Source organism: Serratia sp. BFP-2025, assembly GCF_050880365.1.
GTDB lineage: Bacteria > Pseudomonadota > Gammaproteobacteria > Enterobacterales > Enterobacteriaceae > Serratia > Serratia surfactantfaciens.
In genome coordinates, this window is the sequence record NZ_JBPAFV010000006.1 from 56,732 (window position 1) to 112,482 (window position 55,751).

Sequence of the window (55,751 nt, forward strand, 5' to 3'; positions counted from 1 at the left end):
GCGCAGCTCGCTGCAGGATCAGCTGCGTCAGCAGGAAAAAACCATCGCCCAGGCCAGCCGCCAGTTGCGCGACACCCAGGGCACGCTCACCCAGCTGGGCAAGGATATTTCCGGCCTGAACGCCTCGATCGCCAAGCTGCAAAAGCAGCAGTCGACCCAACAAAACCTCCTCGCCAAACAGCTCGACGCCGCCTTCCGGCAAGGGCAGCACAGCGCCGTGCAGCTGATCCTCAGCGGTGAAGAAAGCCAGCGCAGCGAACGTATTCTGGCCTATTTCGGCTATCTGAACGAAGCGCGTCAGAAAACCATCGAAGAGCTGAAGCAGACCCGCGCTGAGCTGGCGAAGCAAAAAACCACGCTGGTGGCCAAACAGGGCCAGCAAAAAGCCCTCCTGGGCGAGCAACAGACGCAGCAGCAGAAGCTGGAGCAGGCGCGCGGCGCCCGCAAGCAAACGCTGACCGCGCTGGAAGCCTCGCTGGAAAAAGACCAACAACGCCTGGTGGAACTGCGCCAGAACGAAGCCCGCATGCGCGACAAGATCGCCCGGGCGGAGCGCGAAGCCCGTGCGCGCGCCGAACGCGAAGCGCGTGAAGCGGCCAAGGTGCGCGAACAGGTGCGTATCAAGGAACAGCAGGCGAAGAAAACCGGCACCACCTACAAACCGAGCGAAGCCGATCGCTCGCTGATGGCGCGTACCGGCGGCCTCGGTCGTCCGGCCGGCCAGCTGATGTGGCCGGTGCGCGGCCGCACGCTGCACGGCTTTGGCGAACCGCAGCAGGGCGAGCTACGCTGGAAAGGCATGGTGATTGAAGCCCGCGAAGGCAGCGAAGTGAAAGCCGTCGCCGATGGCCGCGTGCTGCTGGCCGACTGGCTGCAAGGCTATGGCCTGATGGTGGTGGTCGAACACGGTAAAGGCGACATGAGCGTGTACGGCTACAACCAAAGCGCGTTGGTCAACGTCGGGGCGCAGGTGCGCGCCGGCCAGCCGATCGCTCTGGTAGGCACCAGCGGCGGCCAGGGAACGCCGTCGCTCTATTTCGAAATCCGTCGTCAGGGACAGGCGGTTAACCCACTGCCGTGGTTGGGAAGATAGATTTGCGCTATGTCAAAACCCGTACAGCTCTGTTAATCGGCTGTCTGCTGCAGGTTTACGCTGCGCAGGCAGGGAAACTCTCCATCGTCATCGATGACGTGGGCTACCGCCCTCACGAAGAAAACGCGGTGCTGCAAATGCCGACGGCGATCTCGGTCGCGGTGTTGCCCAACGCGCCGCATGCCCGCCTGATGGCCACCCGCGCCCACAGCCAGGGCCGCGAAGTCTTGATCCACATGCCGATGGCGCCGCTCAGCAAGCAGCCGCTGGAGCGCGATACTCTGCAGCCCTCCATGAGCAGCGAAGAGATCCAGCGCATCATCCGCAACGCGGTGAACAACGTGCCTTATGCGGTCGGCATGAACAACCACATGGGCAGCTCCATGACCTCCAGCCTGCCGGGCATGCAGAAAGTGATGCAGGCGCTCGAAAGCTATCGTCTGTATTTTCTCGACAGCATGACCATCGGCAGCAGCCAGGCAACCCGCGCCGCGGCCGGCACCGGCGTGAAAGTGATCAAACGCAAGGTGTTCCTCGACGATACCGCAAACGAAGCCGACATCCGCCGTCAGTTCAACCGCGCAGTCGAATTGGCGCGGCGCAACGGCTCCGCCATCGCCATCGGCCACCCGCGCCCGGCGACGGTGAAAGTGCTGCAGCAGATGCTGCCGTCGCTGCCCGCCGATATCGTGCTGGTCAAGCCGAGCGCACTGCTGAACGAACCGCAGGGCAACGGCGGCGGCAGCTACGTCCCACCGCCGGTTAAACCGCAGAAACCGCAGCCGAAGAACCCGTTCAGCGGCGGCATCAAGCAGTGCAAGGTCAAACCGCCGAAGGAAAGCACCAACGCCGGCACCGCGCTGGGCGTCATCGCCGACAGCATCGCCACTTCGCCGCCGGTGACCTTCATCAAGCGTCATTGGCAACACTGGACGCAAGCCAAACCGCAAGCATAAAAAAAGGGCCGGAATTCCGGCCCTTTTCACGTCTGCCGAGATTAATCCCAGCTCAGCACCACTTTGCCCGACTTGCCGGAGCGCATGGCGTCGAAGCCCTGCTGGAACTCGTCGATCGAGAAACGGTGGGTGATGATCGGGGTCAAATCCAGGCCGGACTGGATCAGCGCCGCCATCTTGTACCAGGTCTCGAACATTTCGCGACCGTAAATCCCTTTGATAAACAGCCCTTTGAAGATGACCTGGTTCCAGTCGATCGACATATCCGAAGGCGGAATGCCCAGCATGGCGATGCGCCCGCCGTGGTTCATCGCATTGAGCAGCGTGCGGAAGGCCGGCGGCGCGCCGGACATTTCCAGGCCGACGTCGAACCCTTCGGTCATGCCCAGTTCGGCCATCACGTCGCTGAGGTTTTCCTTGCTGACGTTCACCGCACGGGTCACACCCATCTTGCGCGCCAGTTCCAGACGGTATTCGTTAACGTCAGTGATCACCACATGCCGCGCGCCGACGTGTTTGCACACCGCCGCCGCCATGATACCGATCGGGCCTGCGCCGGACACCAGCACGTCTTCCCCGACCAGATCGAACGACAGCGCGGTGTGCACCGCGTTACCGAACGGATCGAAGATCGACGCCAGTTCGTCGGAGATGTTATCCGGGATCTTGAAGGCGTTGAACGCCGGGATCACCAGGTATTCTGCGAAGCTGCCCGGACGGTTCACGCCCACGCCGACGGTGTTGCGGCACAGGTGTGTGCGACCGCCGCGGCAGTTGCGGCAATGGCCGCAGGTGATATGCCCTTCGCCGGACACGCGATCGCCGATGCTGAAGCCTTTGACTTCCTGACCGATCGCCACCACTTCGCCCACGTATTCATGGCCGACCACCATCGGAACCGGAATGGTTTTTTGCGACCACTCGTCCCAGTTGTAGATATGCACATCGGTGCCGCAGATCGCGGTTTTGCGGATTTTGATCATGATGTCGTTGTGGCCCAGCTCCGGCTGAGGCACGTCGGTCATCCAAATCCCTTCTTCCGCTTTCAGTTTTGACAGTGCTTTCATGGTTTTACCTTATGCAATAACGCCAAGATCCTTACCGATACGTGTAAACGCCGCCACTGCGCGTTCGATTTGCTCCGGGGTGTGGTCGGCAGACATCTGGGTACGGATGCGCGCCTGGCCTTTCGGCACCACCGGATAGAAGAAACCGGTCACATAGATGCCTTCCTTGAGCAACGCATTGGCGAACTCCTGCGCCAGCTTCGCCTCACCCAGCATCACCGGGATGATGGCGTGATCGGCGCCGGCCAGGGTGAAGCCGGCGGCGGTCATTTTTTCGCGGAACAGCCGCGCGTTGGCCCACAGGCGATCGCGCAGGGCATCGCCCTCTTCCAGCAGTTCCAGCACTTTGATCGATGCGGCGACGATCGCCGGCGCCAGCGAGTTGGAGAACAGGTACGGGCGCGAACGCTGGCGCAGCCACTCCACCACTTCTTTCTTGGCGGCGGTGTAGCCGCCGGAAGCGCCGCCCAGCGCCTTGCCTAACGTACCGGTGATGATATCGACGCGGCCCATCACTTCGCAGTATTCATGAGTACCGCGCCCGTTGGCGCCGACAAAGCCTACCGCGTGGGAGTCATCCACCATCACCAGCGCCTGATATTCGTCCGCCAGATCGCACACCCCTTTCAGGTTGGCGATCACGCCGTCCATCGAGAATACGCCGTCGGTGGCGATCAGAATGTGACGCGCGCCGTCGGCTTTGGCCTGCTTCAGCTGCGCGGCCAGCTCGGTCATGTCGTTATTGGCGTAGCGATAGCGCTTGGCCTTGCACAGGCGCACGCCGTCGATGATCGACGCGTGGTTCAGCGCATCGGAGATAATGGCGTCTTCCGGGCCAAGCAGGGTTTCGAACAACCCGCCGTTGGCGTCGAAGCAGGAGGAGTACAGGATCGCGTCTTCCATGCCCAGGAAGGCCGCCAGTTTCTGTTCCAGCTGTTTGTGGCTGTCCTGAGTGCCGCAGATGAAGCGCACCGACGCCATGCCGAAACCGTGGCTGTCCATCCCCGACTTGGCGGCGGCGATCAGCGCCGGATGGTTGGCCAGGCCCAGGTAGTTATTGGCGCAGAAGTTGATCACATGGCTGCCGTCGGCGACGGCGATATCCGCCTGTTGCGCGGAGGTGATGATGCGTTCTTCCTTGAACAGCCCTTCACTGCGAGTGGCGGCAAGCTGTTGTTCCAACTGCTGATAAAAAGACGCTGACATTCGGTTATCTCCAGGATTGGGCTATTTGCGGCATATTTTACTGATTTGTAACCAAACTGACGAGAATGCGCGGGAGAGAATATTAAAATTGCAGCAGATATCACGGCAAAAAGCGGACTTCAATGGGAATGCGGGATATTCGGAGCCCTTACGCTGTTTGCCGCGGCATGAAATGCTATGATAACCGCCATTGAGCGTGGGGCATTGTGCTCCACCAGGCAGCTTAGCAGGGATAACCCAATGATTATCGTCACAGGCGGCGCCGGCATGATCGGCAGCAACATCATTAAGGCACTGAACGACAAGGGATATCGCGATATCCTGGTGGTGGATAACCTGAAAGACGGCACCAAGTTCGTCAACCTGGTCGATCTGGACATCGCCGACTATGTCGATAAAGAAGACTTTATCGCCAGCATCGTGGCCGGCGACGATCTGGGCGATATCGAAGCGGTCTTCCACGAAGGCGCCTGCTCCGCGACCACCGAGTGGGACGGCAAGTACATGATGGACAATAACTATCAGTACTCCAAAGACCTGCTGCACTACTGCCTGGATCGCGAAATTCCGTTCCTGTACGCCTCCTCCGCCGCCACTTACGGCGGCCGCGAAGAGTTCATCGAAGAGCGCCAATATGAAGCGCCGCTCAATGTGTACGGCTACTCCAAATTCCTGTTCGATCAGTACGTGCGCGAGATCCTGCCGGAAGCGGACTCGCAGATCTGCGGCTTCCGCTACTTCAACGTTTACGGCCCGCGCGAAGGCCACAAAGGCAGCATGGCCAGCGTCGCCTTCCACCTGAACACCCAAATCAACCGCGGCGAAAACCCGAAACTGTTCGCCGGCAGCGAAAACTTCAAGCGCGACTTTATCTACGTCGGCGACGTGGCGGCGGTCAACCTGTGGTTCTGGGAAACCGGCAAATCCGGCATCTTCAACTGCGGCACCGGCCGGGCGGAAACCTTCCAGGCGGTGGCCGACGCGGTGGTGGACTTCCACCAGAAGGGCGCGGTGGAATACATCGAGTTCCCGGAGAAGCTGAAGGGCCGCTATCAGGCGTACACCCAGGCCGATCTGACCAAGCTGCGCGCCGCCGGCTACGACGCACCGTTCAAAACGGTCGCCGAAGGCGTGAAAGAGTACATGGCCTGGTTGAACCGCACCGCATAAGCTGAAGGAACTAACGCTGGGTATGAAAATACTGGTTATCGGCCCTTCTTGGGTTGGCGACATGATGATGTCGCAAAGTCTCTATCGCACCCTGAAGGCCGAATACCCGTCGGCGGAGATCGATGTGATGGCGCCGGCCTGGTGCCGCCCGCTGCTGGCGCGCATGCCGGAAGTCAATCAGGCGCTGGCGATGCCGCTGGGCCACGGCGCGCTGGGGCTCGGCGAGCGCCGCCGCCTGGGGCGCGCCCTGCGCGCCAACCGTTACGATCGCGCTTACGTTCTGCCCAACTCGTTCAAATCCGCGCTAGTGCCCTTCTTCGCCGATATCCCGCAGCGCACCGGCTGGCGAGGCGAAATGCGTTACGGCCTGCTGAACGACGTCCGCGTGCTCGACAAGGCGGCCTTCCCGCTGATGGTGCAGCGCTACGTGGCGCTGGCCTATGACAAAGGCCGCATTCAGCGCGCCGACGATCTGCCGCAGCCGCTGCTGTGGCCGCAGCTGCAGGTGAGCGACGAAGAGATCGCCGAAACCACTTCTGCCTTTAACCTGACCGACAGCCGACCGATCGTCGGCTTCTGCCCGGGCGCGGAGTTCGGCCCCGCCAAACGCTGGCCGCATTATCACTACGCAACGCTGGCTCAGCAGCTGATCGAGAGCGGCTATCAGGTCGCGCTGTTCGGTTCGGCGAAAGACCACGAAGCCGGTGAACAGATCCGCGCCGCATTGCAGGACGACGCGCGCGATTTCTGCCTCAACCTGGCCGGGAAAACCCAGCTGGAGCAGGCGGTTATCCTGATCGCGGCCTGTCGGGCGGTGGTCAGCAACGACTCCGGTTTAATGCACGTTGCCGCTGCGTTGAACAAACCGCTGATAGCCTTGTACGGCCCAAGCAGCCCCGACTTCACGCCGCCGCTCTCCGACAAGGCGCGCGTTATCCGTTTGATCAGCGGCTACCACAAGGTGCGTAAAGGCGATGCCGATCAGGGATACCACCAAAGTTTGATCGATATTCAGCCGCAGCAAGTGTTGGACGCGCTGACGCCGTTGCTTGTCGCCAGCGAGGAATAGTCATGCAGGTGTTAATCGTAAAAACCTCCTCGATGGGGGACGTGCTGCATACGCTGCCCGCCCTGACCGACGCGCTGCAGGCCATTCCCGATATCCGCTTCGACTGGGTGGTGGAAGAAGGCTTCAGCCAAATTCCCACCTGGCACCCGGCGGTGGACCGCGTGATCCCGGTGGCCATTCGCCGCTGGCGTAAAAACTGGTTCGGCAACGACACCCGGCAGCAGCGCTGCGACTTCAAGCGCGCGCTGCAAGAACGCCGCTACGATGTGGTGATCGACGCACAGGGCCTGATCAAAAGCGCCGCGCTGATCACGCGCATCGCCAAGGGCAACAAGCATGGCCCCGACTGCAAGAGCGCACGCGAGCCGTTCGCCAGCTGGTTCTACAACGTTCGCCATGAGATAGACAAACAGCAGCACGCGGTGGAACGCACGCGCGAGCTGTTCGCCAAAAGCCTCGGTTACGACAAACCGGGCAGCTACGGCGATTACGCCATCGCCGCGCGTTTTCTCAGCAGTCCGCCGGCCGATGCCGGACAGTATTTGGTGTTTTTGCACGCTACGACCCGTGACAATAAACACTGGCCGGAGCAAAACTGGCGTGAGCTGATCGCGCTGACGGCCGACAGCGGACTGAAGATCAAACTGCCGTGGGGCGCGGAGCATGAACATCAGCGCGCGCTGCGGTTGGCGGAAGGTTTTACGCATGTCGAGGTGCTGCCGAAACTCAGCCTGCAGCAGGTGGCCGAAGTGCTGGCCGGCGCCAAAGGGGTGGTCTCGGTCGACACCGGGCTAAGCCATTTGACCGCCGCGCTCGACAAACCGAACATCACGCTGTTCGGGCCGACCGATCCCGGCCTGATCGGCGGCTACGGGCAAAATCAGCACTCGCTGATTTCGCCGGAAAAAAGCATGGCGACAATCGACGCCGATACAGCATGGCAGGCGTTGCAAAAGGTTATAGCATGAAAAAACTGCATATTATCAACCTGGGTAAAATGGGCGGCGTCGAGCGCCTGTTCCTGCAGTACATCAACGATACCACCGACGGCAGCAACCAGGTCTTGTGCATCAGCGGCGACATTGGCGAAGAGATCCGCCGCCAGTTGCCCGCGCATCAGCCCGTCACCTTCGCCAACCGCCTAATCAATGCGCTGCCGTTGCGCTGCCCGCAGTTCCTGCGCAAATTTTTGCTGAAGTGGAAAATCGAGCGGGCGAACGCCGACGTAGTGATCGTCTGGGACCTGGTGCCGGGGCTGGCGGCCAAACCCAAGCGCGGCAAACTGGTTTACTACGATCACGGCTGCTCCTGGCGTTACCCCAAGAATAAAAAGACGCTGAGTTTCTTCGCCATGCTGGACGGCGTCATTTCCGCCTCGCACGCGTCGAAGCGGGTGATGGAGCTGCGTTTTAATCTGCCTTGCCCAAATCACGTGGTGATCAACCGCATCAAGACGCCGGCGGGGATCGCCGACGCGCCGAAAGTGCTGTCACAGCCGATCAGGATCGGCACCGCCTCGCGCCTGGTCAGCCTGAAAGGCATCAGCGTTTCGCTGCTGATGATGCAGGAATTGCTGCGGCGCGGACATGACTTCACGCTGGAAGTGGCCGGCAAAGGGCCGGATCGCGCAGCGTTCGAGGCGCTGGCGGCCCGGCTTCAGCTCGGCGATCGCGTGACTTTTAGCGGCTACCAGGATGATGTCGCCGGCTTCTTCAATCGTACGCATATCTACATGAGTACACCGATAACCGAACCGTTTGGCTTGTCTTGCATGGAATCGCTCTATTTCGGCGTGCCGGTCATTTTCCCGCAGGTTGACGGCCAGCCGGAGGCGGTGAAAGACGGCGTCTGCGGCATTGGCCTGACGCCGTCGATCACCATTGAACAACACCGACAGCTCACCGATATCGAGGTCGACTTCCCGCATGAGGTCTACGATCCGTTGACCGACAGTCTGGTGTCGCCCAAGCTGCTGTCGCATCTCGACTGTGCGGATGCCGTTGAGAAATTACTGGAGCGCGAAACCTACCAGACTCTGAGCCGCAATGCGCAGCGCTATCCTGCTGAGCATTTCAGCTATGCTCAGTTCAAAGCTGAGTTCGACGACACGCTGCGATCCTTCATCGCTTAATTAAAACGTGAGCCGGAAAACACGCCCGATGCTAAAACACAGAACGCCGCACCCTGCCTTCAGCTATCTGATCTATCTGGGGTGCGCCATCGCTTTTTGTACCATTCCTTTCGGTTCCGCGACCGGACGCAATCTGTTTTACGTTTCCAGCTACATCGCCTTTATCGCCGTTTGCCTGTACCCGCGCTACTACTTCAGCAACGTTAAAAATCTGCTGCTGCCCGCACTGATGTTCAGCGTGGGCATGGGAACCATCCTCTGGATGCATCACTTCAAACAGCCGGGTGACTACATCAACATTTATCGCTCTTATATGTCGACCGGCAAACTGCAGCTCGCTACTGCGTTCATCCTGCTGATCGCGCTCAATGAGCGGTTGTGTGTGCAGCGTCTGCTGATCGTTGTAGCTCTCGTTACCGGTCTGGCGGTCAACGGCTATTCCCTCTATCAGGGGCTGCGTCTGGATATTCCGCGCGTAGAGCTCAATTTCGATCGCGCCACGGTCGCTGCCTACCTGATGACCGCCATCGATCTGGTGATGATGCAGGCCATCCTGATGCTGCGCACCCGCTACCGCCTGGTGTGGTACATTGCGGCATTCCTGCTGTCCTTCTCTGCTTTGGTGCTCACCGGCACGCGCGCGGCCATGCTGGTCTACCCGGTGGCGGTCTGCCTGTCGCTGCTGGCGACCAAGCAGCTGGTTTCCAGGAAACACAAACTCGCGTTGGTGGCCTCGGTGCCGCTGCTGCTCGTAGCTTGCGGCCTGGTGTTTAAACCGCAGATAGAGGAACGCATTCAGGCCTTTGAGACCGACATGCGCCTGATGGACCAGCCACAGACTGAAAACTCGATCATTTCCCGGCTGTCGATGCAAACGCTGGCATGGCGTACCGGTTCACAAGCCCCATGGGGCCAATCCGCCGAGCAGCGCGGCGAAGAGATCCGCGCGATGGTCGCACTGCAGCCTCGCCTGTCTGGCGTCATGCCCTACATCAACGTCCACCTGCATAACGAACTGCTGGAAACCTACTCGCTCAAGGGCGTCTGGGGCGCACTGCTGCTGCTGGCGCTCTATGTGGGGCTGTTCTTCTCTTCATTCCGGCCGCAGCGCAACGCGCTGCTGCTGAGCGTCAGCGCCAGTCTGTTCGTTTACGGCCTGAGCGACGTTATCTTCTTTAGCACGGAAGGCACCGCCATGTTCTGTCTGGCGCTGATCGCCGCCGTTCTTTCCGTCGCGAAACAGCCCCCTGTCCAGGAACCAACACCGTGAATCCTCAGCAGCCGCTGCTCAGCGTCATCGTGCCGTTTTATAATAATGAAGCGTTCGTTATCGCTGCGTTGGATTCGTTATTTGCACAGATTAGCGACGATATCGAGGTGGTGATCATCGACGATGGCTCCACCGACGCTTCCGGCGCGCTGGTCAGCCAATATCTGGCGCAGCGTCGGCATCCGCGCGTGGTCTTTACTTCACAAGCCAACGGCGGCATTGCGCATGCCCGCAATGTCGGCCTGCAACGGGCCACCGGGCGTTATATCACTTTTCTCGACGGCGACGATCTGCTGAGCGACGACTACCTGGCGATCCTGCGGCCCTTGCTGACAGCCGGGGAAGATGACCTGATCGACTTTAATTATCAGAAGTTTACCGAACAACCGCCGACCCCGGATAACCGTACAGTGCAGCCCGTGGCCTACGACTTTCCACAGTTGGGGCTCGGCTGCCTGCAACCGCTGTTTGCACGCTCGATGTGGCATCTCTGGAGCCGCGTGTATAAACGTACGCTGCTGGAAGGGGAAACGTTCGAAGACGGCAGGCGCTATGAAGACGTGATTTTCACGCCTTTTCAGTATTTCAAAACCCGCCGCATCGCCCATCTCGACTGCGAACTCTATTTCTATCGGGACAACAGCCAAGGCATTACCCGCAATATCAAACCCAAAGATATCGAAGATTTGCTGTTCGCCATGGAGAAAATGCTGCGTTTTGTGGCGCAGCATCCCGGGGATGAGCCGCTGCGCCGGTTGGCCGCCCTGATGCTGGCCAACTGCTTTTCCGAGGTGAAAAGCATGTCGAAGGCGGTATACGGCTATTATCATTACGCGCCGGCAACGTTGCATATCCTGCGTCGCACCGCTGAGATCTGCCGCAACAGCGGCGTGCCGAGCAAAAAAGTCCGCCAGATGCGCTATGCGCGCGTGGATACCTTTCTTTCGAGACTGCGCGGGCGTAAGCCGCACTAACCGCATCGGCCAGGCGGCCGATGCGGTGCCGCACCTCTAGCGCGTCAAAGGCACGTGCGCGACCAACTCATCATAAATCCGCTGCGGCTGGATGACTCCCATCGGGCTTTCTGCCTCCAGCGGCATCGTATAGCCGGTACGCGACACCTGAATGATGCGGTGCAGTTCAGCATCCTGAATCGGGCCGGTAGAGCGTGAGTCGGCGGTCACGAACAGGCTGATGGTTTTCACCTTCAGCGCCACCGCCAGATGCAGCGGCCCGGTATCGCCGGTGACCAGAACATGGAAACTGTCGATCAGCGTCAGCAAGCCTTGCAGCCCCGTTTTACCGATCTGGTTATCCACGCAGGCCTGCGTTTGCGGGCCGATCAGGCTCATAAACTGCTTTGCCTTGCCGTCGTCAAACGGTGCGCCAATGAGTACGATGCGTACATTAGGGTGCTTCGCCACCAGCTCATCGGCCAGCCGCGCATAGTGCGAAACCGGCCAGCAACGCGACTCTGTTGACGCCCCCAGTTGAAAACCGATGGTAGGATGCTCGCTGCTTTTGACGCCGTGCTGATAGTCCACGGGAATTTCCATCGTCGGATCGTCGCTGCGACAACCCAGGATGGAAATCAGCTCCAGTTTGCGGCGCACGAAGTGGCCGTAATAATGGAAGATGTAGTTGGTCAGCCAAGGCTCCAGCCCGCAAATGCCCGAGCTGTAGTTATCCCTGATAATGTACTTCGCCCCGGCCAGTACGGCGCTGATGATGTCATAAGGCAGGTGGGAGTGCAGAATCAGCGCCAAATCCGGCCGATGTTCGCGCAGCGATTTCAGCAATGGACGTATCGTCTTGATCTTGCTGTCCCAATACACCACGCGATCGTAATAACGACCGTTTTCCACCAGCTCGCGGTTTTTCTTGTGCACCACCAGCGTGATGTGGGCGTTGGGGTAGCGTTCCCTCATCGCCCTCAGCGCCGGCGTGTTGAACATGAAGTCGCCCAACGCCGTGGTGGAATAGATGACGATATTGTCAAACTGTTGGGCGCCGTCAAACATCGCCTTGTCCTGAAAACGGCCGTATTTCGCCGTATAGCGACGCAAGAACCAGTCGGCAACCTTGATTTTCCATTTCTTCGACATGTGAGTTCTTAGTTCGCTTTAAGTTGATAATACTCGGCCAGCGTCATGCCCACCGTACGCTGCTGCAACCAGTCAAACAGCTGCTCCAGATCGCGGTACAGCACTTCGATATCCTGCTCCGTCTTGAACGTCGGGCTGCCGCCCGGCATAAATTCGGAGGAGTGCAGCATAAATTCGACGTAGTCATGCCCCTGCGCCAGCGACGCCTCAGCCACGCCTATCATCTTGTCCACATTGCCGCCGCTCGGGCGCAGCCAGTTGACGGATGGCGAGCGCCGCTTGCCGCGCAGCCGGTCATACCCCTGCTTGAACGCATTCATCAGCGCCGAGTGCTTGTACTGAATGCTCATCGGCACTTCCAGCAGCGACGAAGCGCCCGGTTTGGCGATGTTCTGCGGATCGATGAAATAGGCCTGCGACGGGAAGCGGCTGTAATCCGTGCCGCCGTTGCCCCGCGGATTGCCCGGCGAAAACTGCCAGTTGACCCGCGGCGTGACCGAGCAGTCCACCTGATAACCGTATTCCAGCAGCAGCGAGGCATAGTATTCGTTGAACGCCCAGCGGCCGGCGCGATGGCTGAGCATCTTGGTCTGGAAAGCGTCTTCCAGCAGCTTGGTCATGTGATCGACCTTGGCGCGGATCTGATCGGCGGGATACTCGATCAAATAAGGTTTGTGGCGCCAGTCGTCGTCGGTCAGCGGCGTCAGCGGCGGGCTGTTCCAGGCGTGCAGGTGCATCCCCACCTCGCCGGCGTCGCGGGCGATCACGTCGCGCGCAAACTCGACGTAAGCCGGGTCCATCGCCATTTCATAGTTGGTGAGATAAACCGGTTTGAAGGCGTATTTTTCGCACAGCGCCTGAAAGCGCGGCAAGAAACGCGTGTTTTCGGTCGCGATGCGATCGTGGTTTTGCCACAGATTATCGCCTTCGGTATCAATGGTGATGAGAAACGCCGGTTTAGTCATGAATATCGAGCCTGATATCAACAGAATGCACTATGTTACGCAGGCCGTTTCGCCAGGGCAAACGACTTTGCTGCCTGGTTTGGACAACGTTGAGACGCATTCGTCCCCGACCCGGCGATTTTTTTGCCGCTCGGCAAGAAAACCGTGCAACAGTAGCCACATGCGATCGGGTCATTTAGAATCAAAGATTGGTTTCCCAGAAAGCGACTCATGATGAACGACGCGCCAGCCCTAACTTCCGCCCCATCCGTACAGCGTATTCTGATCATAAAACTGCGCCACCACGGCGATATGCTGCTGGTCACGCCGGTCATCAACAGCCTGCGGCAAAACTACCCGCAGGCGCAGATCGATGTGCTGCTGTATCAGGAAACGCGGGAGATGCTGGCCAGTAATCCGGAGCTGTCGACCCTGTTCGCCATCGATCGTCAATGGAAAAAGCAGGGCACCCGCGCACACCTGGGGCACGAACTGGCGCTGCTGCGCCGCCTGAAAGCGCAGCGCTACGATCTGGTGGTCAACCTGGCCGATCAGTGGCGCAGCGCCATCCTCACGCGCCTGACCGGCGCGCGCATCCGTCTGGGCTTCGATTTTCCCAAACGCCGCGGCTTCGTGTGGCGCCACTGTCACACGCAGCTGGTACCGGTAGACAATCACGCCCGCCTGCATACCGTCGAACAGAATCTCTCATTGCTGGCACCGCTGAACCTGCCCGCGCTCAATGAACGTGTGACCATGAGTTATGATCCAAAGGATTGGCAGGCTTGTGAGCAACTGTTGCAGAAACAGGGTGTCGCCGGCGGTTATATTGTGGTGCAGCCTACGTCGCGCTGGTTCTTCAAATGTTGGAGCGAAGAGAAGATGGCCGCCACCCTCACCGCCTTACAGGCGGACGGCCACCAGTTGGTGATCACCTCCGGCCCTGACGCCAGAGAAAAAGCCATGGTGGAGCGCATTTTGGCGCTCAGCCCGCCGCAGGGCGTGATCTCGTTGGCCGGGCAACTGACGCTGCGCCAATTGGCCGCCTTAATCGATCACGCCAAACTGTTTATCGGCGTGGATTCGGTGCCGATGCACATGGCCGCTGCGCTGCAAACGCCATGCATAGCGCTGTTCGGCCCTTCCAAGCTGACCTTCTGGCGGCCATGGCAGGCTACCGGCGCCGTGATCTGGGCCGGTGACTTCGGTGAACTGCCCGATCCGGACGCCATCGATACCGGCACCGACGAACGGTATCTCGACCTTATTCCTACAGACGCGGTGATTGCAGCCGCGCGGAGCACGCTGGCATGAAAGCATTTCGTTTGGCGATCGTTCGCCAAAAATACCGCCCGGACGGCGGAGCCGAACGTTTCGTTTCCCGCGCCCTGGAGGCGCTGGAGCAACAGGATCTCGATCTGAACGTCATCACTCGCGAATGGCAGGGTGACGCCAATCCCAACTGGCACATCCACCTGTGCAACCCGTTAAAGCTCGGCCGCATCAGCCGCGAACGGGGGTTCGCCGTGGCGGCCAGGGCGCTGTGGCAGAAAGAGCGCTTCGATTTAGTACAAAGCCACGAGCGCATTCCCGGCTGCGACATCTACCGCGCCGGCGACGGCGTACATCGCCGCTGGCTGCTGCAACGCGCGCGTCTGCTACCGGAATGGCGGCGCAAATGGCTGTTTTCAAACCGCTATCACCGCTACGTGATGTGCGCCGAACGCGCCATGTACGCTGCGCCAGAGCTGAAAGCCGTCATCTGCAACGCCGAGATGATCAAGCAGGAGATCATCGCCGACTTTGGCGTGCCCGCCGACAAGATCACGGTGATCTATAACGCCATCGACAATCAGAAATTCCCGCCCGCCGACGAGGCCCTGCGCCGCGGCCTGCGCGAACAATATCAGATCCCGCAACAGGCGCACTGCCTGATCTTTGTCGGCTCCGGTTTCGAGCGTAAAGGGCTGGCCGCCGCCATCCGCGCCGTGGCGGCGACCGACAGCCATCTCCTGGTGGTCGGCAAAGACAAGGCCGAAAAACGCTACCGTGCGTTGGCGCAGTCGCTGGGCTGCAGCGATCGCATTCACTTTATGGGCGTGCAGAAGCAGACCTTGCCGTTCTACCAGGCGGCGGACGCGCTGCTGCTGCCGACGCTGTACGATCCGTTCCCCAACGTGATTTTGGAAGCGATGTCATGCGGCCTGCCGGTTGTCACCAGCACCACCTGCGGTGGCGCCGAATTTATCACCCCTGGCGAAAACGGCTTCGTCACCGATGCGCTCGACGTGCCGGCCATCACGGAGGCTATCCGCGCGCTGCCGCGCCAAGCGCTGGGATCATCCATGGGCGAAGCGGCGAGATTGCGCATTATGACGGCTACGCCGGCGCATCTCTCCGAACAGCTGATTTCTCTCTATAACCGGTTACTGGACTAGCTATGCGTATTCTGATGATCATCGACGGCCTGCCGGGAGGCGGCGCGGAAAAAGTGGTGCTGACCCTGTGTCAGGGTATGCAGCAACAGGGGCATGACGTCAGCCTTATCTCGCTGCGCGACGTCTGCAATTACCCTATCCCGTCAGGCATTGATTATCAGGTGGTGGCCGATCGCAGCCGTGCCCCCTGGCGCAAGCTGACCGAGCTGTCGCGCCGCGCCGCAGCGCTGGATCGGGCGATAGCCGAACACGAACGCCAACACGGCGCGTTCGATCTGGTGTTCTCCAACCTGCATAAAACCGATCGCATCGTCAGCCGCAGCAAGCGGTTGGCCGCGGATCGTCTGTGGTTCTGCATTCACGGCATTCTCTCCACCTCCTACCTCGGCCACCGCAAGGGCCTGGACCGCTGGCTGAAGCAGCGCAAAATCGTCAACGTTTACCAGGGGAGAAATATCGTCGCCGTTTCACAGGCGGTCGGCGACGATCTGCAACAGAACTTGCCGATCCGCCCGCGCCGGCTGGCGGTCATCAACAACCCGTTCGACATCGACGCCATCCAACAACAGGCCGCGGCGCCTTGCGAACTGGCCGGCCAGGACTATTTGGTGCATGTCGGCCGTTTTCACCCCGCAAAGCGGCATGACCGGCTGCTGAAAGCCTATGTGCAGTCCGGCATTCAGGCGCCATTGGCCTTGATCGGTACCGGAGACGACGCCAGAGTCGCCGACGCCAAACGCCTGGCGGCGGAGCTAGGCATCGCAGAACGCGTGCTGTTTCTCGGTTTTCAGGCCAATCCCTACCCGTTTATTCGCCATGCCTCACTGCTGGTACTCAGCTCCGACAGCGAAGGGTTCGGTAACGTGCTGGTAGAATCGTTGCTGTGCGGCACGCCGGTGGTCAGCACCCGTTGTCCGGGTGGCCCTGCGGAAATTCTGGAAAAAGCCGGAATGGCTAACGCGCTGGCGGAATTAAGCGAAGCGTCGCTGGCAGCAAAAATGGCGGAAATTTACGCCAAGCCGCCGCAGATAAATCAACAGCAATTGCTGAGCTATGGGCTGGAACCTATTTGCCGCCAATATCTGGAACTGAAAAAACAATAATAAAGAAATAAATAAGGCAGGAGACGCCTGCCTTATTTTCTTCGCTAGTTGAGCGCCTGCATTTTCTGCCAAACTTCATCGACAGAAACATCTTCACAGTGCCCAGACTCACTTTGCAAAATATGATGACGACCGGTCCATGGATGCCAGGACGCTTTATCGGTATCGCCAAAGAACACCACCATATCCTTATTCAGCGCAGCGGCAAGATGCATCTGCCCGCCGTCGCTGCACAGCACCCGATCGCATAAATCAAACCCGCCCAACAGCTCACGTACCGAGGCCGTCGGATAAAGCGCGACGCGTTCGTTTTGGCATAGCGCCAACAGCTGTTCTGCGCGCTGCTGGTCGCCGATGTCGTCCGGCGCCAGCGTACCCTGCGGCGACCAGAAAATCAGCACGCCGGTGTGGGGATCGGCAGCCAGACGGTTGATGATTTCGGCATAGCGCTCAACCGGCCAGCGCCTTTTCGGGCTGCGGCTGCTGATATGCACGGCGCAGACTCGTTCGACCGGCGGCAGACGTTCCTGCAACCGCTGCGCCGCCAGCTGCCGCTCTTCCGGCGTCAGAAACACCCGCACCGGAGGGATTGGAATGGATTGATCGGTGATCGCCGATAAGTAGCTATAAGTGTGTTCGACCTGATGTTGGCCGCGGAAATCGTCCTTGCGAAACGGGCGATCAATATCTTTCGTGCCCAAATCGGCGCCGATAATATGGGTTGCGCCGGCCATTTTCGCTAAACGCAGGCTGTATTTGCAAGGTACCGGGTTGGCCAGAATGACCGCATCGAACTTTATTTTGCGCAGCTTCAGGAAGATCATCAGACGTTCGAAATAAACGCCCAACGTCGTTTCATTTTTCGCCTTATGCTTGGCCTTTTTATAGACAAAAACTTTCTCGAGATGAGGGTTGTTTTTAACAACGTCCTGGCTGACTTTATTGATCAGCAGATAAACTTTAGCGTCTGGATAGGCAATTTTCACCCCTTCGATCAGAGGCGTGGTGCAAACAAGATCGCCGATGTTATCGCGGCGAATAATTAAAATATTCTTCATTCCGAGCCTATCGGCGAAATCGCTCGCCGGTTGTCTGAAACTGACACCCAAGGTTACCAAATTAGCGCCTTTCCCTTCCAGTTATGGTACTATTCCGAATAACCCATATAAATGAAATTGATAGAATGTTGCTGCGTTTATATCAGGTACTACTCTACCTCATCCAACCCCTGATCTGGCTCCGCTTACTGCTGCGCAGCCGCAAAGCTCCAGCCTACCGTAAACGCTGGGCGGAACGCTATGGCTTCTGCGCCGGGAAAGTCGTGCCAGGCGGCATCATGCTGCATTCCGTCTCCGTCGGCGAAACGCTGGCGGCCATCCCGCTGGTGCGGGCACTACGCCACCGTTACCCCGCTTTGCCGATAACTGTGACCACAATGACCCCAACAGGTTCAGAACGCGTCCAGTCCGCTTTCGGCAAAGACGTGCATCATGTCTATCTGCCCTACGATCTGCCCGGTTCCATGAACCGCTTCCTCGACCAGGTGAATCCCAAGCTGGTGATCATTATGGAAACCGAGCTATGGCCTAACCTGATCAACGCGCTGCATCAGCGGCAGATCCCCCTGGTGATCGCCAATGCACGTCTGTCGGCACGCTCCGCCGCTGGCTATAAGAAAATTGGCGGGTTCATGCGCGATATGCTGCGCCGCATTACGCTGATCGCCGCACAGAACCAGGAAGACGGCGATCGGTTTATCGAACTGGGCCTGAAACGCTCTCAGTTGGCCGTCACCGGCAGCCTGAAATTCGATATCTCCGTCACCCCGGAGCTGGCCGCCCGCGCCGTTACGCTGCGCCGCCAATGGGCGCCGCGCCGCCCGGTGTGGATCGCCACCAGCACCCATGAGGGTGAAGAAACCATCCTGCTGGAAGCGCATCGCAAACTGCTGGAAAAACACCCCGACCTGCTGCTGATCCTGGTGCCGCGTCACCCGGAACGCTTCCCGACCGCCAAAGAGCTGGTGCAGAAAGCCGGCTTCAGCTACACCCTGCGCAGCAGCGGCGAAATCCCATCCGGCAGCACTCAGGTGGTGATCGGCGATACCATGGGCGAGCTGATGCTGCTGTACGGCATCGCCGATCTGGCCTTTGTCGGCGGCAGCCTGGTGGAACGTGGCGGGCACAACCCGCTGGAAGCTGCCGCGCACGCCATCCCGGTGCTGATGGGTCCGCACACCTTCAACTTTAAAGACATTTGCGCCAAGCTTTCGCAGGCCGAAGGCCTGATCACCGTGACCGATGTCGATTCGCTGGTGAAGGAAGTGGAAACCCTGCTGACCGACGAAGACTACCGCCGCTACTACGGCCGCCATGCGGTGGAAGTGTTGTATCAGAATCAGGGAGCGTTGCAACGCCTGCTGCAGCTGCTGGAACCGCACCTGCCGCCCCGGAGTCACTGAATGAGCAGCCGCAAAAGCCTGTCGGTGGTGATGATCGCCAAAAACGAAGCCGGGCTGTTGCCGGACTGTCTGCGCTCGGTCGAGTGGGCCGATGAAATCATTGTGCTGGACTCCGGCAGCGAAGACGACAGCGTCACCGTCGCCGAAAGCCTGGGTGCCAAAGTCTTCACGCACACCGACTGGCAAGGGTTTGGCAAGCAGCGTCAGCTGGCGCAAAGCTACGCCAGCCATGACTACGTTTTGATGATCGACGCCGACGAACGCGTCACGCCCGAGCTGCGGCAATCTATCGAACAGGTGTTGAACGCGCCGGACGACGGCGCCGTCTACAGCTGCGCGCGGCGCAATCTGTTCCTTGGCCGCTTCATGCGCCACAGCGGCTGGTATCCCGACCGCGTCAACCGCCTGTACGCCAACCAACGCTATCGCTATAACGACGATCTGGTGCACGAATCGCTGAACATCGGCGATGCTAAAGTCATCCCCCTCAGCGGCGATATGCTGCACCTGACCTGCCGCGATTTCTTCGCCTTCCAGCGTAAACAGCTGCGCTACGCCGAAGAGTGGGCCACCCAGCGCCACCGGGCCGGCAAGCGCTGCGGCTACCTGTCTATCCTGACCCACACGCTCGGCGCCTTCGTCAAAACCTGGCTGCTGCGCGCCGGCTTCCTGGACGGTAAACAGGGGTTGCTGTTAGCGGTGGTCAACGCGCAATATACCTTCAATAAATATGCCGCATTATGGGCATTGGGCCGCAACTACTCAGAGAAGTGAATCATGACCAGCAAAGCCATCTATCCCGGGACCTTCGATCCCATGACCAACGGCCACCTGGATTTAGTGACGCGCGCGTCACTGATGTTCGATCACGTGATTCTGGCCATCGCCGCCAGCCCGAGCAAAAAACCGCTGTTCAGCCTGGATGAACGCGTGGCGTTGGCGACGCAGGTCACCTCGCATCTGGACAATGTGGAAGTGCTGGGCTTCAGTGAACTGATGGCGCACTTCGCCGCCCACCAGAACGCCAATATCCTGGTGCGCGGGCTGCGTGCAGTGTCTGACTTTGAATACGAATTGCAGCTGGCGAACATGAACCGTCACTTGATGCCAACGCTGGAAAGCGTATTTCTGATGCCTTCCGAAGAGTGGTCGTTCATCTCCTCCTCACTGGTGAAGGAGGTCGCCCGCCACGGCGGCGATATCGCGCCTTTCCTGCCCGATGTGGTCACCCAGGCGCTGATGGCCAAGCTCGCCGCCGAGTGATGCTCAGCGCTGGCAGCGGCGGCAAAAGAAGGTGCTGCGCTGCCCATGTTTGGCGGATTCAATCGGCGTGCCGCATGCGCGGCACGGTTCTCCCGCCCGCCCGTAAACCTGCAACTCCTGCGCGAAATACCCCGGTTTGCCGTCCGACTGCAAAAAGTCGCGCAATGTCGTGCCGCCCTGCTCGATGGAACGTTGCAACACCGCCTTGATGGTCTGCGCCAACAATGCCGCTTCGGCTTTGCTCAAGGATCCCGCCGGACGATCGGGCAGGATCCCGGCGCTGAAAAGCGATTCGCTGGCGTAAATGTTACCGACCCCGACCACCAGCTTGTTATCCATCAGCCACGGTTTGATCAACGTGCGCTTATTGCGTGATTTTTCATACAGGTAGTCGCCGTTGAACGCTTCGCTCAGCGGTTCCGGCCCCAGGTGAGCCAACACGCTGCTGGTCGCCAAATCTTCGCACCACAGCCAGGCGCCGAAACGGCGCGGATCGGTATAGCGCAGGATCATGCCGTTATTGATCACCAGATCAACGTGGTCATGTTTACCTGCTTCGTCTTCGTTTTCCTCGCGCAGCATGCGCAGGCTGCCCGACATGCCCAGATGCACGATAATCCAACCGCGCTGCAGTTCGATCAGCAGGTATTTGGCCCGACGCTGCACGCTGAGCACCGGCTGATCGCTCAGCGTCAGGATCTGCTCGGAAACCGGCCAGCGCAGGCGCGCGTTGCGCACCACCGCATACTGAATGCTGTGGCCGACAAGATAAGGCTCTATACCGCGTCTGCTCGTCTCAACTTCCGGTAATTCAGGCATCAGGCTTCCCCTCCGACGTTTTCTACCCTTTATAAAACAAAAAACCCGGCCAAGGCCGGGTTTTTCATTAATCCACTAAAATTATTTAATTTTAGCTTCTTTGTATACTACGTGCTGACGGACAACTGGATCGAATTTCTTCAGTTCCAATTTTTCCGGCTTAGTACGCTTGTTCTTCGTGGTGGTATAGAAGTGACCAGTACCAGCAGAAGAAACCAGCTTGATCTTCTCGCGAACACCTTTAGCCATGATTCAGTTCCTTAATACTTCTCACCACGGGCACGCAGATCGGCCAGAACCGTCTCAATACCCTTCTTATCGATAACACGCATACCTTTAGCAGATACACGCAGAGTTACAAAGCGCTTCTCAGCCTCAACCCAAAAACGGTGTGAGTGCAGGTTAGGCAGAAAACGGCGTTTGGTCGCGTTCATTGCGTGGGAACGGTTGTTACCGCTCACCGGGCGCTTGCCAGTAACTTGGCAGACTCGGGACATGTCTATTCTCCAAAAATCAAATCAGCTCGAGCTTCGTATAGGGTATGGCCGCCTCGTCAGGCTTTTAGAGCCCATCTCAGCAAACTTCATACTGAGGAGACTCTCGTCATCAGGTAGAAACCACACATCAGGTCAGAAACCTGCTGAGATAGGCTCTTGCGCCAAACCCAAGATTCTCAAAGGTGGCGTAGTATACGCTCTGAAGCGTAAGTGCTCAAGTCCCGAACAGCTAAAGATCCCACAAGGATCGCGAAAAAATCGCTTAAAGCCATCCGCGCTCGGCAAAAGAGACGCATTCACCCCGACCGATCACCAAATGATCAAGCACTCGGATCTCCAATAACTGACAGGCTTTCACCACTTGCTCGGTTATCAAACGGTCGGCATGACTGGGTTCAGCCTTACCCGAGGGGTGATTATGCGCGAGAATCAGCGCGGCTGCATTAGCCTTCAGCGCTTCACGCACAATTTCTCTCGGGTAGACGACGACGCTGCTGATGGTACCAGCAAACATCTCCTGATGGCGAATAACCCGGTGCTGATTGTCTAAAAACAATACCAAAAAGACCTCTCGCTCGCGATGCGCCAGCAGACTTTGCAGGTAATGCTGGGTGACGCGCGGGTTGAGCATGGCATTTTCCTGAGACAAGTGGCTGGAAAAGAAGCGCAGCGCCAGTTCGGCAATCGCCTGCAGTTGGGTATAGCTGGCGTCGCCCAGGCCTTTTTGGCTACAAAAAGCCTGATGATCGGCCGACATCAGGTGATAAAGCGAGCCGAATCGGCGCAGCAGTTGTTCCGCCAACTGCATCACATGCACGCCGGGCAATCCGGTGCGCAAGAAAATGGCCAACAGCTCTGCGTCGGACAGCGACGCCGCCCCTTGCATCAGCAGCTTTTCACGCGGTGCCAACGCGCCCGGCCAGCACGCCACAATCGGGTTGCTCATCGTGTTCCTCCCTGAAAGGGCTACAGCATGCCATGTGCCACCCGGCGCGTTCGACAGGTGTTTGATAACATTGCGAAGTGTTTCGCAAAGCACAATGTAACGCCTTGCAGCCATTGCGGAATCGCTCACCTGAACGGCGGATATGCTAAAATGGCGCATCTTTCGGCTTTCAATCGGACAATGATGATGACGGGACTTTCCGGCAAACATATTGTGCTTGGCATCAGCGGCGGCATCGCCGCCTACAAATGCCCAGAGCTGGTGCGCCGCCTGCGCGACAGAGGCGCAGAAGTGCGCGTGGTGATGACCCACGCCGCCAAGGCGTTCATTACGCCGCTGACGCTGCAGGCCGTTTCCGGCTATCCGGTGTCCGACGATCTGTTGGATCCCGCCGCCGAAGCCGCCATGGGCCACATCGAACTCGGCAAATGGGCGGACCTGGTGATTCTGGCGCCGGCGACCGCCGATCTGCTGGCGCGCGTCGCCGCCGGCATGGCCAACGATCTGCTGACCACCGTCTGCCTGGCGACCGACGCACCTATCGCCGCCGCGCCCGCCATGAACCAGCAGATGTATCGCGCCGCCGCCACGCAGGCCAACCTGCAAACGCTGCAGGCACGCGGCATGCTGCTCTGGGGGCCGGACAGCGGCAGCCAGGCCTGCGGCGACGTCGGCCCGGGCCGCATGCTGGATCCGCTGAACATCGTCGAACTGGCGAACGGCCATTTCTCTGTCACGCAGGATCTGCAACATTTGCAGGTTATGATCACCGCCGGCCCGACGCGTGAAGCGCTGGATCCGGTGCGTTTCATCAGCAATCACAGCTCAGGCAAAATGGGGTTCGCCATTGCCCGCGCCGCCGCCGCTCGCGGCGCGCAGGTAACGCTGATCGCCGGGCCGGTCAATTTGCCGACGCCGCCATCAGTCACCCGAGTCGACGTTACCAGCGCACTGGAGATGGAGCAGGCGGTGCAGCAACGCGCCGCGCAGCAGCAGATTTTCATCTCCTGCGCCGCCGTGGCCGACTATCGCCCCGAGCGGATCGCCGATGAAAAAATAAAAAAACAGGGTGATGAAATCGTCCTCAAGATGGTAAAAAACCCCGATATCGTCGCCGGCGTGGCGGCGATGACCAAAAATCGCCCCTTTGTCGTGGGGTTTGCCGCCGAAACCCAGAATGTGGAAGAATACGCGCGGCAAAAACTGGCGCGTAAGAAGCTGGATTTAATTTGCGCTAACGATGTATCGCTTGCAGAGCACGGGTTCAACAGCGACACCAATGCCCTGCACCTTTTTTGGCAGGATGGAGAGAAACGCCTGGCGCTGAGCGACAAGGCACTCCTTGGCCAACGTTTAATAGACGAGATAGTCAGCCGTTATGATGAAAAAAATCGACGTTAAGATCCTCGACCCACGTATCGGTCAGGATTTCCCGCTACCGACCTACGCTACTCCGGGCTCTGCCGGTCTCGACCTGCGCGCCTGCCTGGACAGCGCGGTGGAGCTGGCGCCGGGTGAAACCACGCTGCTGCCTACCGGCCTCGCGATCCACATCGCCGACGCTAGCCTGGCGGCGGTGATCCTGCCGCGCTCGGGCCTGGGCCATAAGCACGGCGTCGTGCTAGGCAACCTGGTCGGTCTGATCGACTCCGATTACCAGGGCCAGCTGATGGTGTCCGTGTGGAACCGCGGCCAGAAGCACTTCACCATCGAGCCGGGCGAACGCATCGCGCAGATGGTCTTCGTGCCGGTAGTGCAGGCCGAATTCAACCTGGTGGAAGAGTTCGACAGCAGCGAACGCGGCGAAGGCGGCTTCGGCCACTCGGGGCGCCACTAAGCGCTACCCAATGTACGATGGCCGGCAGGGAAACGTCGCCTGAACCTTGCCTTTCCGGGGAGAAGGATGTCTCTGCGGCAAGGTTTTACCGCGACAATTGCAGCGCACACCAGGCAGCGCGGAAAAAGGCCGTTAAGGCCGCTGACCCCAGCATCGTAAAAAAGCTATCACATAAGCCGCACAGAGCCTGCTCTGCAGCGGCCGGTGCGCGGGTTTCCGTCAGTTAAGTTTTAGCAAGGGTCTAATCAGACATGGCAGAAAAAGAAAAGACGAAAAGGAATCGGCGCGAGGAAATATTGCAGGCGTTAGCCCAGATGCTGGAGTCCAGCGACGGCAGCCAACGCATCACCACCGCCAAGCTCGCCGCGAACGTGGGTGTTTCTGAAGCTGCGCTGTACCGGCATTTCCCCAGCAAGACACGGATGTTCGACAGTCTGATCGAGTTTATTGAAGACAGCCTGATCACCCGCATCAACCTGATCTTGCAGGACGAGAAAGAGACGTTTAATCGTCTGCGCCTGATTTTGCTGCTGATTCTGGGCTTTGCGGAACGCAACCCAGGGCTGACGCGCATCATGACCGGCCACGCGCTGATGTTTGAACAGGATCGCCTGCAGGGCCGCATCAATCAGCTGTTCGAGCGCATCGAGGCGCAGCTGCGCCAGGTGCTGAAAGAGCGCAAATTGCGCGAAGGCAAAGGCTTTATCGTCGATGAAACGCTGCTGGCCAGCCAGCTGCTGGCCTTCTGCGAAGGCATGTTGTCGCGCTATGTGCGTTCGGAATTCCGCTATCGCCCCACGCAGGAATTCGACGCCCGCTGGCCGCTATTAGCGGCACAGCTGCAATAACGAAAACGCCGGGCATGCCCGGCGTTGTTATTTAGACGCCGTACTGCTCGCGGTAAGTGCGCACCGCCGCCAGGTGGTCCGCCATCTCCGGTTTCTCTTCCAGGTAGGCAATCAGGTCTTTCAGCGTCACGATCGAAATCACCTTGCAGTGATAGTCGCGTTCCACTTCCTGAATGGCGGAGATATCCGCGCGGCCGCGTTCCTGACGGTCGAGGGAGATCAGCACCCCCGCCAGCGAAGCGCCGCTGGCGCCGATGATTTCCATCGACTCGCGGATCGCGGTGCCGGCGGTGATCACATCGTCCACCAGCATCACGCGCCCCTGCAGCGGACTGCCCACCAGCGAACCACCTTCGCCATGGGTTTTGGCTTCCTTGCGGTTAAAGCAGTAAGGCACGTCGCGCTCATGGTGTTCCGCCAGCGCCACCGCCGTGGTGGTGGCGATAGGAATGCCTTTATAGGCCGGGCCAAACAGCAGGTCGAAATCGATGCCGGAATCCATCAGGGCTTCGGCGTAGAAGCGCCCCAACAGCGCAAGATCGCGCCCGGTATTAAACAGGCCGGCGTTGAAGAAATACGGGCTAGTGCGGCCGGATTTCAGGGTGAACTCGCCGAACTTCAATACCTGCTTGTTAAGCGCGAACTCGATAAACTGGCGCTGATAGGCTTTCATTACTGCTTCTCCTCGTCTGAATCTGTTTGGGTCTTGTCATTACTGCCGCCCGATCGTCGGGCATAAAAAAGGCGACTTCTCAGTCGCCTTAAAAAATCAGTTCGCCAGCGCCGCTTTCTGCGCCTGGAAGATGGTTTCGATGCCCCCTCGGGCCAGCGCCAATAGCGCCAACAGCTCATCGTGGCTGAACGGCTCGCCTTCGGCGGTGCCTTGCACTTCAATCATGCGGCCGTCTTCCATCATCACCACGTTCATGTCGGTTTCCGCGGCGGAATCTTCCACATACTCCAGATCGCACAGCGCTTCGCCATTGACGATGCCGACGGAAACCGCCGCCACCATGCCCTTCATCGGGTTGGCTTTCAGCTTGCCGTTGGCCACCAGCGTGTTCAGCGCGTCGGCCAGCGCCACGCAGGCGCCGGAGATGGAGGCGGTGCGGGTACCGCCGTCGGCCTGCAGTACGTCGCAGTCGAGGGTGATGGTGAATTCACCGAGCTTTTTCAGATCCACCGCAGCGCGCAGCGAGCGGGCGATCAGACGCTGGATTTCCAGCGTGCGGCCGCCCTGCTTGCCTTTGGCGGCTTCACGGGCATTGCGGCTGTGGGTGGAGCGCGGCAGCATACCGTACTCGGCGGTGATCCAACCTTGCCCCTGGCCTTTCAGGAAGCGCGGAACGCCCTCTTCTACCGTGGCGGTGCACAAGACTTTGGTATCGCCAAACTCAACCAGCACTGAACCTTCAGCGTGTTTGGTATAGTGACGGGTCAGTGTCAGTGGGCGAACTTGCTGTGGTGCTCTGCCTGCAGGACGCATGGGCTCTCTCCGGCTTCAAATCAACTATTGGCTGCGCATTATACGGGCTTCGTGACGTAATGCCTATCCTGCCCGCAGCCGCGACGCTATAATCGCCCCATCTTTTCCTATTACGGGTACGCATCAATGATCCGCAGCATGACCGCCTACGCCCGGCGTGAAATCAAGGGTGAATGGGGCAGCGCAGCCTGGGAGCTGCGTTCCGTTAACCAGCGCTACTTAGAAACCTACATCCGCCTGCCGGAACAATTCCGCAGCCTGGAGCCGGTGATCCGTGAACGTATCCGTGGCCGCCTGACCCGCGGCAAAGTCGAATGCAACCTGCGTTTCGAACTGGACCCAAGCGCGCAAAGCTCGCTGATCCTGAACGAAAAGCTGGCCAAACAGCTGGTCGAAGCCGCCAACTGGGTGAAAATGCAGAGCGACGAAGGGGAAATCAACCCGATCGACGTGCTGCGCTGGCCGGGTGTGATGTCCGCGCAGGAGCAGGATCTGGACGCCATCAGCGCCGAGCTGATGCAGGCGCTGGACGGCGCGCTGGATGACTTTATCGTCGCACGCGAAAGCGAAGGCGCCGCGCTGAAAACGCTGATCGAACAGCGCCTCGACGGCGTCAGCGCCGAAGTGGTCAAAGTGCGCGCCCAGATGCCGAACATCCTGCAATGGCAGCGCGAGCGCCTGGTCAGCAAGCTGGAAGAGGCGCAGGTGCAGCTGGAAAACACTCGCCTGGAGCAAGAGCTGGTGCTTATGGCGCAGCGCATCGACGTCGCCGAAGAGCTGGACCGCCTGGAAGCACACGTAAAAGAGACGCACAACATCCTGAAGAAGAAAGAAGCCGTCGGCCGCCGCCTCGACTTTATGATGCAGGAGTTCAACCGCGAATCGAACACCCTGGCCTCCAAGTCGATCAATGCCGACGTCACCGCCTCCGCCATCGAGCTGAAGGTGCTGATCGAGCAGATGCGCGAGCAGATCCAAAATATCGAATAACGTCCACTCTGTTCCACCGACAGCCACAACGCCCTGTTTTCAGGGCGTTTTTGTTGCCATCAACGTCTACCGGATACTACCCGAATCCACCGAAATCCACTGCCGAGTGGGTAGTACATTGGGTAGTACAATTACTTTACAAGCCAAAATGTTCGTTTTATAACCTATGTACTACCCACTTTTTCGCGCAGGCCACGACTGACGGGCGCTGGCGGAATACCTTAGGGAGGCAGGGCATGGGAAATCTGACCGTTAAAACCATACAGTCCATCCTGAAAGCAAGCCGTCCCGGACGATACAACGACGGTCAGGGGCTATACCTGATGGTGCCGCAGCGCGGTGAACCTTACTGGATGCTGCGCTATACCCTGAACGCCAAACGCCGTTCGCTCACGCTGGGCAAGCCGTCCGATCTGTCGCTGGCGGAAGCCCGCTCTCAGGCCGAAGACGCCCGCAGGAAGGTCAGGAAAGGCGACGATCCCATCGCCGAACGTAAACGCAATCGCCCCGCCAGAATCCATACCGTCAACGATCTGTTTAACGACTGGAAACAGGATTTGGTGCGACGCCTTAAGCACCCGCATATCCCACAGCGGATCTTCGCCAGAGAGATCGCGCCACACATTGGCGAGCTGGCGTTAGGCAAGGTCACACCGCTGGACATACGCGCCATCATCCAGCAAATCACCGCCAGCGGCAGGCCCTACACCGCCAACGATGCGCTGATGTACCTGAAACAACTGTTTAATCACGGCATAAAACTTGGGCTTCTCGTCCATAACCCGGCGGCGGCGTTCAAGGTGGATGATGCGGGCGGCATTGAAAAAAGCCGCGATCGGGCGTTGAGTCTGGAAGAGTTGACGCAGGTTTTTCAGGTATTCCGCAACCAGAGCGACAGCTTCACTCGCGATAACTATCTGGCTTGCGCATTACTGATCGTGCTTGGCGTACGCAAAAGCGAACTGACCGAAGCCCAATGGGATGAATTTTCCCTCGAAGACGCAACGTGGGAACTGCCTGCGACAAGGAGCAAATCGGGCGTCGCTATCGTCATTCCCCTGCCCTCGCTGACACAGGAATGGCTGCGGGAATTGAAGATCCGCGCCTGCGGTTCAGCGTATGTATTCCCCAACCGCCGGGCCAGCGGTTCGCCGCATATGGGCAGCGATACCCTCAACCGGGCGATCGCCAAACTTTTCGGCCGCGAACCGGGAAGAAAAATTCAACCGCCCAACCGCATGGGTGAACTTGAACCGTTCACCGTACACGACCTGCGCCGCACCTGCCGCAGCCTGCTGTCCGCCTTAGGCGTTCCGGGCTATGTCGCCGAACGGTGCCTTAATCATAAGCTGAAAGGCGTTGAAGGCATTTACGATCGGTATGATTACTTTGAGGAGCGGCGGGAAGCGCATTGTAAACTGGCAGACCTCGTTAAGCCGATTATTGAGAACAACGAGCTGCACAGCGTTTCGAACGAACAGAGCAATAACGTAGACAAGCGCTATTTTTTCGTAGGGTGATAATTAAGAATGATTTCGGCAAGATCGTCTTCGACGGTATAAAAATAGCAGGCAGGAACATCAAGCACCGCCGCCAGTCGGCAGGCAAGATCAAAATCAGGCGTATGCACACCGCGCTCATATTGGTTCATCCGCGCGCTGGCCGTGGCTTCATCAATACCTGCCAGAACCCCAAGCCGCTGTTGCGACAGGCCCGCTCTTAGTCTTGCTTCTTTTAAACGATGTGGCAGCATGAGGATCCCGACTTACACGATATGTAAGCCGTAGTTTTCACGCTAACCTATTGAAAATATACTAAGCATTACTTAGTAATGCTTTCTCAACTACGCGTTTTTATTGCTTAAATCCAGAAAGAGGGAGATTTAAAAAGCGTCGGTATTTTTCTGGCGGGCGTAAGTAAGGATTATTTCCGCTAAATCATCTTCAACGGTGTAAAAATAACTGGCAGGGGTATTCAACACAGCGGCTAACCTGCACACCAGTTCAAAATCAGGAGTATGCACGCCGCGCTCATATTGATTCATCCGTGCGCTGGCCGTCGCCTCATCGATACCGGCGAGCACACCAAGCTGCTGCTGCGATAAACCGGCTTTTAATCTGGCTTCCTTCAAACGATATGGCAGCATGAGAATCCCGACCGACTGGATAACCAGCGGTGATTTTCATGTCTGCCTGTTGAAAATGTACTAAGTATTACTTAGTATTGATGTTGAAAAATTATTCTGTCTCTACGAGCAAGGAGGGAGCATGACTAACAAAATTGATATGCATCCGGCAGACATAATTGCCTCGTTACACAAGAAAAAGATAACGATGGCTGCGGTATCCCGGCAGGCAGGATTAAGCTCTTCAACGCTGGCGAACGTGCTTACCCGCCCGTGGCCGAAAGGCGAATTTCTGATCGCGGAGGCATTAGGTATTCATCCGTCGGAGATCTGGCCGAGCCGCTACTTCGATGAAAAAGGCAACCTGATTGAACGCCACAAGCAGATCAGAAAAAAATCCGCCTGACTTCCCCCATTTTCACCCGACTTGCAGACGGATCATGTTTTCCCCCACCAGAAAACGACGATCTGGCGTTCAACCCCGTCAGCATGCGGTTTTTGGTCATTCTCCCCACCTGACTCCGCTATATACGTGGATAGTGGGGGAACCCGGTTTTTTTGGGCCGGGTTCCCCCACCAGTACCACATTGATAACACTTAATTCCCCACCTCTGCGCGAATCTGATCTTTTCCCCTGGCTGGCGGGGTTGCCTGAATAACGTGAACTGATGAGCCAGCCAGGGGAAAGGGCCTACGCCGTTCTGCCGTAGACCTGCTGCACATACCGCCCGCGCCCGTCTCCATGCCCTAAATCCATCGATACCAGCGAGCTGGCTTCCCGGTTGCTGAAACCGGGTATGGCTGCTGCCGACCTGCCGGGCCAGCGTTTGCATCTCCCGGCTTAATCGTGACATATGCTACCCCCCTCATTCTCAATAACCTCTGTTCTCCGGCGCACGGCGATTTACGACACGGATTTACCGTGCCGCGCTGAACAATACCTGCGCGCCGGAGCGGCAGCGGTTGAGGTATGACGGAGATATCGGTTATGCACTCGGTGCAGCCGCCTGCATCAGCAGGGTAATCCCCTCAGGCTGAAAGCCTGCCTCAGATATCGGTTCAGTCCTCCTCTGATAAGTGAGTTGATAAGAATTGACGCAGAAAATGTGCGTCAGATGACAGGTCGCGCCGGAAAGTGCTGTGGCGTAAGGGCTGGCGCAGAGATCGTTCGCGGCGTCACTTGCAACGGCTTTCCGCCGTATGAAGTGACGCCGCTGCCTCATGGATGCATTCTCTGAGGCAGCAAAAGGCCGCAGATGGTTGCGCCAGCTATAAAAGGTTGTTGTACGCATCAGTGCGTATGCGAAAGGCAGAACAAACAGGATGCAGCCCTAAGGCGTTGGGATAAGTTAGCTACCATCGCCGCAGCGATCACCCGCAAACCGGTAGCGGGGCGGGTTGGGAGTTGACCACACAGGCTGGGCCTGCGCGTTGCCTTGAAGGTCGTGGCAACGTGGGGTGCTGCGTGCAGCAGCGGTGTAACACTGACAATCTACTGCGCCAAAATCCGTATATCAAGCGGCTAACGCGCTGCGCTTGTTGGCTCCCTAACGGATTTCCATTCCATAGAAATCCGTTAGGGAGCGAGGGAGTCCACACCCGGTAAGATAAAAAATTGTAAATTACCGAATAATCATCCAGTTAAACTTAGCGCTTACGAATAAATTTACAAAACCATCTTATCAAGATGACCTGCTCCCCAGTGTTTAACACATCGTAGTGTTAGTAATGCCCGCTTCTGACAGTGACCAGTCTACTGTCGGCTATGAGCGAAAGCGGACGTCCGTATATTGTGAAAATGGCAATGTTGCTTACGCCAGGGGCTGACAGCGAAGTAGTGACCATTTTGCGGGGTGTCCGATTAGTTCACGCAATGCGTCGAGAAAGACAGTGAACCTGGCAGGAGGATGAAGTAATGCACACAACGCATATATTCCTGTGGAAATATGCGGCAACAAAGCGCATTCCGGGAAGAGTTGTATCAGGCCGCCACTGTTAATGTCATCTCCCGCCACCCAGTCTGGCAGGAATGCGATCCCCAGTCCTTCCACTGCCGCCTGACGCATTGTGTCGAAATCGTCACAGCCAAACATGGGCTGACGAGCGTTTTCTCTAGCCGGATGGCTAATCACGCTGGACCAGCATATTCGAATAATTTTTACGGGGTTCTTTTCCCCAGGATTGGGATTCCATACTTAGATGTCTGTTTGTACAGGTGGACGTCTAAGTTACCAGCACTGGCTAATGGCTACATACGGCACTAGGTCTACACCTCTATGCATTAGAGGATCAATATTACAGTCATAAAACTCATTATGATTGATGCTCTAATGCAAATTTGTTATGTTGATTGAACTCATCTGAACTTCACCAAGCCAAGCCTATATCAGGATACTTAGAGGAAATATCTGGATGGAACTTAAAAAATTTAAAATAAATAAACTTTATGGCTATAAAGACGTTGAGTTAGTTTTTAATGAGAAAAGTACAATCATTATCGCTGAAAATGGAGCAGGCAAAACAACATTAATAAATACATTGAATGCTGTGTTAATAGGTGATGCGGATGAATTAAGGAAGTTAAAATGTGAGTCCATAGAAATTGAATTTAAAAATAAAAACTATAAAATAAATATTTCCGAATTAAGCTATTCTGATTTCCTGTCAAAGTATACATTGCCAAGTCAATGCGTTAATTTACTCTCAACTCTGAAGCCAGCACAAATCGAAGATATGTTGCATGATTTGAAGGCCAGACCTACGCGGGAGTTGAGGGGCAAAGAATGGTATAAGCTGGCTTATAGGAAGTCACCATTAGGTAATGCTGAAATGGATAGTGTTCTTAATATGTTACGGAGATCTTTAAATCATTATCACTCTCAGCAAATTGATCTTTTTGATGGTGCAGTTTCTGAAGGTGATATTAAAACAAACCAACCAAGTCTGATACTTGAAGAAATAAAGGTCAGAATGCGTGGTTTTGATATTATTTATCTTCCAACATATAGAAGGATTGAAAAAGCTACATTAAGAGATAAGTTTAATATTGAAGTGGAAGATAGCTATGCTATCAGAGATGGAGAAATGGTTAAGGTTCGCCACACTCGAGCAGCCAATGGATCTAATATAGAGTTTGGGTTGTATGATGTAGAATCTGAGTTAAAAGATATTAGTGAATCTATTGAGCGTAGATCTAGTCTTGGTTATCGAACACTGAGTGCAACTATCATTGAAGATATGATGACTGGTAGAATTGACGCACAACCATCACGATTAAAGTTGCCAGCTAGTGATGAACTCTCTCGTTTTCTAGGCAGGGTGGTAGATAAAGATAAAAAAGGTAATGAAAAGATAATTGAAGAAGTAAAGCGAATTATGAAAGATAAGGATCTATTAAATTCTAATAGAAATTTGACCTATTTTTTATCAAAACTAAAACCTGTCATTGACTCCACAAAAGAAATGGAGGAGAAGATAGAGATATTTGTTGCTATGTGCAACAAATATCTTCAGCTTTCCGATGATTCAAAGTTTTTGGTTTACGATGTTGAATCTTTACAAGTTATAGTAAAAGATCTGCACACTAATAATCCTATTGGCTTAGAAGACTTATCATCAGGTGAAAAGCAAATAATATCTCTTATGGCACACATCTATCTTGATGATACAAGAAAAAAAATTGTTCTTATAGATGAGCCAGAGCTTTCATTATCTATTGAATGGCAAGAGCACGTTCTTGTTGATATTGTGAATAGTTCATCTGTAATTCAGATGCTAGCAATAACACATTCTCCATTTGTTTTTAATAATGAGTTAAAAACGCAGGTTAAAAGCTTAAAAGTTACCAAATCTTTAGGGAATGATTTAAAATGAATGGAAGTCGTTTTCAAATGATGATGGAATCCATGAAAAAACCTTGTGTTTTAAGGTTGAAAATTATTAAAAATAAGACCCCAGGAAAGTTGTTATTTGTATTCGAAGGCGATGATGATTATGACTATTATTATCATGCTATGGATCTGCACTCATTTGATAAAGAGTTTACTCATATTAACGGATCAGGGAAAGACCAGTCTATTGCCTTATATGAAGAACTTCTATCTGAAAATAGTGATAGTCTAAATGCAACTTGTTTTTTTGTTGATCAAGACTACTCATTATTTTGTTATAGAAACAAAAATATATTTACACTACCGTTTTATGCAATTGAAAATCCATTGTCAGACGAAAGGATTATTAAACATTTCTTGATATCTGAATTCAAGCTTGACGAATCTAATAAAGCTCTCATCGAACAACTTCTTGTTTTTTACAGACAGGCTAGAAATAGTTTCTATACGGGTATGAAAAATATTTCAATTCAATTGTACATGGCGAGAACTTTAGGCCTTGGCATTGAATTTCCGACAAATAATGATTTATTTTCATCTATTTCAAAAGATATTGTTGATTTTAAAATAAGTGAGATCCCACAGATTACTGCAAGGCTAGATGTAATGACTGAAGATGAAAAATATTTCTATCGAGCAATCGTTGAATTAGATGAAGATCAGTTGACTAGAGGGAAGTATGTTTATTATTTTGTCGCTGAGTGGCTTATTAAAATTAAAAAATATATAAATAGTCGCATTGACAGCGCGGTTGCAATCGATGCCGAGAAAAAAACACCGTTGGCAAGCGTTGTTAAAAGACAATATGATCATCATGATTTATCTATATCTAGGCTGGTTCCGTCCTGTAAGAGATTAAAAGGGATAAGTACTTTTTTAACAAGTCTTTAGAAAAAAAAAGCCTCAACAAAAGTTGAGGCTTTTTAGATTTAAATTCACATTGAAATTATATCAAGTTGGTAAACTGAGCCGACTATCAAAGCGAATTGGAGCGAGACAACCAGTTACATTCCTTAACCTATAAAGCCAGATAACGACTCTACAAACTTATAAATCTCCTAACCCAAACGGGTAGTACATCGGGTAGTAAACCGCCTCAACCACAGACAAAATTCTACTAACAAGCTAATTTCTAATACCTTTTATTTATATTCCATAAACAGATCCAGAACATCGAGTGATCCCGCTCCGCACGCCATCAAGCCCGCGCCAGCGGGCTTTTTTATGGCTGCAGATCAGCGATAGGCGGCCGCCTGCTCCTCACCGATCAACCCCATTTTCTGCAGCTGCACCGCAATGCTCCAGGTTGAGCGCTCAAACTCATCGCTCAACGCTTCCAGCGTCGCCCCGGCCGCATGGCTCTCGCGCAGCCGCAGTTTTTCCTCTTCCGACCAGGGGAAATAGGCATTGGCCGGCCGACCCTCAATGAGATTTTTCTGCCGCTTCTCTTCCGGCGTCAGCCGGGCTTTTTTCTGCAGTGCGGATTCACCGTCGAACTCGTTGGCCAACGCGAACAGCAGGCGGATAGCCTCCGGCGCACAGGCCGCTGAAGCCGGTTTCAACAGCTCGCCGGTGTCGGGATTAACGCCGTTGGCCAGCGCCCTGAGCAACATGCCGGTATTCATCGTTCACCTCCTGACTTGAGAAAATGCGCGCCGGTCGCGGCGCCCTGCTCAAGCATGTTTCTCCGTCTTAGCCGAGAAAACCACGTTTTGCGCCGGGAAAAATCCCCCATTGCGAGCCAGATTCCAGGCGTCTGCACGCGTGGGGCGAAGGTTGCATCAGGTTGCGGGCCAGTAGGCTGTTCACAGGGGGCTTATGAAAAACTGCCGAGCAGCGCGTGTGGATGACATTCGGCAAGATATCCCGCATGCCATAAGTATTTTGTTCTAATTATCACGCAAGGTAATGAAAGGACGGCGATGCTGTGGCTAAATGTGTTTTTTTCCTGCCCGTGAACCGTACGGACCGTTTATGCCACAAATTCTGCAATTTATTATGGCTCTGGTGGTGATCATCGCCCTGGCGCTGCTGGTTAGCAATAATCGCAAGAAAATCCGCCTGCGCTATATCATCCAGCTACTGGTGATCGAAGGCGCGCTGGCCTATTTCTTCCTGCACTCCGCCAGCGGGCTCAGCGTGATCAAACACGTCGCCGGCTTCTTCGACACCCTGCTCGCCTACGCGGCACAAGGATCGGAGTTCGTGTTCGGCGGCATGAGCAAGGATGGCCTGGCGTTCATCTTCCTCGGCGTTTTATGCCCTATCATCTTTATTTCCGCCCTGATCGGCATTTTGCAGCATTTCCGCATCCTGCCGCTGATCATCCGCCTGGTGGGCACCCTGCTGTCCAAGGTCAACGGCATGGGCAAGCTGGAGTCGTTCAACGCCGTCAGCACGCTGGTGCTGGGGCAGTCGGAAAACTTTATCGCCTATAAAGGCATCATCGGCGATATCTCGCCGCGCCGCATGTACACCATGGCCGCCACCGCCATGTCGACGGTATCGCTCTCCATCGTCGGCGCCTACATGTCGATGATCGACGCGCAGTACGTGGTGGCGGCGTTGATCCTTAATATGTTCAGCACCTTCATCATCCTGTCGATCATCAACCCGTATCAGGTCGAAGACGAGCCGGAGCTGAAGCTGAACAAGCTGCACGAAGATCAGAGCTTCTTCGAAATGTTGGGCGAGTACATTCTGGCCGGCTTCAAAATTGCGATGATCATCGCGGCGATGCTGATCGGCTTTATCGCACTGATCTCCGCCGTCAATGCGCTGTTCTCGGCGGTGCTCGGCATCAGCTTCCAGCAGATCCTCGGCTACGTGTTCTATCCGCTGGCCTGGCTGATCGGCATCCCGGCGGAAGAGGCCTTGAAGGCGGGCAGCATCATGGCAACCAAACTGGTGGCCAACGAATTCGTGGCGATGATTGAGCTGAAGAAGATCGCGGCGGAGCTGTCGCCGCGCGGGCTGGGCATTCTGTCGGTGTTCCTGGTGTCATTCGCCAACTTCGCCTCCATCGGCATCGTCGCCGGCGCCATCAAGGGGCTGAACGAGCAGCAAGGCAACGTGGTTTCCCGCTTTGGCCTGAAGCTGGTTTATGGCTCGACGCTGGTGAGCCTGCTGTCGGCGGCCATCGCCGGCCTGGTGCTGTAATCTCCACTCCCGGCCATAAGGCCGGGAGTTCGCTTTAAAACGCCACGCACACCGGCGCATCCACCCGCATCACAGAATCCTGCGCAAACTGCTGCTTATAGCCGCTGCGCAGCGCCTCGATATTCGTCTCGCTCTCTTTGCCCGGCGCATGGATCAGCAGCAGCGCCTTGCTGTTCTCGCGCGCCAGTTTGCCGTCGTGGCCCAGCCACTGCCCTTTGGCGTCAAACACCGTCAGCCCGTCTTTAAAGCGCGGCGTCACCTGGCTGTCGACGAAGGTTTGCCACTCGGCGGCGGTGATCGCCGGCCCCGCCGGACGATTCAGGCCAAAATAGAGCGTTGTCTGCACCAGCGGATCGCCGGTGCGGCAAACCGGGGCGGGGGACGTTGTCTGGTGACCTGGCGCCACGCAGCCGCTCAACAGCAGGGCGGCAGCCACCACGGCGCAGGCGGCCAGTTTCGGGGAATTTTTCATCTGCAGTCTCGGTTTCTCAGTTGAAGGATTAGCTGCAAAAAGCATAGTCAGCGATGGAAACCAGCGCGAAATTTCTAATGCTTTTATCAGCAGCAAGATGTTAAAAAAGGCTGGTTATCGGCAATAAAAACGCAGTTTGGATTAGCTAAATTAATCCGAAACGCCATCGGTGAAAAAAACTCAGTAGCGCGCACCCTCGGCGGCGATTACCCTGCCGTCCATCATTCTGACGCAAGTACGCTGTGAACCCCTTATGTTACTGAGCATCCTTTATATCATCGGCATCACCGCCGAAGCCATGACCGGCGCGCTGGCGGCCGGCCGCCGCCAAATGGACATGTTCGGCGTGATCATCATCGCCTCGGTCACGGCGATCGGCGGCGGGTCGGTGCGCGATATGCTGCTCGGGCATTTTCCGTTGGGCTGGGTCAAACACCCGGAATACATCGTCATCGTCGCGATAGCGGCGATCGTCACCACCTGGGTGGCCCCCCTGATGCGCCATCTGCGCCGCCTGTTCCTGGTGCTCGACGCCGTCGGCCTGATCGTCTTCTCCATCATCGGCGCGCAGGTGGCGCTGGATATGGGGCACAGCGCGATTATCGCCGCCATCGCCGCGGTGATCACCGGCGTCTTCGGCGGGGTGCTGCGCGACATGTTCTGCAACCGTATCCCGCTGGTGTTCCAGAAGGAGATCTACGCCGGCATCTCCTTCAGCGCCGCCTGGCTGTATATCGGCCTGCAGCACCTCAGCCTGCCGCACAATCTGGTGGTGATCATCACGCTGGTCGCCGGTCTGAGCGCGCGCCTGATCGCCCTGCGCTTCCGCCTCGGCCTGCCTGTGTTCAACTACCAGCATCCGGATCATTGATGTCGGGGCGGCAACGCGCCGCCGCCGAGGCCAAAACTGCAGAAATGTCGCCCTTCAACGCGCAAATTCGCGCATTCACCGCTTTTTCCGCGCAAAGCCGCGGGCAAAATGCGAGCTAACGCTGCACCCGGCGCGTTAGCCGTGTATACTGTGCGGAGAAAATACACATCCGCTGTTATTGGCATATCAACCGTTATCAACGAACATCATCATGGCTCAAGGCACGCTTTATATTGTCTCTGCTCCCAGTGGCGCAGGTAAATCAAGTCTGATTCAGGCTTTGTTAAAGACGCAACCGCTGTACGACACGCAGGTTTCGGTTTCGCACACCACGCGCGACAGCCGCCCGGGTGAAAATCACGGCGAGCACTATTTCTTCGTCTCGAAAGACGAATTCCGCCGGATGATCGAGCAGGACGCGTTTCTTGAGCACGCCGAAGTGTTCGGCAACTATTACGGCACCTCGCGCGCCGCCATCGAACAAGTGTTGGCGACCGGCGTAGACGTGTTTCTGGATATCGACTGGCAGGGCGCGCAGCAAATCCGCGCCAAAATGCCGCAGGCGCGCAGCATCTTCATTCTGCCGCCGTCGAAGGAAGAACTGGGCCGCCGCCTGCGCGGGCGCGGGCAGGATTCCGAAGAGGTGATCGCCAAGCGCATGGCTCAGGCCGTGGCGGAAATGACGCATTACGCGGAGTACGATTACCTGATCGTGAACGATGATTTCGATCTGGCGCTGTCCGATCTGAAGACCATCATTCGCGCCGAACGCCTGCGTTTGGGCCGCCAGTTGCTGCGGCATGACGCTTTAATCAGCAAACTATTGGCAGACTGAAGGCAGTTTCAGTATCATGCCCAGTCTTTTCGTCACCTGTGGAGTAGCACAAATATGGCACGCGTAACTGTTCAAGACGCTGTAGAGAAAATTGGTAACCGTTTTGACCTGGTGTTGGTCGCTGCTCGTCGGGCGCGTCAGATCCAGACCGGCGGCAAAGATGCACTGGTTCCGGAAGAGAACGACAAGTACACCGTTATCGCCCTGCGCGAAATCGAAGAAGGCCTGATCACCAGCCAGATCCTCGACGTGCGTGAGCGCCAGGAGCAGCAAGAGCAGGAAGCCGCAGAGATTCAAGCGGTTACCGCGATTGCTGAAGGTCGTCGTTAATTAGACTGCGAGTCCGCCTTGTACCTGTTTGAAAGCCTGAATCTGCTGATTCAACGTTACCTGCCCGAGGAGCAGATTAAGCGCCTCAAACAGGCATACCTCGTCGCGCGCGACGCGCACGAGGGCCAGACACGCTCCAGCGGTGAGCCCTACATTACTCACCCGGTCGCCGTGGCCTGCATCCTGGCGGAAATGCGTCTCGACCACGAGACGCTGATGGCGGCATTGTTGCACGACGTCATCGAAGACACCCCGGCCACCTATCAGGATATGGAACAGCTGTTCGGCAAGAGCGTCGCCGAACTGGTCGAGGGCGTCTCCAAGCTCGATAAGCTGAAATTCCAGGACAAGAAAGAAGCGCAGGCGGAAAACTTCCGCAAGATGATCATGGCGATGGTGCAGGATATCCGCGTCGTGCTGATCAAGCTGGCCGACCGTACGCACAACATGCGCACCCTCGGTTCGCTGCGCCCCGACAAACGCCGGCGCATCGCGCGTGAAACCCTGGAAATCTACAGCCCGCTCGCCCACCGTCTGGGTATTCATCACCTGAAAACCGAGCTGGAAGAGCTGGGCTTCGAGGCGCTGTACCCGAACCGTTATCGCGTGATCAAGGAAGTGGTGAAAGCCGCGCGCGGCAACCGCAAAGAGATGATTCAAAAAATCCTCTCCGAGATCGAAGGGCGGCTGACGGAAGCCGGCATCGCCTGCCGCGTCAGCGGGCGGGAAAAACACCTCTATTCCATCTACCTCAAGATGCACCTGAAAGAACAGCGGTTCCATTCCATCATGGATATCTACGCGTTCCGGGTGATCGTCAAAGAGGTCGATACCTGCTACCGCGTGCTCGGCCAGGTTCACAGCCTGTACAAGCCGCGCCCGGGGCGGGTGAAAGATTACATCGCCATTCCCAAGGCCAACGGCTATCAATCGCTGCATACCTCGCTGATCGGCCCGCACGGCGTGCCGGTCGAAGTGCAGATCCGCACCGAAGACATGGACCAGATGGCTGAGATGGGGGTGGCCGCGCACTGGGCTTACAAGGAAAGAGAACAGGGCGAAACCGGCACCACGGCGCAGATCCGCGCCCAGCGCTGGATGCAAAGCCTGCTGGAGCTGCAGCAAAGCGCCGGCAGCTCGTTTGAATTTATCGAGAGCGTCAAATCCGATCTGTTCCCGGATGAGATTTACGTTTTCACCCCGGAAGGCCGCATCGTCGAGCTGCCCGCCGGCGCCACGCCGGTCGACTTCGCCTATGCGGTGCATACCGATATCGGCCATGCCTGCGTCGGCGCGCGCGTCGATCGTCAGCCCTACCCGCTGTCGCAGTCGCTGACCAGCGGCCAGACCGTCGAGATCATCACCGCGCCGGGCGCGCGGCCGAACGCCGCCTGGCTGAACTTCGTGGTCAGCTCGAAAGCGCGCGCCAAAATTCGCCAGATGCTGAAGAACCTCAAGCGCGACGACTCCGTCGGCCTTGGCCGCCGTCTGCTCAACCACGCGCTGGGCGGCAGCCGCAAGCTGGCCGAAATCCCGCAGGAAAACATTCAGCACGAACTGGACCGCATGAAGCTGGCGACGCTGGACGATCTGCTGGCGGAAATCGGCCTCGGCAACGCCATGAGCGTGGTGGTAGCGAAGAACCTGCAGGGCGATCAGTCCAGCCTGGGCGCGTCCTCCGGCGTGCGCAACCTGGCCATCAAGGGCGCCGACGGGGTGTTGATCACCTTCGCCAAGTGCTGCCGTCCGATTCCGGGCGACCCGATTATCGCTCACGTCAGCCCGGGCAAAGGGCTGGTGATCCACCATGAATCCTGCCGCAATATTCGCGGCTATCAGAAAGAGCCTGAGAAGTTCATGGCGGTCGAGTGGGATAAAGAGACCGAGCAGGAGTTCATCGCCGAAATTAAGGTGGATATGTTTAACCACCAGGGCGCGCTGGCCAACCTGACGGCGGCGATCAACGCGGCCGAGTCCAATATTCAGAGCCTGAACACCGAAGAGAAAGACGGTCGGGTTTATAGCGCCTTTATCCGCTTGACCACCCGCGATCGCATCCATTTGGCAAACATTATGCGTAAAATCCGTATCATGCCGGATGTGATCAAAGTTAACCGCAACCGAAACTAGCGCTTATGAGTCCTGAACGCTATGCGCGGATTTGTGAAATGCTCGCGACCCGGCAGCCGGATTTGACGGTTTGCCTGGAGCAGGTGCACAAACCGCATAACGTCTCCGCCATTATCCGTACCGCCGACGCCGTCGGCGTGCATCAGGTCCACGCCGTGTGGCCCACCACCCGCATGCGCACCCTGGTTTCCTCCGCCGCCGGCAGCAACAGCTGGGTCAGCGTTAAAACCCATCGCACCATCGGCGACGCGGTCGGTCACCTGAAAGCGCAAGGCATGCAAATTCTGGCCACCAACCTGTCTGCGCGCGCGGTCGATTTCCGCGAGGTGGACTACACCCGGCCAACCTGCGTGCTGCTCGGCCAGGAAAAAACCGGCATCACCGAAGAAGCGCTGGCGCTGGCCGATCAGGACATCGTCATTCCGATGATCGGCATGGTGCAATCACTCAACGTCTCCGTAGCCTCCGCGCTGATCCTGTATGAGGCGCAGCGCCAACGGCAAAACGCCGGCCTGTATCGCCGCGATAACAGCATGCTGGACGAAGAAGAGCAGCAGCGCCTGCTGTTCGAAGGCGGCTACCCGGTGTTGGCCAACGTGGCCAAGCGCAAAGGGCTGCCGCGCCCGCAGATCGATGAACAGGGCCAGGTGGTCGCCAGCGCCGAATGGTGGGCGGCCATGCAGGCGACGGTGCGCAAATGAAAGGCCGCCTGCTGGATGCTGTCCCACTCACTACGCTTTCCGGGGTTGGCGCCAGCCAGGCGGGCAAATTGGCCAAGCTTGGCCTCGATACCATTCAGGACCTGCTGCTGCACCTGCCGCTGCGCTACGAAGACCGCACCCGCCTCTATCCGATCAACGATCTGCTGCCGGGCATCTACGCCACGGTAGAAGGGGAAGTGCTGCGCAGCGACATCAGTTTCGGCCGCCGCCGCATGCTGACCTGCCAGATCAGCGATGGTACCGGCATCCTCACCATGCGTTTTTTCAACTTCAACGCCGCGATGAAGAACAGCCTGGCCACCGGCCGCCGCGTGACCGCCTACGGCGAGATCAAACGCGGCAACCACGGCGCGGAGATCATCCATCCGGAATACCGCATTCAGGGCGAAACCAGCGAGGTTGAGCTGCAGGAGTCGCTGACGCCGGTCTACCCCACCACCGAAGGGGTGCGGCAGGCCACGCTGCGCAAATTGACCGACCAGGCGCTGGAGCTGCTGGATACCTGCGCCATTGCCGAACTGCTGCCGCCGGAGCTGAGCGGCGGCCTGATGAGCCTGCCGCAGGCGCTGCACACCCTGCACCGCCCGCCGCCGGACATCCAGTTGGCGGATCTGGAGCTGGGCAAACACCCGGCGCAAAAACGCCTGATCCTCGAAGAGCTGTTGGCGCATAACCTCAGCATGCTGGCGGTGCGCGCCGGTGCCCAGAGTTACCGGGCGCAGCCGCTGCTGCCGGACGATCGGCTGAAAAACCGTTTTCTCGCCCAGCTGCCGTTCTCGCCGACCGGCGCGCAAACGCGCGTGGTGGCCGACATCGAAGCCGATATGCAAAAAGACTTCCCGATGATGCGGCTGGTGCAAGGCGACGTCGGCTCCGGCAAAACGCTGGTGGCGGCGCTGGCGGCGCTGCGCGCTATCGCGCACGGCAAGCAGGTAGCGCTGATGGCGCCAACCGAGCTGCTGGCCGAGCAGCACGCCAACAATTTCCGTCAGTGGTTCGAACCGCTGGGGCTGGAGGTCGGCTGGCTGGCCGGCAAACAGAAAGGCAAGGCGCGCATCGCGCAGCAGGAGGCCATCGCCAGCGGCCAGGTGTCGATGGTGGTCGGCACCCACGCCATCTTCCAGGAACAGGTGCAGTTCAACGGCCTGGCACTGGTGATCATCGATGAGCAGCACCGCTTCGGGGTGCATCAGCGGCTGGCGCTGTGGGAGAAAGGCGAAGAACAGGGCTTCCACGCCCATCAGCTGATCATGACCGCCACGCCGATCCCGCGCACGCTGGCAATGACCGCCTATGCCGATCTCGATACCTCGGTCATCGACGAGCTGCCGCCGGGCCGCACGCCGGTGACCACCGTCGCCATTCCCGATACCCGCCGCGCCGACATCATTCAACGGGTGAAGAGCGCCTGCCTGGAAGAGGGCCGGCAGGCTTACTGGGTGTGCACGTTGATCGAAGAGTCCGAACTGCTGGAAGCGCAGGCGGCGGAAGCCACCTGGGAAGAATTGAAAACCGCGCTGCCGGAGCTGAAGGTGGCGCTGGTGCACGGCCGCATGAAAGCTCAGGAGAAGCAGGCGGTGATGCAGGCGTTTAAACAGGGCGAGCTGCAGCTGTTGGTCGCCACCACGGTGATCGAAGTCGGCGTCGACGTGCCGAACGCCAGCCTGATGATTATCGAGAACCCGGAGCGGCTGGGTCTGGCGCAACTGCACCAGCTGCGCGGCCGCGTGGGGCGCGGCGCGGTGGCCTCACACTGCGTGCTGCTGTACAAAACGCCGCTGAGCAAAACCGCGCAAACGCGCCTGCAGGTGCTGCGCGACAGCAATGACGGCTTCGTCATCGCGCAGCGCGATCTGGAGATCCGCGGCCCGGGCGAGCTGCTCGGCACCCGCCAGACCGGCAGCGCCGAATTCAAAGTGGCAGACCTGCTGCGCGACCAGGCGATGATCCCCGAAGTGCAACGCGTCGCTCGCCACCTCCACCAGCACTATCCGGAGCATGCCCAGGCGCTGATCGAGCGCTGGCTGCCGGAGAAGGCGCGCTACTCCAACGCATAAAAAAGGGCGCCGACGGCGCCCTCTTCTTTTCTGGCTCGCGATATCACCCCACCGCCGGGAACACCGGCAGCAGCAGATACAGCTTGATGACGATGGCATTGGCGATATCGATAAAGAACGCCCCCACCATCGGTACCACCAAAAACGCCACGTGCGACGGGCCGAAGCGATCGGTGATCGCCTGCATGTTGGCGATCGCCGTCGGCGTGGCACCCATGCCGAAGCCGCAGTGGCCGGCAGCCAGCACCGCCGCGTCGTAATTTTTGCCCATCACCCGGTAGGTAACGAAGATCGCGTACAGCGCCATGACCAGCGTCTGCACCGCCAGGATCGCCAGCATCGGCAGCGCCAGCGAGGCCAGCTCCCACAAACGCAGGCTCATCAGTGCCATCGCCAGGAACAGCGACAGGCTGACGTTGCCCAGCACCGATACCGCCCGCTCGAACACGGTATAGAAACCGGTGAAGGCCAGCGTGTTGCTGAGGATCACCCCGACGAACAGCACGCAAACGAAGTTCGGCAGTTCAAACACCGTGCCGCTCAGCAGGCCGGCAATCAGCTGCCCCAGGCTCAGACAGATGGCGATCATGGCGATGGTTTCGATCATCACCAGCGAGGTGATCAGGCGGCCGCTTTCCGGCTTCTCGAAGCCGCTCGGCTGCACGCTGTCTTCCGGGGTGCCCTCCGGCGTGGAGGAGTGCTTGACCAGATAGCGCGCCACCGGGCCGCCGATCAGGCCGCCCAGCACCAGGCCGAAGGTGGCGCAGGCCATGGCAACTTCCGTCGCGTTTTCAAAACCGTAGCGCTCGATGAACAGCTTGCTCCAGGCCGCCCCGGTGCCGTGCCCGCCCGACAGGGTGATCGACCCGGCGATCAGGCCCATCAGCGGATCCAGCCCCAGCATTTTCGCCATGCCGATGCCGATGGCGTTCTGCACGATAAGCAAACCCAGCACCACGAACAGGAACACCACCAGCACCTTGCCGCCGGCGCGCAAACGCGCCAGGTTGGCGTTCAGACCGATGGTGGCGAAGAAGGCCAGCATCAGCGGGTCCTTCAGCGACATGTCAAAACTGATTTCCCAGTTGACGAGCTTTTTCAGGGCTAACAGCAGGAGTGCCACCAGCAAACCGCCGGCGACGGGAGCAGGAATGGTATATTTTCGCAGCAGGGGAATGGTCCTGACGCACTTGCCCCCGAGGAGCAAAACCAGCGTCGCCGCGACTAACGTGCCATAAGTATCAAGATGAAACATCCAGGTACTCCATGTAAGGGAAAAGATCCAAATAAAAATAATAAGTTATAGAAAACCACTGAGTTTTTAAACTTGATGAGTGCAGGATTAGAAGTAAAAAACGCTGAGATGACAAGAAAAAATGAATGAAAATGCGACATAAACGAGAAAGTCGGCAACATAATATTTACGCGCAACCGTTTGCTTTTGCGGGGCGGAGCATTAAAATGCCTGCTTTGCCGTATCTGGAAACGCCACACCATGAGCATGTCATCCTCCGAGCTTGATGCCGCGCGCCAAGCCGCCTCAGAACCCCGCGCCAGTGAACTGATTTATCGCCTGGAAGATCGCCCGCCGCTGCCACAAACGCTGTTTGCCGCCGGCCAGCATCTGCTGGCGATGTTCGTCGCGGTGATCACTCCGGCCCTGCTGATCTGCCAGGCGCTGGGCCTGCCGGCGCAGGATACTCAGCACATCATCAGCATGTCGCTGTTCGCCTCCGGTCTGGCTTCCATTCTGCAAATCAAAACCTGGGGGCCGGTGGGCTCCGGGCTGCTGTCGATTCAGGGCACCAGCTTCAACTTCGTTTCGCCGCTGATCATGGGCGGTCTGGCGCTGAAAAACGGCGGCGCCGACGTGCCGACCATGATGGCCGCGCTGTTCGGCACCCTGATGGTCGCCTCCTGCACCGAAATTCTGCTGTCGCGCGTGCTGCATCTGGCGCGCCGCATCATCACCCCGCTGGTTTCCGGCATCGTGGTGATGATCATCGGCCTGTCGCTGATTCAGGTCGGCCTGACCTCGATCGGCGGCGGCTACGCCGCGATGAACGATCACAGCTTCGGCTCGCCGAAAAACCTGCTGCTGGCCGGCGCGGTGCTGGCGGTAATCATCCTGCTGAACCGCCAGCGCAACCCTTACCTGCGCGTGGCTTCGCTGGTGATCGCCATGGCGGTCGGCTATCTGTTGGCCTGGGCGATGGACATGCTGCCCGCCGACGCGCCGGCGGCGCCCACGGCGGCGATCACCATCCCCACGCCGCTCTATTACGGCCTGGGCTTCGACTGGAACCTGCTGCTGCCGCTGATGCTGATCTTTATGGTCACCTCGCTGGAAACCATCGGCGACATCACCGCCACTTCCGACGTCTCCGAACAGCCGGTCAGCGGGCCGCTGTACATGAAGCGCCTGAAGGGCGGCGTGCTGGCCAACGGCCTGAACTCGATGCTGTCGGCAGTGTTCAACACCTTCCCCAACTCCTGCTTCGGCCAGAACAACGGCGTGATCCAGCTGACCGGCGTCGCCAGCCGCTACGTCGGCTTTGTGGTGGCGCTGATGCTGATCGCGCTGGGGCTGTTCCCGGCGGTTGCCGGCTTCGTGCAGCACATCCCTGAGCCGGTGCTGGGCGGCGCGACCATCGTGATGTTCGGCACCATCGCCGCCTCCGGCGTGCGCATCGTGTCGCGCGAGCGCCTGAACCGCCGCGCCATCATGATCATGGCGCTGTCGCTGGCCGTCGGCATGGGCGTCTCCCAGCAGCCGCTGATCCTGCAGTTCGCGCCGGACTGGCTGAAAACTCTGCTCTCTTCCGGCATCGCCGCCGGCGGCATTACCGCCATCGTGCTGAACCTGGTGTTCCCGCAGGAACACGAGAAAAAGTAACCCGTCCCTTGACGTTCAAACGGCCGCCTGCGGCCGTTTTTTATTGTCTATCAGACCATTGCCCTTGAGATGCCCGGCCAATTGCGGCATAAACAGGGTATCTTTTTTGACCGATGCGGATGTAGACGATGAAATTTATCGGAAAGCTGTTGCTGACGTTGCTGCTGCTGATGGTGCTGGCGGCGGTGGTGCTGTATCTGGTGGGGCAAACCCGCTGGGCGGCAGGCCGCCTGAGCACCTGGATCAGTGGCAACAGCGAATACCGCCTGTCGATAGGAAAAATCACCCATTCGTGGAGCCAGCCGGACCAGATCGCTCTGGAAGAGGTGCAGCTGGCGCGCAACGGCCAGCCGCAGGCGCTGGTCGCCAAACGCGTCGATCTCGGCCTCAGCCTGCGCCAAATCACCGAACCGCGCTATTTCCACAGCGTCACGCTGCGCGACGGCACGCTGAACGTGCAGCCGCAGGCGGCGGCGCTGCCTGTACAGGCTGACGTACTGCAGCTGAGCAACATGGCGTTGCAGTCCAACGATAACGAGTGGCAGCTCAACGCGCAGCAGGTCAACGCCGGCATCACGCCATGGCGCCCGCTGGCCGACCATTTGCTGGGGGACAACAACCAGTTCCAGTTCAGCGCCGGCTCGATGACGCTGAACGGCATTCCCGCCTCGAAGGTATTGGTGCAGGGAGAGCAAAAGCAGGGTCAGCTGCTGTTGAACAACTTTGGCGCCGACCTGGCGCAGGGTGACCTGACCGGCGTGGCCAGCCGCGCCGTCGACGGCAGCTGGCAGGTGGATCGCCTGCGGCTGAGCGGCGTACGCCTGCAAACCCCGTTGACGCTGGCGGAGTTCATGCAGCGCTTCACCACCTTGCCACCGGTCACCCTCAAGCGGTTCGATCTGATCGACGCGCGTCTGGAGGGCAAAGCGTGGGCGTTTAACGATCTCGATCTGTCGCTGCAAAACGTCAGCGTCGAAAAGGGCGACTGGCGCAGCGAGGACGGCTCGCTCAACTTCAACGCCGGCGATGTGATCAACGGCGGCTTCCACCTGATCGACCCGATCGCCACCCTGCGGCTCTCTTCCGCCGGCATCGCCATTCAGCAGTTCACCACCCGCTGGGAAGGCGGCCTGTTGCGCGCCTCCGGCAGCTGGCTGCGCGCCGGCAAACGCCTGCAGCTGGATGAAGTGGCCATGGCGGCGCTGGAATACACTCTGCCGATCGACTGGCGCGAGCTGTGGCTGAAACCGCTGCCGGATTGGCTGAACGAGGTGTACGTCACCAAGCTGACCACCAACCGCAATCTGATCATCGACATCAACCCGGCGTTCCCGTTCCAGATCACCGCGCTGGACGGCTACGGCAGCAACCTGCTGCTGGCGCGCGACCACCAGTGGGGCGTGTGGTCCGGCTCGCTGAACCTGAACGGCAGCGAGGCCACCTTCAACAAAATCGACGTGCGACGCCCTTCGCTGGCGCTGAACGCCGACGCCAGCCAAATCAACGTCACCGAGCTCAGCGCCTTTATGCCGAATGGGCTGCTGGAGGCCAAAGCGAGCGTCGATCAGCTGCCGGGCAAACCGTTCCAGCTGACGCTGCACGGCCGCTCGGTACCGCTCAATACCTTGCAGCAATGGGGATGGCAGCCGGTGCCGCTGACGGGCGACGGCAACCTCGAACTGCAGTTGAAAGGGCTGTTGAACAGCGACGGGCCGTTCAAAGCTTCATTGAAGGGCAATCTGCAGGCCACCGCCGGCGATGGCCAAACGGTGAACCAACAGCTGCCGTAATGCACTGCGCGGCCCGCCTTCAGGGCAGGGCCGCCGCCTTACTCTTCCAGCGCTTCAGAACCGCCCTGATCCAGCGGCACATCCGGCTCGGCCGGCAACACCATGTAGGTGCCTTCGAACACCGCGCCCTTATCCTCATCGCCGAACAGATGCACTTCGGCGTGTACGCGCGCGCGGCGGCCGCGCGCCAGACGCGCCAAATCGCCGCTCAGCGAACCGAGATCCGCCACCGCCCGCGGTCTGCCGGTGATCGGTTTGCTGTAGCGAATGTGCGCGTCCGCCAGAATGATGGTGCCGCCCAGATGGCGCTCGCGCAGCAGCAGCCAAATCAGCCCCCAGGCGGTCAGCGTCGCCAGTGAGAACAGGCTGCCGGCGAACAGGGTATGGTGCGGGTTCTGGTTGCCGATCTCCGGCATGGTGGTGACGAAGCGCTGGCCGGTGTACTGGCTGATGCGCACGCCCATCTTTTCGCTCAGCGGGATGTGTTCATACCAGGCCTGCTGCAGTTGGCCGCACCAGTCGGGGCGATGCAGGATATCGTCCAGCGTCGCCACCGGTTTAATCATCAGAAAGTGGCGGATCGGGGTGGTTTGCGGCGCGGTGATCTCCCCCTGGTTGACGAACCCCAGCTTGGCGAAGAAATCCACCGCGTCTTCACGGGCGCTGCACACCACCCGCTTCACGCCTTCCTGCCGCGCAACGGATTCCAGCGTCATCGCCACCAGCGTCCCCAACCCTTTATCCTGCAGCGTCGGGTCTACCGCCAGAAAACGAATCGCCGCCTCATTGTCGGCATTGATATACAGCCGCCCAATGGCGACGATTTTACCGACCTCGTCCACCACCATTTGGTGATGGGCCATGGCGTCATAGGCATCCTTTTCCGAACCCACCGGCTGGTGCAGCGGCTTGCGCAGCATTTCCCAGCGAAACTGGTAATACTCCTTCAGTTCTTGCTCTGTTACGGGTACTCGTAGGTGATACATAGACGCCTGTTCTCCGAATGCTTAGACCTGTAGCCAGAATGTCACCGGACCATCGTTGACCAGCGCCACCTGCATGTCGGCGGCGAACTCGCCGGTCTGGGTCTCTATGCCGCGCTCGCGGCACTGGCCAACAAAATATTGATACAACCGATCGGCTTCCTGCGGCGCGGCGCCGCGCGAGAAGCTGGGGCGCATGCCCTTTTGGGTGTCCGCCGCCAGGGTGAACTGCGAGACGACCAGCACGCTGCCCCCGGCCTGCTGGACGTTGAGGTTCATCTTGTCGTTCTCGTCGCCGAAAATGCGGTATCCCAACACGCGTTCGCACAGGCGCTGCGCTTTTTGCTCGTTATCGCCCTGCTCCACGCCCAATAACACTAACAAACCGGGGCCAATCTTGCCTACCGTCTCGCCACTTACCGTGACGCTGGCGTTTAACACCCGTTGAATCAACGCAATCATTCCTGCTGCCCTTCTGGTTTTGGTTCCTGTTGCTCCGCCTTCTGCCGGCGGTAGTCGCGGTATTCGCCGATGGTCGCGGTGATTTCCGCACCGAGTAACACGATACACCAGCTCCAGTAGACCCACAGGAATAAAATCGGGATCACTGCCAGCACGCCGTAAATCAGCTGATAGGAGGGGAACATGGTGACGTACAGCGCGAACCCCTTCTTACCCAGCTCGAACAGCAACCCGGCCACCACCGCGCCAATCAGCGCGTCTTTGGGCGGCACCCGCACCGTCGGCACGATGCAATACAGCAGCCAGAAGGAGATACACGACAAAATCAGCGGAAAGATGCGCAGCACCTGATCCACCAGACCGTTGACCCCGGTCTGAGTCAGCCAGTTGAGCGACAGCAGGTAGGAGCTGATGGCCATGCTGGCGCCCACCAGCAGCGGCCCCAGCGTCAGCACCATCCAGTACACGGCGAAGGAGAAGACGATCGGCCGCTTGTTCTTGCTGCGCCAGATGGTGTTCAGCACGCTGTCCACCGAGGAGATCAGCAGCAGCGCGGTGACGATCAGCCCGCAGGTGCCGACGGCGGTCATCTTGTTGGAATTGGCAACGAACTGCTCCAGGTAGTTCTGGATCACGTTGCCGGCGGCCGGCACGAAATTGGCAAAAACAAAGCTCTTCAGCTGTTCGCTGATGTCGGCAAACATCGGGAAAGCGGCGAACAGCGCGAACACCACGGTGACCAGCGGCACCAGCGACAGCAGGGAAACATAGGCGAGATGGCCCGCCAGCATCGTCAGGCCATCGTTGTCGATGCGCTGGTACAGCAAACGTCCGAAGGTAACGCCGGGCTTAATTGCAGGGGGCAGCTTCTTGCGGCGGAAAAACGACATGGTCACTCCTTGATGCCAGTTGATACGCCTTAAGCTTAACGCGCCCTGCGCTCATTGGGCAAAATAGGCCGGCACCACGTCGCGATCGGTGACGTGCACCGTCTTGATCCCCAGCGCCTGCGCGGCGAGGACGTTCGCCGGGTGATCGTCGAAGAACACCGCGTCGGCGGCGGCGGTGTTTTCCGCGGCCAGCACATGTTGATAGATATCGGCTTCCGGCTTGCGCATACCGAGATCTTGCGACAGGTAGAGATGATCGGCGGCGGCGGCCACTTCAGGATAGTGCTGCGGCCAGTAGTTGCAGTGCAAACGGTTGGTGTTCGACAGCACCACCACCCGGTGGCCTTCGTTGCGCAGGCGCTGCATGATGTCGATCACTTCCGGACGCAGCGCGACGAATACCGCCTGCCAGCCGGTGGCGAACTGCTCGAAGCTGAGCGCGATGCCCATTTCATCGCACAGCTTGCCGGCGAAGTCTTCGTCGCTGATTTCACCGCGTTCATGTTGCTGGAACACCTCACCCATGGCGAAACGATCGGACAGCACCGCCAACGGCGTGCCGCTCAAATTGCTCCACACGCCCAGCACACGCTTGAAATCGATATCGACGATCACATTACCTAAATCAAAGATATACAGCATAGTCCTCTCCTGATGGGCCGGTGAGATTTCACTGTAGCGGGAAAAGGAACAGCTGAACAGGGAGCGAACGGAAAAGCGCATAGCGCGCCGCACAAACGGGGAACAACAGAGGAAAAAACTCAGGGCGCGAGAACCGCGCCCTAAGCAGGGGACACTCAATCAGCGATTAAGCGTCTTTAGGACCGCGGCTGGCACGCTTACGATCGTTTTCCGTCAGGTGACGCTTACGGATACGGATCGAGGTCGGCGTCACTTCTACCAGTTCGTCGTCATCGATGAACTCCAGAGCTTGCTCCAGGGTCATTTTGATGGCCGGAACCAGGGTAGTCGCTTCGTCAGTACCGGAAGCACGCATGTTGGTCAGCTTCTTACCGGTCAGGCAGTTTACGGTCAGGTCGTTGGAACGTGAGTGAATACCGATGATCTGGCCTTCATACACTTCCGCACCGTGGCCCAGGAACAGCTTACCGCGATCCTGCAGGCCGAACAGCGCGAACGCGACCGCTTTGCCCTGGCCGTTGGAGATCAGCACGCCGTTCTGACGCTGGCCCACTTCGCCCGGACGCACGTCGTCGTAGTGGCTGAAGGTGGAGTACAGCAGACCGGTGCCCGAAGTCATGGTCATGAATTCGTTACGGAAGCCGATCAGACCGCGGCTTGGGATCACGTAGTCGAGACGCACGCGGCCCTTACCGTCCGGATCCATGTTTTTCAGGTCGGCTTTACGCTCGCCCATCGCCTGCATCACGGAACCCTGATGCTGCTCTTCGATATCCAGCGTCACGTTCTCGAATGGCTCCTGCTTGCGGCCATCGATTTCGCGGAAGATAACTTTCGGACGGGAAACCGCCAGCTCGAAACCTTCACGACGCATGTTTTCGATCAGCACCGACAGGTGCAGCTCGCCACGACCGGATACGCGGAAAGCGTCCGCATCGTCGGTTTCTTCGACGCGCAGCGCCACGTTGTGCACCAGCTCTTTGTTCAGACGATCAAGGATCTGACGCGAAGTCACGTACTTACCTTCTTTACCGCAGAACGGCGAGGTGTTGACGTTGAAGAACATGGTTACGGTCGGTTCGTCGACGGACAGCGCCGGCAGCGCTTCTACGGCGTTGGTGTCGCAGATGGTGTCGGAGATGTTCAGCTCGCCCAGGCCGGTGATGGCGATGATGTCGCCCGCTTCCGCCAGGGTGCTGTCGATACGCTCCAGACCCAGGTGGCCCAGCACTTTGCCCACTTTACCGTTGCGAGTTTTGCCTTCGCTGTCGATGATGGTGACCTGCTGGTTCGGCTTCACTTTACCGCGCTTGATGCGGCCGATGCCGATAACGCCCAGGTAGTTGTTGTAGTCCAACTGGGAGATCTGCATCTGGAATGGCGCTTCCAGCTCAACCTGCGGCGCAGACACGTGGTCGACGATCGCCTGATACAGCGGGGTCATGTCTTCCGCCATGTCAGTGTGATCGACGCCGGCGATGCCGTTCAGCGCAGACGCATAAATGATCGGGAAGTCGAGCTGCTCGTCGGTCGCGTCGAGGTTCACGAACAGGTCGAACACCTGATCCACAACCCAGTCAGGACGCGCGCCTGGACGGTCAACCTTGTTGATGACCACGATCGGCTTCAGACCGTTGGCGAAGGCCTTCTTGGTCACGAAGCGGGTTTGCGGCATAGGGCCATCCATTGCATCCACAACCAGCAGCACCGAGTCAACCATCGACATCACGCGCTCTACCTCGCCGCCGAAGTCGGCGTGTCCTGGGGTATCCACGATGTTGATACGGTAACCGTTCCAATTAATGGCGGTGTTTTTTGCGAGGATGGTAATCCCACGCTCTTTCTCCAAATCGTTGGAGTCCATTACGCGTTCGGTGGCTTCCGCACGCTCTCCGAAAGTACCGGATTGTTGCAGCAGCTTATCAACCAGGGTGGTTTTACCATGGTCAACGTGGGCAATAATGGCGATGTTACGCAAATTTTCGATCACAGCTTTGCCTCGGGCATTAGAAATAGCGCGCTATTGTACACGTATTAAGCGAGGGACTAAACAAGATCACAACCATCTCTTATAAACAACCGCATACCGGTCAGTTTGTGATCCCTTTCACGGTGCAAAAAGCCGCAATCGTTGCACTTTTGCACCATTTCGGTGCCCACGCCCACCCCAATTGCACCATAACAGTGCAAATTATCGCTGATGGTGCATACTGTGGCTGGGTAAAACCCGCGCAGAAAGGCGATGAAAGCCTTTTTTAAAAGTTGGCACGCTTTTCGCTTTAGTCTTTTCAAGGCGAAAAAAAGCCAGTTCCACAGATTCGTTCCACGACGACGACAATGATAAACCGGGAGAGTTAAGTATGTCCGCTGAACACGTTTTGACGATGCTGAATGAGCATGAAGTGAAATTCGTAGACCTGCGTTTCACTGACACCAAGGGTAAGGAACAACACGTGACTATCCCGGCTCACCAGGTAAACGCCGACTTCTTCGAAGAAGGTAAAATGTTTGACGGCTCCTCTATCGGTGGTTGGAAGGGCATCAACGAATCTGACATGGTACTGATGCCGGACGCCAGCACGGCGGTTCTGGATCCGTTCTTCGAAGAACCTACGCTGATCATTCGCTGCGACATTCTCGAGCCGGGCACCATGCAAGGCTACGATCGCGACCCGCGCTCCATCTCTAAACGCGCCGAAGACTTCCTGCGCTCTTCCGGCATCGCGGACACCGTGCTGTTCGGGCCAGAGCCTGAATTCTTCCTGTTCGACGACATCCGCTTCGGCAGCAGCATCCGCGGTTCCCACGTGGCCATCGACGACATCGAAGGCGCCTGGAACTCCGGCACAAAATACGACGGCGGCAACAAAGGCCACCGTCCGGCGGTGAAAGGCGGTTACTTCCCGGTTCCACCGGTCGACTCTTCGCAGGATCTGCGTTCTACCATGTGTCTGACCATGGAAGAGATGGGCCTGGTGGTTGAAGCGCACCACCATGAAGTGGCGACCGCCGGTCAGAACGAAGTGGCAACCCGCTTCAACACCATGACCAAGAAAGCCGACGAAATTCAGATCTACAAATACGTGGTGCACAACGTAGCGCACGCCTTCGGCAAAACCGCGACCTTCATGCCGAAGCCAATGTTCGGCGACAACGGTTCCGGCATGCACTGCCACATGTCGCTGTCCAAGAACGGTACCAACCTGTTCGCCGGCGACAAATACGGCGGCCTGTCTGAAACCGCGCTGTTCTACATCGGTGGCATCATCAAGCACGCCAAAGCGATCAACGCCCTGGCCAACCCGACCACCAACTCCTACAAACGTCTGGTGCCGGGCTACGAAGCGCCGGTGATGCTGGCTTACTCCGCCCGTAACCGCTCTGCGTCTATCCGCATTCCAGTGGTTTCCAGCCCGAAAGCGCGCCGCATCGAAGCCCGCTTCCCGGATCCGGCGGCTAACCCATACCTGTGCTTCGCCGCACTGCTGATGGCCGGCCTGGACGGCATCATCAACAAGATCCACCCTGGCGACGCCATGGACAAAAACCTGTACGACCTGCCGCCGGAAGAAGAAGCCGAGATCCCAAAAGTGGCCGGCTCGCTGGACGAGGCGATGGCCGCACTGAACGAAGACCGCGAGTTCCTGACCCGCGGCGGCGTGTTCACCGACGATGCGATCGATGCCTACATCGAACTGCGCAAAGAAGAGATGGACCGCGTTCGCATGACGCCACACCCGGTTGAGTTCGAACTGTACTACAGCGTCTAAGCCCGACCCGCGCCGTCTGCAGAGGCGG

At 57.9% G+C, this 55,751-nt stretch carries 54 protein-coding genes and 1 pseudogene (1 of these 55 cut by a window edge); 32 read left to right on the forward strand and 23 right to left on the reverse strand.

Features of this window, described 5'->3' with window-relative positions; genetic code table 11:
• Together envC and ACRAWE_RS23335 are read left to right on the forward strand one after the other, a co-directional pair.
• Nucleotides 1–1,093 carry the 3' portion of a murein hydrolase activator EnvC gene (gene envC / locus ACRAWE_RS23330; protein WP_432525947.1) on the forward strand. 242 nt of this gene lie to the left of the window's left edge, so only the last 1,093 of its 1,335 coding nucleotides appear in the window; its start codon lies off the left edge, out of view; the stop codon is at nucleotides 1,091–1,093.
• Between the two features lie 2 nt (nucleotides 1,094–1,095).
• Nucleotides 1,096–2,049 carry a divergent polysaccharide deacetylase family protein gene (locus ACRAWE_RS23335; protein WP_432525948.1) on the forward strand — a complete coding sequence of 318 codons (954 nt, stop codon included), beginning with the start codon at nucleotides 1,096–1,098 and terminating at the stop codon, nucleotides 2,047–2,049.
• Nucleotides 2,050–2,090: 41 nt separating this feature from the next.
• Here ACRAWE_RS23335 and tdh read toward each other — a convergent pair whose 3' ends face one another.
• Together tdh and kbl are read right to left on the reverse strand one after the other, a co-directional pair.
• Nucleotides 2,091–3,116, reverse strand: coding sequence for an L-threonine 3-dehydrogenase (tdh, locus tag ACRAWE_RS23340; RefSeq protein ID WP_016929697.1), 1,026 nt, complete (start codon nucleotides 3,114–3,116; stop codon nucleotides 2,091–2,093).
• 9 nt (nucleotides 3,117–3,125) lie between these two features.
• Nucleotides 3,126–4,322: a glycine C-acetyltransferase gene (kbl, locus tag ACRAWE_RS23345; RefSeq protein ID WP_004931154.1), complete on the reverse strand. Its 1,197-nt coding sequence runs from the start codon at nucleotides 4,320–4,322 to the stop codon at nucleotides 3,126–3,128.
• Between the two features lie 240 nt (nucleotides 4,323–4,562).
• Between kbl and rfaD the strand changes: the two genes are divergently transcribed.
• From rfaD to ACRAWE_RS23375, 6 genes are read left to right on the forward strand one after another with little or no spacing between them, the layout of a single operon-like run.
• Entirely contained in the window at nucleotides 4,563–5,492 is a 930-nt protein-coding gene (gene rfaD, locus ACRAWE_RS23350) for an ADP-glyceromanno-heptose 6-epimerase (protein ID WP_063918322.1), read from the forward strand.
• A 22-nt stretch (nucleotides 5,493–5,514) separates the two neighbouring features.
• Nucleotides 5,515–6,561 (forward strand): ADP-heptose--LPS heptosyltransferase RfaF, encoded by a 1,047-nt coding sequence (gene rfaF, locus ACRAWE_RS23355; protein WP_432525949.1) that lies wholly within the window; start codon nucleotides 5,515–5,517, stop codon nucleotides 6,559–6,561.
• A 2-nt stretch (nucleotides 6,562–6,563) separates the two neighbouring features.
• On the forward strand, nucleotides 6,564–7,529 hold the full coding sequence (gene rfaC / locus ACRAWE_RS23360) for a lipopolysaccharide heptosyltransferase RfaC (RefSeq protein WP_432525950.1): 966 nt from the start codon (nucleotides 6,564–6,566) through the stop codon (nucleotides 7,527–7,529).
• Nucleotides 7,526–8,692 carry a glycosyltransferase gene (locus ACRAWE_RS23365; protein ID WP_432525951.1) on the forward strand — a complete coding sequence of 389 codons (1,167 nt, stop codon included), beginning with the start codon at nucleotides 7,526–7,528 and terminating at the stop codon, nucleotides 8,690–8,692. The genes rfaC and ACRAWE_RS23365 overlap by 4 nt, the downstream gene beginning before the upstream one ends.
• A 28-nt stretch (nucleotides 8,693–8,720) precedes the next feature.
• Nucleotides 8,721–9,962, forward strand: coding sequence for an O-antigen ligase family protein (locus ACRAWE_RS23370; protein ID WP_154747624.1), 1,242 nt, complete (start codon nucleotides 8,721–8,723; stop codon nucleotides 9,960–9,962).
• On the forward strand, nucleotides 9,959–10,936 hold the full coding sequence (locus ACRAWE_RS23375; protein ID WP_432525952.1) for a glycosyltransferase: 978 nt from the start codon (nucleotides 9,959–9,961) through the stop codon (nucleotides 10,934–10,936). The genes ACRAWE_RS23370 and ACRAWE_RS23375 overlap by 4 nt, the downstream gene beginning before the upstream one ends.
• Before the next feature lie 36 nt (nucleotides 10,937–10,972).
• Here ACRAWE_RS23375 and ACRAWE_RS23380 read toward each other — a convergent pair whose 3' ends face one another.
• Together ACRAWE_RS23380 and ACRAWE_RS23385 are read right to left on the reverse strand one after the other, a co-directional pair.
• Nucleotides 10,973–12,067, reverse strand: a complete 1,095-nt coding sequence (locus ACRAWE_RS23380) for a glycosyltransferase family 9 protein (RefSeq protein WP_432525953.1) — start codon at nucleotides 12,065–12,067, stop codon at nucleotides 10,973–10,975.
• Nucleotides 12,068–12,075: 8 nt separating this feature from the next.
• On the reverse strand, nucleotides 12,076–13,032 hold the full coding sequence (locus ACRAWE_RS23385; protein WP_019452205.1) for a polysaccharide deacetylase family protein: 957 nt from the start codon (nucleotides 13,030–13,032) through the stop codon (nucleotides 12,076–12,078).
• Between the two features lie 210 nt (nucleotides 13,033–13,242).
• Between ACRAWE_RS23385 and rfaQ the strand changes: the two genes are divergently transcribed.
• Genes rfaQ through ACRAWE_RS23400 form a run of 3 tightly spaced genes read left to right on the forward strand, consistent with a single transcriptional unit; the run spans nucleotide 13,243 to nucleotide 16,552 of the window.
• A complete protein-coding gene (rfaQ, locus tag ACRAWE_RS23390; protein WP_019452204.1) occupies nucleotides 13,243–14,325 on the forward strand; it encodes a putative lipopolysaccharide heptosyltransferase III in 1,083 nt (360 codons plus the stop codon).
• Complete coding sequence (locus ACRAWE_RS23395; protein WP_154747621.1) at nucleotides 14,322–15,449, forward strand: glycosyltransferase family 4 protein; 1,128 nt, start codon at nucleotides 14,322–14,324, stop codon at nucleotides 15,447–15,449. The genes rfaQ and ACRAWE_RS23395 overlap by 4 nt, the downstream gene beginning before the upstream one ends.
• A 2-nt stretch (nucleotides 15,450–15,451) precedes the next feature.
• Nucleotides 15,452–16,552: a glycosyltransferase gene (locus ACRAWE_RS23400; RefSeq protein WP_432525954.1), complete on the forward strand. Its 1,101-nt coding sequence runs from the start codon at nucleotides 15,452–15,454 to the stop codon at nucleotides 16,550–16,552.
• Between the two features lie 44 nt (nucleotides 16,553–16,596).
• Here the strand turns inward: ACRAWE_RS23400 and ACRAWE_RS23405 are convergent, their stop codons facing one another.
• Complete coding sequence (locus ACRAWE_RS23405; RefSeq protein ID WP_432525955.1) at nucleotides 16,597–17,610, reverse strand: glycosyltransferase family 9 protein; 1,014 nt, start codon at nucleotides 17,608–17,610, stop codon at nucleotides 16,597–16,599.
• A 125-nt stretch (nucleotides 17,611–17,735) separates the two neighbouring features.
• Between ACRAWE_RS23405 and waaA the strand changes: the two genes are divergently transcribed.
• Genes waaA through coaD form a run of 3 tightly spaced genes read left to right on the forward strand, consistent with a single transcriptional unit; the run spans nucleotide 17,736 to nucleotide 20,276 of the window.
• Nucleotides 17,736–19,013: a lipid IV(A) 3-deoxy-D-manno-octulosonic acid transferase gene (gene waaA, locus ACRAWE_RS23410; protein ID WP_019452200.1), complete on the forward strand. Its 1,278-nt coding sequence runs from the start codon at nucleotides 17,736–17,738 to the stop codon at nucleotides 19,011–19,013.
• Entirely contained in the window at nucleotides 19,014–19,787 is a 774-nt protein-coding gene (locus ACRAWE_RS23415) for a glycosyltransferase family 2 protein (protein ID WP_019452199.1), read from the forward strand.
• Nucleotides 19,788–19,790: 3 nt separating this feature from the next.
• Nucleotides 19,791–20,276 carry a pantetheine-phosphate adenylyltransferase gene (gene coaD / locus ACRAWE_RS23420; RefSeq protein WP_004931181.1) on the forward strand — a complete coding sequence of 162 codons (486 nt, stop codon included), beginning with the start codon at nucleotides 19,791–19,793 and terminating at the stop codon, nucleotides 20,274–20,276.
• Nucleotides 20,277–20,279: 3 nt separating this feature from the next.
• Here coaD and mutM read toward each other — a convergent pair whose 3' ends face one another.
• The 4 genes from mutM to radC all read right to left on the reverse strand — a co-directional run bounded on the left by mutM (nucleotide 20,280) and on the right by radC (nucleotide 22,538).
• Entirely contained in the window at nucleotides 20,280–21,095 is an 816-nt protein-coding gene (gene mutM, locus ACRAWE_RS23425; protein WP_025160307.1) for a bifunctional DNA-formamidopyrimidine glycosylase/DNA-(apurinic or apyrimidinic site) lyase, read from the reverse strand.
• 81 nt (nucleotides 21,096–21,176) lie between these two features.
• Nucleotides 21,177–21,344 carry a 50S ribosomal protein L33 gene (gene rpmG / locus ACRAWE_RS23430; RefSeq protein ID WP_002442576.1) on the reverse strand — a complete coding sequence of 56 codons (168 nt, stop codon included), beginning with the start codon at nucleotides 21,342–21,344 and terminating at the stop codon, nucleotides 21,177–21,179.
• Nucleotides 21,345–21,355: 11 nt separating this feature from the next.
• A complete protein-coding gene (gene rpmB / locus ACRAWE_RS23435; RefSeq protein ID WP_004931195.1) occupies nucleotides 21,356–21,592 on the reverse strand; it encodes a 50S ribosomal protein L28 in 237 nt (78 codons plus the stop codon).
• A gap of 262 nt (nucleotides 21,593–21,854) precedes the next feature.
• Nucleotides 21,855–22,538 (reverse strand): RadC family protein, encoded by a 684-nt coding sequence (radC, locus tag ACRAWE_RS23440; protein WP_004931197.1) that lies wholly within the window; start codon nucleotides 22,536–22,538, stop codon nucleotides 21,855–21,857.
• Nucleotides 22,539–22,721: 183 nt separating this feature from the next.
• On the opposite strand from radC, the gene coaBC reads away from it, so the two are divergent.
• From coaBC to slmA, 3 genes are all read left to right on the forward strand, one after another.
• The gene (gene coaBC / locus ACRAWE_RS23445; protein WP_033645633.1) at nucleotides 22,722–23,939 is read left to right on the forward strand and encodes a bifunctional phosphopantothenoylcysteine decarboxylase/phosphopantothenate--cysteine ligase CoaBC; all 1,218 of its coding nucleotides are present in this window, start codon (nucleotides 22,722–22,724) and stop codon (nucleotides 23,937–23,939) included.
• A complete protein-coding gene (dut, locus tag ACRAWE_RS23450; RefSeq protein ID WP_015379440.1) occupies nucleotides 23,917–24,375 on the forward strand; it encodes a dUTP diphosphatase in 459 nt (152 codons plus the stop codon). Before coaBC ends, dut begins: the two co-directional genes overlap by 23 nt.
• 251 nt (nucleotides 24,376–24,626) lie before the next feature.
• Nucleotides 24,627–25,223 (forward strand): nucleoid occlusion factor SlmA, encoded by a 597-nt coding sequence (gene slmA, locus ACRAWE_RS23455; RefSeq protein ID WP_004931203.1) that lies wholly within the window; start codon nucleotides 24,627–24,629, stop codon nucleotides 25,221–25,223.
• 31 nt (nucleotides 25,224–25,254) lie between these two features.
• Here the strand turns inward: slmA and pyrE are convergent, their stop codons facing one another.
• The gene (gene pyrE, locus ACRAWE_RS23460) at nucleotides 25,255–25,896 is read right to left on the reverse strand and encodes an orotate phosphoribosyltransferase (protein WP_063918312.1); all 642 of its coding nucleotides are present in this window, start codon (nucleotides 25,894–25,896) and stop codon (nucleotides 25,255–25,257) included.
• A 96-nt stretch (nucleotides 25,897–25,992) separates the two neighbouring features.
• The gene (gene rph / locus ACRAWE_RS23465; protein WP_063918311.1) at nucleotides 25,993–26,709 is read right to left on the reverse strand and encodes a ribonuclease PH; all 717 of its coding nucleotides are present in this window, start codon (nucleotides 26,707–26,709) and stop codon (nucleotides 25,993–25,995) included.
• Nucleotides 26,710–26,835: 126 nt separating this feature from the next.
• Between rph and ACRAWE_RS23470 the strand changes: the two genes are divergently transcribed.
• Complete coding sequence (locus ACRAWE_RS23470; protein ID WP_015379441.1) at nucleotides 26,836–27,699, forward strand: YicC/YloC family endoribonuclease; 864 nt, start codon at nucleotides 26,836–26,838, stop codon at nucleotides 27,697–27,699.
• A gap of 53 nt (nucleotides 27,700–27,752) precedes the next feature.
• Nucleotides 27,753–29,219 carry a tyrosine-type recombinase/integrase gene (locus ACRAWE_RS23475; RefSeq protein WP_432525956.1) on the forward strand — a complete coding sequence of 489 codons (1,467 nt, stop codon included), beginning with the start codon at nucleotides 27,753–27,755 and terminating at the stop codon, nucleotides 29,217–29,219.
• Here the strand turns inward: ACRAWE_RS23475 and ACRAWE_RS23480 are convergent.
• A complete protein-coding gene (locus ACRAWE_RS23480; protein WP_034918379.1) occupies nucleotides 29,201–29,452 on the reverse strand; it encodes a helix-turn-helix transcriptional regulator in 252 nt (83 codons plus the stop codon). The genes ACRAWE_RS23475 and ACRAWE_RS23480 overlap by 19 nt on opposite strands.
• Before the next feature lie 129 nt (nucleotides 29,453–29,581).
• Nucleotides 29,582–29,845, reverse strand: coding sequence for a helix-turn-helix domain-containing protein (locus tag ACRAWE_RS23485; RefSeq protein ID WP_095835285.1), 264 nt, complete (start codon nucleotides 29,843–29,845; stop codon nucleotides 29,582–29,584).
• 121 nt (nucleotides 29,846–29,966) lie between these two features.
• On the opposite strand from ACRAWE_RS23485, the gene ACRAWE_RS23490 reads away from it, so the two are divergent.
• A complete protein-coding gene (locus ACRAWE_RS23490) occupies nucleotides 29,967–30,230 on the forward strand; it encodes a helix-turn-helix domain-containing protein (RefSeq protein WP_136164737.1) in 264 nt (87 codons plus the stop codon).
• 285 nt (nucleotides 30,231–30,515) lie between these two features.
• Here ACRAWE_RS23490 and ACRAWE_RS23495 read toward each other — a convergent pair.
• Both ACRAWE_RS23495 and ACRAWE_RS23500 read right to left on the reverse strand, forming a co-directional pair.
• A pseudogene (locus tag ACRAWE_RS23495) lies at nucleotides 30,516–30,617 on the reverse strand (integrase domain-containing protein); the annotation flags it as partial.
• Nucleotides 30,618–31,635: 1,018 nt separating this feature from the next.
• Complete coding sequence (locus tag ACRAWE_RS23500; protein ID WP_432525964.1) at nucleotides 31,636–31,917, reverse strand: LysR substrate-binding domain-containing protein; 282 nt, start codon at nucleotides 31,915–31,917, stop codon at nucleotides 31,636–31,638.
• A gap of 319 nt (nucleotides 31,918–32,236) precedes the next feature.
• Between ACRAWE_RS23500 and ACRAWE_RS23505 the strand changes: the two genes are divergently transcribed.
• On the forward strand, nucleotides 32,237–33,697 hold the full coding sequence (locus ACRAWE_RS23505; RefSeq protein WP_432525957.1) for an AAA family ATPase: 1,461 nt from the start codon (nucleotides 32,237–32,239) through the stop codon (nucleotides 33,695–33,697).
• Nucleotides 33,694–34,605, forward strand: a complete 912-nt coding sequence (locus tag ACRAWE_RS23510; protein WP_432525958.1) for a DUF4435 domain-containing protein — start codon at nucleotides 33,694–33,696, stop codon at nucleotides 34,603–34,605. Before ACRAWE_RS23505 ends, ACRAWE_RS23510 begins: the two co-directional genes overlap by 4 nt.
• A gap of 344 nt (nucleotides 34,606–34,949) precedes the next feature.
• Here ACRAWE_RS23510 and ACRAWE_RS23515 read toward each other — a convergent pair whose 3' ends face one another.
• Complete coding sequence (locus ACRAWE_RS23515) at nucleotides 34,950–35,339, reverse strand: hypothetical protein (protein ID WP_019452194.1); 390 nt, start codon at nucleotides 35,337–35,339, stop codon at nucleotides 34,950–34,952.
• Nucleotides 35,340–35,688: 349 nt separating this feature from the next.
• Between ACRAWE_RS23515 and ACRAWE_RS23520 the strand changes: the two genes are divergently transcribed.
• A complete protein-coding gene (locus tag ACRAWE_RS23520; protein WP_004931212.1) occupies nucleotides 35,689–36,873 on the forward strand; it encodes a NupC/NupG family nucleoside CNT transporter in 1,185 nt (394 codons plus the stop codon).
• A gap of 34 nt (nucleotides 36,874–36,907) precedes the next feature.
• Here the strand turns inward: ACRAWE_RS23520 and ACRAWE_RS23525 are convergent, their stop codons facing one another.
• Nucleotides 36,908–37,345 (reverse strand): DUF3574 domain-containing protein, encoded by a 438-nt coding sequence (locus ACRAWE_RS23525; RefSeq protein WP_063918310.1) that lies wholly within the window; start codon nucleotides 37,343–37,345, stop codon nucleotides 36,908–36,910.
• 253 nt (nucleotides 37,346–37,598) lie between these two features.
• Between ACRAWE_RS23525 and ACRAWE_RS23530 the strand changes: the two genes are divergently transcribed.
• From ACRAWE_RS23530 to recG, 6 genes are all read left to right on the forward strand, one after another.
• Entirely contained in the window at nucleotides 37,599–38,216 is a 618-nt protein-coding gene (locus ACRAWE_RS23530; protein WP_019452191.1) for a trimeric intracellular cation channel family protein, read from the forward strand.
• Between the two features lie 211 nt (nucleotides 38,217–38,427).
• Nucleotides 38,428–39,051: a guanylate kinase gene (gene gmk, locus ACRAWE_RS23535; protein ID WP_004931218.1), complete on the forward strand. Its 624-nt coding sequence runs from the start codon at nucleotides 38,428–38,430 to the stop codon at nucleotides 39,049–39,051.
• A gap of 54 nt (nucleotides 39,052–39,105) precedes the next feature.
• Complete coding sequence (rpoZ, locus tag ACRAWE_RS23540) at nucleotides 39,106–39,381, forward strand: DNA-directed RNA polymerase subunit omega (RefSeq protein ID WP_004931221.1); 276 nt, start codon at nucleotides 39,106–39,108, stop codon at nucleotides 39,379–39,381.
• An 18-nt stretch (nucleotides 39,382–39,399) separates the two neighbouring features.
• Entirely contained in the window at nucleotides 39,400–41,511 is a 2,112-nt protein-coding gene (gene spoT / locus ACRAWE_RS23545) for a bifunctional GTP diphosphokinase/guanosine-3',5'-bis pyrophosphate 3'-pyrophosphohydrolase (RefSeq protein WP_019452189.1), read from the forward strand.
• 5 nt (nucleotides 41,512–41,516) lie between these two features.
• The gene (trmH, locus tag ACRAWE_RS23550; protein WP_004931227.1) at nucleotides 41,517–42,212 is read left to right on the forward strand and encodes a tRNA (guanosine(18)-2'-O)-methyltransferase TrmH; all 696 of its coding nucleotides are present in this window, start codon (nucleotides 41,517–41,519) and stop codon (nucleotides 42,210–42,212) included.
• Nucleotides 42,209–44,290 (forward strand): ATP-dependent DNA helicase RecG, encoded by a 2,082-nt coding sequence (recG, locus tag ACRAWE_RS23555; RefSeq protein ID WP_063918309.1) that lies wholly within the window; start codon nucleotides 42,209–42,211, stop codon nucleotides 44,288–44,290. Before trmH ends, recG begins: the two co-directional genes overlap by 4 nt.
• Nucleotides 44,291–44,333: 43 nt before the next feature.
• Here recG and gltS read toward each other — a convergent pair whose 3' ends face one another.
• A complete protein-coding gene (gene gltS / locus ACRAWE_RS23560; RefSeq protein WP_038872558.1) occupies nucleotides 44,334–45,545 on the reverse strand; it encodes a sodium/glutamate symporter in 1,212 nt (403 codons plus the stop codon).
• A 240-nt stretch (nucleotides 45,546–45,785) separates the two neighbouring features.
• On the opposite strand from gltS, the gene ACRAWE_RS23565 reads away from it, so the two are divergent.
• Nucleotides 45,786–47,186: a nucleobase:cation symporter-2 family protein gene (locus tag ACRAWE_RS23565; RefSeq protein ID WP_019452186.1), complete on the forward strand. Its 1,401-nt coding sequence runs from the start codon at nucleotides 45,786–45,788 to the stop codon at nucleotides 47,184–47,186.
• 128 nt (nucleotides 47,187–47,314) lie between these two features.
• Nucleotides 47,315–48,976 (forward strand): AsmA family protein, encoded by a 1,662-nt coding sequence (locus ACRAWE_RS23570; protein WP_432525959.1) that lies wholly within the window; start codon nucleotides 47,315–47,317, stop codon nucleotides 48,974–48,976.
• Nucleotides 48,977–49,014: 38 nt separating this feature from the next.
• Here ACRAWE_RS23570 and fabY read toward each other — a convergent pair whose 3' ends face one another.
• From fabY to typA, 5 genes are all read right to left on the reverse strand, one after another.
• The gene (fabY, locus tag ACRAWE_RS23575; protein WP_025160304.1) at nucleotides 49,015–49,962 is read right to left on the reverse strand and encodes a fatty acid biosynthesis protein FabY; all 948 of its coding nucleotides are present in this window, start codon (nucleotides 49,960–49,962) and stop codon (nucleotides 49,015–49,017) included.
• Nucleotides 49,963–49,983: 21 nt separating this feature from the next.
• Nucleotides 49,984–50,421 (reverse strand): D-aminoacyl-tRNA deacylase, encoded by a 438-nt coding sequence (gene dtd / locus ACRAWE_RS23580; RefSeq protein WP_019452183.1) that lies wholly within the window; start codon nucleotides 50,419–50,421, stop codon nucleotides 49,984–49,986.
• Nucleotides 50,418–51,311, reverse strand: coding sequence for a virulence factor BrkB family protein (locus ACRAWE_RS23585; protein ID WP_063918305.1), 894 nt, complete (start codon nucleotides 51,309–51,311; stop codon nucleotides 50,418–50,420). The genes dtd and ACRAWE_RS23585 overlap by 4 nt, the downstream gene beginning before the upstream one ends.
• 51 nt (nucleotides 51,312–51,362) lie before the next feature.
• The gene (gene yihX, locus ACRAWE_RS23590; RefSeq protein WP_004931242.1) at nucleotides 51,363–51,953 is read right to left on the reverse strand and encodes a glucose-1-phosphatase; all 591 of its coding nucleotides are present in this window, start codon (nucleotides 51,951–51,953) and stop codon (nucleotides 51,363–51,365) included.
• Nucleotides 51,954–52,119: 166 nt separating this feature from the next.
• Nucleotides 52,120–53,943: a ribosome-dependent GTPase TypA gene (gene typA / locus ACRAWE_RS23595; RefSeq protein WP_004931243.1), complete on the reverse strand. Its 1,824-nt coding sequence runs from the start codon at nucleotides 53,941–53,943 to the stop codon at nucleotides 52,120–52,122.
• A 370-nt stretch (nucleotides 53,944–54,313) separates the two neighbouring features.
• Between typA and glnA the strand changes: the two genes are divergently transcribed.
• Nucleotides 54,314–55,723, forward strand: coding sequence for a glutamate--ammonia ligase (glnA, locus tag ACRAWE_RS23600; protein WP_019452181.1), 1,410 nt, complete (start codon nucleotides 54,314–54,316; stop codon nucleotides 55,721–55,723).
• Nucleotides 55,724–55,751 lie beyond the last annotated feature (28 nt).

What these genes read in the sequence shown, in the direction of transcription:
- ACRAWE_RS23525 (WP_063918310.1), bottom strand. Translation starts at nt 37,345, where the DNA reads ATGAAAAATTCCCCGAAACTGGCCGCCTGCGCCGTGGTGGCTGCCGCC.
- ACRAWE_RS23490 (WP_136164737.1), top strand. Translation starts at nt 29,967, where the DNA reads ATGACTAACAAAATTGATATGCATCCGGCAGACATAATTGCCTCGTTA.
- mutM (WP_025160307.1), bottom strand. Translation starts at nt 21,095, where the DNA reads ATGCCTGAATTACCGGAAGTTGAGACGAGCAGACGCGGTATAGAGCCT.
- rfaD (WP_063918322.1), top strand. Translation starts at nt 4,563, where the DNA reads ATGATTATCGTCACAGGCGGCGCCGGCATGATCGGCAGCAACATCATT.
- ACRAWE_RS23485 (WP_095835285.1), bottom strand. Translation starts at nt 29,845, where the DNA reads ATGCTGCCATATCGTTTGAAGGAAGCCAGATTAAAAGCCGGTTTATCG.
- ACRAWE_RS23570 (WP_432525959.1), top strand. Translation starts at nt 47,315, where the DNA reads ATGAAATTTATCGGAAAGCTGTTGCTGACGTTGCTGCTGCTGATGGTG.
- pyrE (WP_063918312.1), bottom strand. Translation starts at nt 25,896, where the DNA reads ATGAAAGCCTATCAGCGCCAGTTTATCGAGTTCGCGCTTAACAAGCAG.
- glnA (WP_019452181.1), top strand. Translation starts at nt 54,314, where the DNA reads ATGTCCGCTGAACACGTTTTGACGATGCTGAATGAGCATGAAGTGAAA.
- gltS (WP_038872558.1), bottom strand. Translation starts at nt 45,545, where the DNA reads ATGTTTCATCTTGATACTTATGGCACGTTAGTCGCGGCGACGCTGGTT.
- gmk (WP_004931218.1), top strand. Translation starts at nt 38,428, where the DNA reads ATGGCTCAAGGCACGCTTTATATTGTCTCTGCTCCCAGTGGCGCAGGT.
- ACRAWE_RS23365 (WP_432525951.1), top strand. Translation starts at nt 7,526, where the DNA reads ATGAAAAAACTGCATATTATCAACCTGGGTAAAATGGGCGGCGTCGAG.
- rpmG (WP_002442576.1), bottom strand. Translation starts at nt 21,344, where the DNA reads ATGGCTAAAGGTGTTCGCGAGAAGATCAAGCTGGTTTCTTCTGCTGGT.
- ACRAWE_RS23515 (WP_019452194.1), bottom strand. Translation starts at nt 35,339, where the DNA reads ATGAATACCGGCATGTTGCTCAGGGCGCTGGCCAACGGCGTTAATCCC.
- ACRAWE_RS23380 (WP_432525953.1), bottom strand. Translation starts at nt 12,067, where the DNA reads ATGTCGAAGAAATGGAAAATCAAGGTTGCCGACTGGTTCTTGCGTCGC.
- recG (WP_063918309.1), top strand. Translation starts at nt 42,209, where the DNA reads ATGAAAGGCCGCCTGCTGGATGCTGTCCCACTCACTACGCTTTCCGGG.
- ACRAWE_RS23405 (WP_432525955.1), bottom strand. Translation starts at nt 17,610, where the DNA reads ATGAAGAATATTTTAATTATTCGCCGCGATAACATCGGCGATCTTGTT.
- slmA (WP_004931203.1), top strand. Translation starts at nt 24,627, where the DNA reads ATGGCAGAAAAAGAAAAGACGAAAAGGAATCGGCGCGAGGAAATATTG.
- coaD (WP_004931181.1), top strand. Translation starts at nt 19,791, where the DNA reads ATGACCAGCAAAGCCATCTATCCCGGGACCTTCGATCCCATGACCAAC.
- trmH (WP_004931227.1), top strand. Translation starts at nt 41,517, where the DNA reads ATGAGTCCTGAACGCTATGCGCGGATTTGTGAAATGCTCGCGACCCGG.
- waaA (WP_019452200.1), top strand. Translation starts at nt 17,736, where the DNA reads ATGTTGCTGCGTTTATATCAGGTACTACTCTACCTCATCCAACCCCTG.
- ACRAWE_RS23400 (WP_432525954.1), top strand. Translation starts at nt 15,452, where the DNA reads ATGCGTATTCTGATGATCATCGACGGCCTGCCGGGAGGCGGCGCGGAA.
- yihX (WP_004931242.1), bottom strand. Translation starts at nt 51,953, where the DNA reads ATGCTGTATATCTTTGATTTAGGTAATGTGATCGTCGATATCGATTTC.
- rpmB (WP_004931195.1), bottom strand. Translation starts at nt 21,592, where the DNA reads ATGTCCCGAGTCTGCCAAGTTACTGGCAAGCGCCCGGTGAGCGGTAAC.
- ACRAWE_RS23500 (WP_432525964.1), bottom strand. Translation starts at nt 31,917, where the DNA reads ATGTTTGGCTGTGACGATTTCGACACAATGCGTCAGGCGGCAGTGGAA.
- dtd (WP_019452183.1), bottom strand. Translation starts at nt 50,421, where the DNA reads ATGATTGCGTTGATTCAACGGGTGTTAAACGCCAGCGTCACGGTAAGT.
- rfaF (WP_432525949.1), top strand. Translation starts at nt 5,515, where the DNA reads ATGAAAATACTGGTTATCGGCCCTTCTTGGGTTGGCGACATGATGATG.
- fabY (WP_025160304.1), bottom strand. Translation starts at nt 49,962, where the DNA reads ATGTATCACCTACGAGTACCCGTAACAGAGCAAGAACTGAAGGAGTAT.
- radC (WP_004931197.1), bottom strand. Translation starts at nt 22,538, where the DNA reads ATGAGCAACCCGATTGTGGCGTGCTGGCCGGGCGCGTTGGCACCGCGT.
- kbl (WP_004931154.1), bottom strand. Translation starts at nt 4,322, where the DNA reads ATGTCAGCGTCTTTTTATCAGCAGTTGGAACAACAGCTTGCCGCCACT.
- ACRAWE_RS23385 (WP_019452205.1), bottom strand. Translation starts at nt 13,032, where the DNA reads ATGACTAAACCGGCGTTTCTCATCACCATTGATACCGAAGGCGATAAT.
- ACRAWE_RS23480 (WP_034918379.1), bottom strand. Translation starts at nt 29,452, where the DNA reads ATGCTGCCACATCGTTTAAAAGAAGCAAGACTAAGAGCGGGCCTGTCG.
- rph (WP_063918311.1), bottom strand. Translation starts at nt 26,709, where the DNA reads ATGCGTCCTGCAGGCAGAGCACCACAGCAAGTTCGCCCACTGACACTG.
- ACRAWE_RS23530 (WP_019452191.1), top strand. Translation starts at nt 37,599, where the DNA reads ATGTTACTGAGCATCCTTTATATCATCGGCATCACCGCCGAAGCCATG.
- rfaC (WP_432525950.1), top strand. Translation starts at nt 6,564, where the DNA reads ATGCAGGTGTTAATCGTAAAAACCTCCTCGATGGGGGACGTGCTGCAT.
- dut (WP_015379440.1), top strand. Translation starts at nt 23,917, where the DNA reads ATGATGAAAAAAATCGACGTTAAGATCCTCGACCCACGTATCGGTCAG.
- ACRAWE_RS23470 (WP_015379441.1), top strand. Translation starts at nt 26,836, where the DNA reads ATGATCCGCAGCATGACCGCCTACGCCCGGCGTGAAATCAAGGGTGAA.
- ACRAWE_RS23585 (WP_063918305.1), bottom strand. Translation starts at nt 51,311, where the DNA reads ATGTCGTTTTTCCGCCGCAAGAAGCTGCCCCCTGCAATTAAGCCCGGC.
- ACRAWE_RS23510 (WP_432525958.1), top strand. Translation starts at nt 33,694, where the DNA reads ATGAATGGAAGTCGTTTTCAAATGATGATGGAATCCATGAAAAAACCT.
- tdh (WP_016929697.1), bottom strand. Translation starts at nt 3,116, where the DNA reads ATGAAAGCACTGTCAAAACTGAAAGCGGAAGAAGGGATTTGGATGACC.
- coaBC (WP_033645633.1), top strand. Translation starts at nt 22,722, where the DNA reads ATGATGACGGGACTTTCCGGCAAACATATTGTGCTTGGCATCAGCGGC.
- ACRAWE_RS23565 (WP_019452186.1), top strand. Translation starts at nt 45,786, where the DNA reads ATGAGCATGTCATCCTCCGAGCTTGATGCCGCGCGCCAAGCCGCCTCA.
- ACRAWE_RS23505 (WP_432525957.1), top strand. Translation starts at nt 32,237, where the DNA reads ATGGAACTTAAAAAATTTAAAATAAATAAACTTTATGGCTATAAAGAC.
- ACRAWE_RS23520 (WP_004931212.1), top strand. Translation starts at nt 35,689, where the DNA reads ATGCCACAAATTCTGCAATTTATTATGGCTCTGGTGGTGATCATCGCC.
- ACRAWE_RS23415 (WP_019452199.1), top strand. Translation starts at nt 19,014, where the DNA reads ATGAGCAGCCGCAAAAGCCTGTCGGTGGTGATGATCGCCAAAAACGAA.
- rpoZ (WP_004931221.1), top strand. Translation starts at nt 39,106, where the DNA reads ATGGCACGCGTAACTGTTCAAGACGCTGTAGAGAAAATTGGTAACCGT.
- ACRAWE_RS23395 (WP_154747621.1), top strand. Translation starts at nt 14,322, where the DNA reads ATGAAAGCATTTCGTTTGGCGATCGTTCGCCAAAAATACCGCCCGGAC.
- rfaQ (WP_019452204.1), top strand. Translation starts at nt 13,243, where the DNA reads ATGATGAACGACGCGCCAGCCCTAACTTCCGCCCCATCCGTACAGCGT.
- ACRAWE_RS23370 (WP_154747624.1), top strand. Translation starts at nt 8,721, where the DNA reads ATGCTAAAACACAGAACGCCGCACCCTGCCTTCAGCTATCTGATCTAT.